This is a genomic window from Burkholderia sp. SRS-W-2-2016, from assembly GCF_001931485.1.
Lineage (GTDB): Bacteria > Pseudomonadota > Gammaproteobacteria > Burkholderiales > Burkholderiaceae > Paraburkholderia.
The window spans coordinates 1-57671 of the sequence record NZ_MSDV01000006.1; the positions used below are offsets into that span (position 1 = coordinate 1).

Here is a 57671-nt window from a genome sequence, read left to right on the forward strand (position 1 = left end):
GTGTCGGTGGAGTCGGTCATCGGGCGCAAGGGGGCGGGGCGACGTCATTTAACAAATGCTGGTGGGTGTGAGTATCGCATCTATGACGGTCGCGCGAGGCTCGCGGCGCCGCAAACGCGTCCATCGCCGCGATGATCGCGCGCTAAAATACGCGTTTTGTCATCACGGTTTCGCCCTCGCTTGCAGGGAGAACTCGATCACGCCGAGGGTTGCGAATCGATGCCGGCTCAATTTGTTGGTGTGACTGGCTTGCCGCGCGCAGGCTCGACGTTGTTGTGTCAATTGCTCGGGCAGCATCCCGAGATCCACTGCGAAGGTCATAGTTCGCCGCTGTGCAATGCGGTGCAGGGGCTGCGCCGCATGATCAGCGACGACTCCTTCTTCCTGTCCCAGCTCGACCACTCGTTCGAGCGCGGTTATGCGCATCTCACTTCGGCCATGCAGGGCTTCGTGCGTGGCTGGTATCACGATTGCGACCGGCGCGTGGTGGTGGACAAGAATCGCGCGTGGCTGCAGAGCATCGAGATGCTGCTGCACATCGAGCCCGAAGCGCGTCTGATCGTGTGTTTGCGCGAGCTCGGGCAGATCTACGGTTCGATCGAAGCGCAGCATCAGCGCACCATCCTGATCGATTTCCCCGACCATCTCGCCGATTTCGACCGCATGAGCCGGGCCGACATCCTGTTCGCGAAAGATAAGGCGATCGGGGCGCCGCTGGGGGCGCTGCACGCGGTGCTGGATCTGCCCAAGGCCGTGCAGGAGCGGCTCTATTTCCTGCGTTTCGAGGATTTGATGGCGAAGCCGGCCGCGTGCATGTCGCATCTGTTCGCGTGGCTCGGCCTTGCACCGCATGAGATCGAGCCCGACCAGCTGACGGCGCGCGCTCACGAAAGCGATAGCCACTACCGGATGAAGTATCTGCACCGGCAGTCGGGGCGAATCGCCGCGCCTGCCGTGCATGCGATTCCGCCGCGCATCCAGCGGCAGATCGAGACCGCCTGCGCGTGGTATTACGAGATGTACTATCCGCACCTCGCCAGAACCATGCCGGCGAGCGCTGCGGCGAACTGAGCCGGCGCGCCCGTTTTTCCGACGTCTGTGCCGATTCGAGGCGGATCCGCTACGCACGCGCCCGCAGGCGCGTGCGTAGCGGCATCAGGTCCGGGCCGTGACCCGGACGTCGCTCGTCAGAACGCCTTGGCCAGTTGCAGCCACGCGCGCACCGACGCCGTATTGCCGGCCACTTCCGGCCGGCCGCCGAGCGGTGTCGCTACCGACGCGCTCGCGGTGGTCCGATACGGCCCCGCCCAGTTCAGCCCGACGCCCACGCCGCCCAGATTCGCGATATTCGAGCCCGCTTCGAACGAATTGCGATTGATCTTCACGTGCGCCGCATCGACGAAGGCGATCGCCTGCCACTGTCCGAACCACGCATGCGCCATCGTGTGACGCAATTCCATCGTGAAGGTCGCACCGCTGTCGCCGGCGACGGCGTTGACATCGTACGCGCGCACCGACGTCGGGCCGCCCGCGATCAGTTGCTGTGACGAATCGAGGTTGCCCGACGCGAATTGCCCCGACAACGACACGAACAGCTGATTGCCGCCGCCGAAATCCTGCAGCCGCATCGCGCTCAGACTCAGCTTCGAGAAGCCGCCCTGGGTGTCGCGCCCGAGAGCATCGAGGGTTTGCGCGGCATCGTTGGTAAAGCTGGTGTGTCCGTACGTCCAGCTCGCGCTCCAACTGCTCGCCGCACCGGCCAGCAGACCATCGCGCACGTCGCCCGTCAGCGTCGCCGTGACGTTGTCGAGATGGCGGTCCGTCGCGGTGGCGTTGGCGTCGATGCTGTCGTTGAGCGTGAAGTGGTCGTACTGCAGGTGCGCGTACAGGTTGACGGTCCTGCTGCGAAGCAGCGGCTGCTTGACCCATGCGCTGACGACCTGCGCGGTGCCGTGTGCGCCCAGCGGCGACAGCGTGCCGGCGAGGCGATAGTCGAGCGCCGAGAACGCCGCGCCGGCGCGGGTGCCGGCGCCGCTGAGCAACGCGTCGTAGGCCACGCGGCCGTAGTTCATGTCGGCGCCGCTCGTCACGCCCGAGACGTTGAACTCGTCGCCCTGATGCAGCGGGTTGAACACGCTGACCGTTGCCGACAGTCTCGGACGACCGCTATAGCGCTCCCCCCAGTTGTCAGCCGATACGCCGCCGGCGACCATCGGCGCGGAACTCGCGACCACCTGCAGGTCGGACGTGCCGACCTGCGCGCCGGGCTTGAGCGTCGCGTTGATCCGCACGCCCGGGATGTCGGAAAGCAGCAGCAGGCTGCGATCCATCGCTGCTTCGGTCACGACGGCGCCGCTTTGCAGCCCGCCGAGCGTCGCTTGCAGCAGACCGTCGCGCACGCGGCTCTGGTTGTCGAGACCGATCTTGCCAAAGCGCGCCTCGATGACTTCGATGCGCACCTGGCCGCCTTGCATGGTCTGCGCCGGGACGATCGCGCGGGCGAGCGGATAGCCGTGCGCGTGGTAGTAGTCGGTGATCCGCAACGCGAGGTCGCCGAGATCGGCGAGGGTCAGCTGCTTGCCTTCGGAATCGGCTACGAGCGCGTGCAGCGTCGCCGTATCGATATGGGTATTGCCGGTGATGTCGATGCGCTCGACGCTGAACGCGATCGTCGACGGCAACGGCGCGCTCGGCGGCTGGACCACGTTCAGGCCCGTGCTGTTCGGGCTCGGGGTGAGCGGCAGGACCGGCTGGGTCTGCTGCAGCAGCGTGCCGGCGTTCGGGATGACCGGGTCGGCGGCATGCGCGGCTGCGCAGGGCAAAACGCCCAACAGGGCGAGAAAAAGCGGCCGTTTCGCAAAGCGGCCGTAAGTGGAACGGTTCATGGATATTTCGATGGATTAGTTCTGGCCAACCAGCGTGCCCGCAGGCAGGTTCACGCCCTTGTTCTCGATCCGCAAAGTGCCCGTGCCGCCGATATTCATCGTGACGGCCGGCACCGGAGCCGACGGGGCCGGCTGATCGCCCGGCTGCGCCGGAGCGGGCGCACCCGGTTGCGAGTTGGGCGGCACGGCCCCGTTCGTGATCGTCGACGACGGGTTCAGCGACGGCGAAGTTCCGCCGAGGACTGGGATACCCGTTTGCGCGCTCGACAGAACATCGGGGAGCGAATTCAACGGCGCCGCGGCAAGCGTCAGCGCGGTGGCGTTGCCGGGTGCCTCGGCGAACACATAGTTCGCTGCCGTGAGGCCGCCGCCGTCGATTGCATACGTGCCCGCCGCCGACGACCGGGTCGCGGTGGTGGTCCACGCGAGGTTGCCCGAGGTCGCGCTGGCCTGGGTTTCGTCGCCGACGAAACCGCTCAGCGTGCCGGTCAGCGTCGGCGCCGGCTGACCCGCGGTGCCGGCTGCCGCGGCGGCCGTGTAGGTCAGCGTGGCGGGGGTGATGCTGGCGGTGAGGTCGGTGGGTTGCGCGACCACGTAGTTGTTCGCGTCGGCGCCGCTCAACGCGTCCGATGCGCTCACGCTGATGCCCGTGCCCACGTTCTTCGATGCGAACGTGCCGGATTGCGTCAGCGTCACGGAATCGGAGCCGATCACGCCCGAGAGCGTGCCGCCCGTCAGCGTGGCCGTGGTCGTGCCGTCATACACCTTGTTGCTTGCGTTCGTGCCGCTCACCGTGAGTGTTGCCGGCGTGATGTTGGCACTCAGTTCCGTCGGCTGTTCGATCACGTAGTTGCCCGCGCCCGAGCCGCCCAGCGAATCCGTTGCAGTCACGCTAATGCCCGTGCCAACGTTCTTCGAAGCGAACGTACCTGACTGAGTGAGCGTCACGGAGTCCGAGCCGATCACGCCTGAGAGCGTGCCGCCGGACAGCGTGGCCGTGGTCGTGCCGTCATACACCTTGTTGCTTGCGCTCGTGCCGCTTACCGTGAGTGTTGCCGGCGTGATGTTGGCGCTCAGTTCCGTCGGTTGCGAGAGAACGTAGTTACCCGCTCCCGAACCGCCCAGCGAATCCGCTGCGGTCACGCTGATACCTGTGCCCACGTTCTTCGATGCGAACGTGCCCGACTGCGTCAACGTCACGGAATCCGAACCGATCACGCCGGTGAGCGTGCCGCCGGACAGTGCAGCGGTGGTCGTGCCGTCATACACCTTGTTGCCAGCGCTCGTGCCGTTCACCGTGAGTGTTGCCGGGGTGATGTTGGCGCTGAGTTCCGTCGGCTGCTCGATCACGTAGTTGCCCGCGCCCGAACCACCCAGCGAATCCGTTGCGGTCACGCTGATGCCCGTGCCGACATTCTTCGATGCGAACGTACCCGATTGCGTCAGCGTCACGGAGTCCGAACCGATCACGCCGGTGAGCGTGCCGCCAGACAGCGCGGCCGTGGTCGTGCCGTCGTAGACCTTGTTGCTGACGCTCGTGCCACTTACCGTCAGCGTAGCGGGGGTGATGTTGGCGCTCAGTTCCGTCGGCTGCGAGAGAACGTAGTTGCCCGCGCCGGAGCCGCCCAGCGAGTCCGTTGCGGTCACGCTGATACCTGTGCCGACGTTCTTCGATGCGAACGTGCCCGACTGCGTCAATGTCACGGAATCCGAACCGATCACACCGGTGAGCGTGCCGCCGGAAAGCGTGGCCGTTCTGGTGCCGTCATACACCTTGTTGGTTGCGCTCGTGCCGCTCACCGTGAGCGTTGCTGGCGTGATGTTGGCGCTCAGTTGTGTCGGTTGCGAGAGAACGTAGTTACCCGAGCCCGAACCGCCCAGCGAGTCCGTTGCGGTCACGCTAATGCCCGTGCCCACGTTCTTCGATGCGAACGCACCCGACTGCGTCAATGTCACGGAATCCGAACCGATCACGCCAGTGAGCGTGCCGCCGGAAAGCGCAGCCGTGGTCGTGCCGTCGTAGACCTTGTTGCTGACGCTCGTGCCACTTACTGTCAGCGTAGCGGGGGTGATGTTGGCGCTCAGTTCCGTCGGCTGTTCGATCACATAGTTGCCCGCGCCGGAGCCGCTCAGCGAATCCGTTGCGGTCACGCTAATGCCCGTGCCAACGTTCTTGGATGCGAACGTGCCCGACTGCGTCAGCGTCACCGAGTCCGAACCGATCACACCCGAGAGCGTGCCGCCAGTCAGCGCGGCGGTCGTGGTGCCGTCGTAGACCTTGTTGCTAGCGCTCGTGCCGCTTACCGTCAGCGTGGCGGGCGTGATGTTGGCGCTCAGTTCCGTCGGTTGCGAGAGCACATAGTTACCCGCGCCCGAACCGCCCAGCGAATCCGTTGCAGTCACGCTGATACCCGCGCCCACGTTCTTCGAAGCGAACGTACCCGACTGCGTCAACGTCACGGAATCCGAACCGATCACGCCGGTGAGCGTGCCGCCGGACAGCGCGGCCGTGGTCGTGCCGTCATACACCTTGTTGCTTGCGCTCGTGCCCGTGACTGTCAGCGTAGCTGGAGTGATGTTGGCGCTCAGTTCCGTCGGCTGGGAGAGCACATAGTTACCCGCGCCCGAACCGCCCAGCGAATCCGCTGCGGTAACGCTAATGCCCGTGCCCACGTTCTTCGAAGCGAACGTACCCGACTGCGTCAGCGTCACGGAGTCCGAGCCGATCACGCCTGAGAGCGTGCCGCCGGACAGCGCGGCCGTGGTCGTGCCGTCGTAGACCTTGTTGCTGACGCTCGTGCCGCTTACCGTCAGCGTAGCTGGAGTGATGTTGGCGCTGAGTTCTGTCGGCTGGGAGAGCACATAGTTACCCGCGCCGGAGCCGCCCAGCGAATCCGTTGCGGTCACGCTAATGCCCGCGCCGACGTTCTTCGATGCGAAGGTGCCCGACTGCGTCAGCGTCACGGAATCCGAGCCGATCACGCCGGTGAGCGTGCCGCCCGTCAGCGTGGCGGTCGTGGTGCCGTCGTAGACCTTGTTGCTTGCGCTCGTGCCCGTTACGGTCAGCGTAGCGGGGGTAATGTCGGCGCTGAGTTCAGTCGGTTGCGAGAGAACGTAGTTGCCCGCGCCGGAGCCGCCCAGCGAATCCGTTGCAGTCACGCTGATGCCCGCGCCCACGTTCTTCGATGCGAACGTGCCCGACTGCGTCAACGTCACGGAATCCGAACCGATCACACCGGTGAGCGTGCCGCCGGACAGCGTGGCGGTCGCGGTGCCGTCATACACCTTGTTGCTTGCGCTCGTGCCGCTTACCGTGAGTGTTGCCGGCGTGATGTTGGCGCTGAGTTCCGTCGGCTGGGAGAGCACGTAGTTGCCCGCGCCCGAGCCGCCCAGCGAATCCGCTGCGGTCACGCTAATGCCCGTGCCGACGTTCTTGGATGCAAACGTGCCCGACTGCGTCAACGTCACGGCATCCGAACCGATCACGCCAGTGAGCGTGCCGCCGGACAGTGCAGCTGTGGTCGTGCCGTCATACACCTTGTTGTTGACGCTCGTGCCGCTCACCGTGAGTGTTGCCGGCGTGATGTTGGCACTCAGTTCCGTCGGTTGTTCGATCACGTAGTTGCCCGCGCCCGAGCCGCCCAGCGAATCCGTTGCGGTCACGCTGATGCCCGTGCCGACATTCTTCGAGGCGAACGTGCCCGACTGCGTCAGCGTCACGGAATCCGAACCGATCACGCCGGTGAGCGTGCCGCCGGACAGTGCAGCGGTGGTCGTGCCGTCATACACCTTGTTGCTAGCACTCGTGCCGCTTACCGTCAGCGTAGCGGGGGTGATGTTGGCGCTCAGTTCCGTCGGCTGGGAGAGCACATAGTTACCCGCACCCGAACCGCCCAGCGAATCCGTTGCAGTCACGCTAATGCCCGTGCCGACATTCTTCGAAGCGAACGTACCCGACTGCGTCAACGTCACGGAATCCGAACCGATCACGCCAGTGAGCGTGCCGCCGGACAGCGCGGCCGTGGTCGTGCCGTCATACACCTTGTTGCTGACGCTCGTGCCGCTCACCGTAAGAGTCGCCGGCGTGATGTTCGCGCTCAACTCCGTCGGCTGAGCGATCACATAGTTACCCGCGCCCAAGCCGCCCAGCGAATCCGTTGCCGTCACGCTAATGCCCGTGCCGACGTTCTTCGATGCAAACGTACCCGACTGCGTGAGCGTCACCGTGCTCGCGTCCGTACCGACCAGTCCCGACAGCGTGCCGCCCGTCAGCGTGGCCGTGGTCGTGCCGTCGTAGACCTTGTCGCTTGCGCTCGTGCCGGTCACGGTCAACGTCTTCGGATCGACCGTCAGCGTCCCGTTCTGATAGACGATGACGTAGCCTTGCTGGTTCGAGTACAGACCGCCGGCCGAGATCGTGTAGCCCGCGGCATTGACGTCCGTCGCGCCCTGCGACGTGCCGCCGTAGCTGAGCGTGCCGAACACATTGCCGCTCGCGGAGGCCGAATACGTGACGCCGTTGCCGCCCGAAAACGCGGTGCCGTCGTAGGTTTTGGCCGCGTCGTTCGCGGTCACCGTCAACGTACTCATGAACGAGCGCAGCAACGGATAGGTGTAGCCCTCGTACATCACCCACGTATTGGCGAAATCCCAGCCCGCCGCGGTGAAAGTCGACTGGGTCTGCATCTGCTGCGTGGTCAGGCCGGTCCCGCCCGCCGACGTGGACTGCCCCGACGTGGTGACGTCCCAGAAGCTGTTGGTGACCGGTCCGCCGCTGGAGCCGATCAGGCCGCCTGCCGACCCGCCCGTGCTGCTGCTGACCGCGCCCGTCGAATAACTATCGCTGACCGTCCCATAGCTGGAGCCGATCAGGCCGCCAGCATATCCTCCGTACACGTTGGTGCCGTTGAGGCTGACGCTTCCGGTCGCATAGCTGTTGCTGACCGAGCCTCCGGCGTTGTAGCCCACCAGGCCGCCGGCCGACTGCTGATAGCCGTAAGAGTCGTTGGCACTCACATTGACGGCCACATTTCCGGTCGCATAGCTATTGCTGATGACGCCTGCGTTATAGCCCACCAGACCACCGCCCAACTTCCAATAGCCGTAGCCGTAATTGTTGGCAGCCGAATTGGTCGTTACGGAGGCCGTCGAATAGCTGTTTCTGATGGTGCCTAAATTGACGCCCACCAGGCCGCCGACGATGCCTTCCACCGTTGACACCGAGCCGGTCGTATAGCTGTTGACGATCGAGCCGTAATTGAAGCCGACCAGAGCCCCGACATAGCCGAAGCCGTAGCCGTAGCCCATATTGGTGCCGGTGGAAACGTTGGCGTTGACCAGCCCCACATTGCGGATCACTCCGCCTTGCCCCAGTGCGCTGAAGAGCCCTCCGTAACCGAAATAGCCACTGGAGTTAATGGTCAGTCCCTTGACCGCATGCCCCAAACCGTCGAACGTGCCGGAAAACTGCCCGCCGTTGCCGATCGGCGTGAAGCCGGCGCCGCTATTCCAACCCGACGTGGCGGTCGCGTCGATATCGCTGCCGAGCGCGTAGTTGCCCGAAAGATTCCCGTTGATGCCCTGCAAGTCCGTGCCGGTCGTGCTGCCCTGGCTACCGAGACTCGTAATCACCCTGAAGACCGTCGGCGTGCCGTTGCTGCCGAGCTGGGTAATGAAGTTGTTGCCAGCCTGCAGATTGATCGATGCGTGGGCGCCGATGTTGTAGGTCGCGGTATTGCCCGCATTGAGGTGCGCCATCCCGTACTGCAGCGATACCTTGCCGTCGGCATTCGTCGCGGTGATGCTCTGGTTGACGTTGATGTTGTTCTGCGCGGTCAGCGTCAGCGTCGTCGGCGAGTTCCAGCTCACCGTGTCGTTGATGTTGATGTCGCCGCTGCCGGTGCTTGCGCCCGAGGTGCTCATCAATTGCACGTTGCCGCTGCCGAGCGCCGAGCTGAGCGTCGCGCCCGTCATGTCGCCGCCGCTCGCGGCCACCGTGAAGTCGGTCGGATCGATCAGCCACGAGCCCGCCAGTCCGTACGGCGCGCGCGTCGTGATGGTCGCGTCGGCCGCCACTTTGACCTTCGCCGCGCTGGTCTCGATCGAGCCGCCGTTGCCGCCGTTCGGGGCGCTCGCATCGAGCGTGCCGCCAACATTGACCGTGCCGTCCGCCATGCCGCCCAGCAGCGTGATCGTGCCGTCGTGATTCTCGACGGTGTGTGCTTCGATCACGCCGGTGTTGTTCACCACGCTTGCGAGCAGCGCGTCCTTCGCGCCGGCCGTCATCATGACGACGCCGCCGTCCGCCTGGATCAGGCCGCCGTTTGCCGCGAGGTTGTTCAGCGTGCTCTGGTCGACCTGCATGCTGAGCAGGCTATTGCCGCCGAAATTCAGCGTGACCGCACTGCCGGCGCCGAGCGCGACCGTGCCTAGCTTCGCGACGATCGTGCCTTGATTGCCGACGTGGTTGCCGAGCAGCGCCACGTAGCCGCCGGTGGCCGCCGTGATCGTGCCGTAGTTGATGACGCTGCCCGTGCCGTTGCCGCTGAAGGTCAGTTTGCCGCTGCTCAGGCTTGCGTCGCTGACGTCGAGCGTCGACGCGACGAGGCCGCCGACGTTGACCTGCGCGCCCTTGCCGAACACGATCCCGTTCGGGTTGACGAGGAAGACCTGACCGTTGGCGTTCAGGGTGCCGAGAATCCGCGTGCCGCTCGTGTCGAAGATGCGATTGAGCGCAACCGATGAAGTCGACGGCTGCACGAACGTGACGGTCTCCCTGGGCGCGACGTTGAAGCTGTTCCAGTTCACCGACATGGTGGAGCTGGACTGCGTGATCGTGGTCGTCGAACCGCGGGTGCTGATGCTGCCGCTTCCCGAGACGACCTGGCCGCCGGTCGGCGCCGCCTGCGCCGCGGCCGCTGACACAGACAATGCCGCGACGACGAGTTTGTTGCGTGCCGAACCCTTGCTCCGCCCCCGTGCGACTTCCGATACTGCGATCCAGCTTTGATAAAGCTGGCTCCAGATCAGCCGATATGCGTGATTCATGAAAGCCCCGAAATGTTCTTAAAGTCTTTGGTCGAATTAATTGATTTATGTGCTGCCCGCGAAAAGCGCGGTTCGCGGACGAGGTCCGCCTGTAATTCAATCTGCTCAGGCAGCGCCGATGCGGGCGGCCTGATAGAACGTGTTTGTGGTCGAGTTCAATGAGCGTCGGTCCGCAACCGGATGGCGCATGGAAGGCCCCGGCCGCTGGCGTGTTCAACGCCTGCTTACCGACAACCGATGCCTGATGGGAGTGTCGCCGCCGTGGCCGGAAAACGCGTCATCGATGCTTACAGCCTGTTCCCGGATGACAAGGCCAGGTAGCGGAAGTCTACCGAAGCTAATTTGTTAATTACAGGAGATTTATAAAAACGCGCGCATGTAAGGAAATTTATGAGTGCTTTTTGCAACAGCAAACGTTTTACAAAAAACATCCAGAAAAAGGGCTTAATTTTTCTTTCCTGACGCCGTTATATAAGGCCCGGTGATTTTCTACTTGCGCTGGCGGCTGGGACGGTGACATGCCCACTTCGGTCGCGGGCTATGCCCGGATGTAAGCTTCCCGATTACCTCGCGCGTTACACTCGATGCTTTCTCGCCGCCGCGGCGGCGTCACTCGAAAACGGAACACGGAGAACGCAATGGGTTACGTATTTGCACCCGCACCGCAGGTCGCGGTGCCGGTCGTTGGGTCGGACGAACAGTTCGCGGTGCGGCGCATCTACTGCGTGGGGCGCAACTACGAGGCGCACGCGCGCGAGATGGGCCACGATCCGGATCGCGAGCCGCCGTTCTTCTTCACAAAACCGGCCGATGCGATCGTCTACGTTGCACCGGGCGCGACTGGCGAGTTCCCGTATCCGTCGCAGACGAAGAACGTCCACTTCGAAATGGAAATGGTCGCGGCGATCGGCAAGGGCGGCAAGGACATCCCCGTCGACAGCGCGCTCAAGCACGTGTACGGCTACGCGCTCGGCCTCGACATGACGCGCCGCGATCTGCAGGGCGAGGCGAAGAAAATGGGCCGGCCGTGGGACACCGGCAAGGGCTTCGATCACTCGGCGCCGCTCGGTCCGATCCATCCGGCCGCGACGGTCGGCCATATCGGCACGGGCGCGATCTGGCTGTCGGTGAACGGCGAGGACAAGCAGCGCGCGGACGTGTCGCAACTGATCTGGTCGGTGGCCGAGACCGTCGCCTATCTGTCGACGCTGTTCGAACTGCAGCCGGGCGACCTGATTTTCACCGGCACGCCGGAAGGTGTCGGCGCGGTCGTGCAGGGCGATCTGATGAAGGGCGGCGTCGACGGACTCGGCGAATTCAGCGTACGGGTCGTCTGAAGCGGCTCGTGGGGCAGGTGGAGGAGGCAGTCATCATGAAGCTTTACAGCTATTTCCGTAGCTCCGCGTCGTACCGCGTACGCATCGCGCTGAACGTGAAGAACCTGCCGTACGACTACGTGCCCGTGCACCTCGTGCGCGACGGCGGCGAGCAGTTGAAACCCGACTATCGGAAGGTCAACCCGGACGGCATCGTGCCGACGCTGGTCGACGGCCACGATGCGGTGCCGCAGTCGCTCGCGATCATCGAGTATCTGGAGGAGACGCATCCGGAGCCGCCGTTGCTGCCGAAGGCGCCGCTCGATCGCGCGTATGTGCGCTCGGTGGCGTTGCAGGTCGCGTGCGAGATTCATCCGCTGAACAATCTGCGCGTGCTGAAGTATCTGAAGCACACGCTGTGCGTGGATAGCGACGCGAAAGACGCGTGGTACCGGCACTGGATCGACGCGGGCTTCGCGACGCTCGACGCGCATCTGGCCGGCGACGCGCGGACCGGCAAGCTGTGTTTCGGCGACACGCCGACGCTCGCGGACGCGTGCCTGATCCCGCAGGTGTTCAACGCGCAGCGCTTCAACATCGATACGACGAAGTATTCGACTATCCAGCGCATCTACGATCACGCGATGCAGCTCGATGCGTTCGCGCGAGCGGCGCCGGGCGTGCAGCCGGATGCGGAGTGATGCCGGGCTAGCTTCCGTTGCGGTTCACGCAGAGGTAGAAACGAAAAAAGGGCACTCCGAGGAGTGCCCTTTTTGCTGTCCGGAGCGGGCGAGAGCCCGAGCCTGAGCCTGCTTGCGGTGGCCGCGTGCTCGCCGCTCGTTCGCGGGTTCAGCCGCCCAGCAGCGCGTCCGAAAACTCTTCGGCGCTGAACGGCTGCAAATCCTCGACCTTTTCGCCGACGCCGATGAAATACACCGGAATCGGCCGCTGCCGCGCGATTGCCGCCAGAATCCCGCCCTTCGCGGTGCCGTCGAGCTTGGTGACGATCAGGCCGGTGAGGCCGAGCGCGTCGTCGAATGCCTTGACCTGGGTGAGCGCGTTCTGGCCGGTGTTCGCGTCGATCACCAGCAGCACTTCGTGCGGCGCGCCGTCCTGCGCCTTGCCGATCACCCGCTTGACCTTGCGCAGCTCTTCCATCAGATGCAGCTGGGTCGGCAGACGGCCGGCCGTGTCGGCCATCATCACGTCGATCTTGCGCGCGCGCGCGGCGCCGACCGCGTCGAAGATCACCGCGGCCGGGTCGCCGCTTTCCTGCGCGACCACGGTCACGTTATTGCGCTGGCCCCAGACCGCCAGTTGCTCGCGCGCGGCCGCGCGGAACGTGTCGCCGGCGGCCAGCAGCACCGACTGATCGAAGCTCTGCAAATGCTTGGCGAGTTTGCCGATGCTGGTGGTTTTGCCCGCACCGTTCACGCCGGCGATCATCATCACCAGCGGCTTTGCGCGGCCGAGCATCAGCGATTTTTCGAGCGGCTTCAGCAACTCGACGAGCAGCGAACGCAGCGCCGTCTTGACCTGCTGCGGGTCGGTCAGACGCTCGTTGCGGACCTTTTCGCGCAGCGATTCGAGCAGGAACTCGGTCGCCTCGACGCCGGCATCCGACATCAGCAGCGCGGTTTCGAGCTCTTCGTACAGGTCCTCGTCGATCTTGGCGCCGACGAAAATGCCGGTCAGGCTCGAACTCGTTTTCGACAGCCCGCTTTTCAGGCGGGTGAGCCACGAGCGCTTCGCGCCCGCGTCCAGCATCGGCGGCGGGACGATTTCGACCGCTCCGGAGACGGCGTCTTCCGGCTCGGGCTGCGGCTCGATGATGGTCGTGACCGCCGGCGCGGCGGACTCGGGGAACTCGAAGGCCTCGATTGGCGCATCGGGCTCGACAGGCGCGGCTTCGGGCGTCGCGTCTTCTGGCGCCGCCTGCGATTCGTCTGCCGCGGTATCGGACTCTTTCGAACCCTTGAATCGTTTGAAAAAGCTGAACATGATCTGGCGTATGGGAGAGCGCGCCGGTGGCGCGCAGCCGGCACGGGACCGGCGAAGCGGAGGGCAGCGCCGCGCTGCGGATGGCAGGGCGCTGGCAGCCGCACATTTTATCAGGCGTGCCGCAGTGCGTCGTATCGGCTGATCGGCCAGGCTGGACGCGCGCCACCCCTGTGGTAACGTGGGCGCTCCGACCCCCGCGCAACGGCGCGGCGGGCGTTTTCATCACGTAATCGAAACTGCATGCCTCGTTCTGCACCCTCACGCGCCGCCGGCGCTTCGTCCAAAAGCGGTAAGCCCCATGCCATTCGCATCATCGGCGGCGACTGGAAACGCACGCCGCTGCCCGTGCTCGATCTGGACGGCCTGCGCCCGACCCCCGACCGCGTCCGCGAGACGCTGTTCAACTGGCTCGGCCAGCGTCTGGACGGCCAGCACTGCCTGGATCTCTTTGCCGGCAGCGGCGCGCTCGGCTTCGAGGCCGCGTCGCGCGGCGCGGCGCGCGTGCTGATGGTTGAGCGTAACGGGCGTGCCGCCGGTCAGTTGCGCGCGAACCAGCAGCGGCTGGAGGCGCGCATGATCGAAATCGCCGAAGCGGACGGCTTGCGGCTTGCTGCGAGTCTCGCGCCCGCGTCGTTCGACGTCGTGTTTCTCGATCCGCCGTTCGACGCAGACCTGCTCGGCAAGGCGCTCGAACTCAGCGTGCCGCTGGTGCGCGCGGACGGTTTCCTGTACGTAGAGTCGGGCGACGCGCTCGAGCCGGCCAGCCACGCGCCGCTCGCCGGCTGGGAGGTGGTGCGGCAGGGCAAGGCGGGTGCTGTCCACTTCCATTTGCTGCAGCGCGAAAATAAGGAATAATGCGCGTTCCAAAAAGGGGCCGGGCGGTTTATCGTCACCCGCGGTATTGAGCAGGAAGCGTCGCGTGGACGCGCAGAAGTGCCCTTTTGTCTGAGAGAAGAGGAGAAGTCTCATGGTAGTCGCCGTGTACCCGGGCACGTTTGACCCGCTGACGCGCGGTCACGAAGACCTCGTTCGGCGCGCGTCGAGCATTTTCGACACGCTGGTGGTGGGCGTGGCCGACAGCCGCAACAAGAAGCCGTTTTTCACGCTGCAGGAGCGCCTCGCGATCGCGCATGAGGTGCTCGGACATTATCCGAATGTTCAGGTGATGAGCTTCTCGGGGCTACTCAAGGATTTCGTGCGGACCAATAACGCGCGGGTCATTGTGCGCGGCCTGCGCGCGGTGTCGGACTTCGAATACGAGTTCCAGATGGCGGGGATGAACCGCTACCTGCTGCCCGACGTCGAGACGATGTTCATGACGCCGTCCGATCAGTACCAGTTCATTTCGGGCACGATCGTGCGCGAGATCGCGCAGCTTGGCGGCGACGTCAGCAAGTTCGTGTTCCCGTCGGTCGAAAAATGGCTGAAGGAGAAGGTCGCGTCGATGGGGCCGCAAAGCGGCGCTCAGGCGACGTAGGCCGAACCGGCGTAAACTGTCGGTTTTGACGGATCAAAGCCGGCCGCGGCCGGCATGAAGTGAGAAGAGCATGGCCTTGATGATTACCGACGAGTGCATCAATTGCGACGTCTGCGAGCCCGAGTGCCCGAACGACGCGATTTCGATGGGCCCGGAAATCTATGTGATCGACCCGAAGAAGTGCACCGAGTGCGTCGGGCATTTCGACGAACCGCAGTGCATTCAGGTGTGCCCGGTGGAGTGCATTCCGCGCGATCCGGAGCATCTGGAAACGGCGGAAGGTCTGATGGCGAAGTATCACGCGTTGCAGGCGGCCAAGGGCGCTTGAGATTCGCGAGTCGGGCGTAAAAAAACGGCGAAGGCTGAGAGGCCTTCGCCGTTTTTCTTTTGCGGCGGCGGTTTTGTGTTGCGGGTTTGACGCTTAGCCGACGTACGCGCTGAAAATCCCGCGCAGCGCGTCGAGCAGGATGTCGCATTCGGCGTCGGTGCCGACCGAGATCCGCAGATGCTGGTCGATGCGCGGCGCGTTGAAGTGGCGCACGAAGATTTCCTTCTCGCGCAGCCGCGCCACCAGCATCGTCGCGTCATAGCCCGGATGGCGCGCGAACAGCAGATTCGCGGCCGACGGCACCACTTCGAAGCCCAGCGCGGTCAACTCCGCCGCAAGTCGCTCGCGGCTCGCGATCACCTTCGCGCGGCAGTCGCGGAACCATGCGTCGTCTTCGTACGCGGCGATGGCCGCGACTTGCGCGAGACGGTCGAGCGGGTAGGAGTTGAAGCTGTCCTTCACGCGATTGAGCGCGTCGATCAACGCCGGGTCGCCGAACGCAAAGCCGACCCGCATGCCGGCCAGCGAACGCGACTTCGATACGGTTTGCACGACCAGCAGATTCGGATAGCGATCGATCAGCGCAATCGCCGACTGCGCGCCGAAATCGACATAGGCTTCATCGACGACCACCACCGATTCCGGGTGACTCGCAACCAGCCGCTCGATGTCCGCGAGCGGCAGCGGCCGGCCGGTCGGTGCGTTCGGGTTCGGGAACAGGATGCCGCCGTTCGGCACCGCGTAGTCGTCGATCCTGATCGCGAAGTTCTCGTCGAGCGGGATGGTCCGGTAGTCGACCTCGAACAGCTTCGCGTAGGTCGGGTAGAAGCTGTACGTGATGTCCGGGAACAGCAGCGGCTTGTCGTGCTTGAGCAGGGCCTGGAACGTCAGCGCGAGCACTTCGTCGGAGCCGTTGCCCGCGAACACCTGGTCGGCGCGGATGCCGTGATAGGCGGCCACCGTTTCGCGCAGCTTGCGCGCGGTCGGGTCGGGATAGCGGCGCAGCGCTTCGGCGGTGTCGCCGAGCTCGCCGCGGATCGCGTCGAGCACGCGCGGCGACGGCGGGTACGGATTCTCGTTGGTGTTCAGCTTCACCGGATGCGCGAGCGCGGGCTGTTCGCCCGGCACATACGGCGTCAGACGATGAACGATGTCACTCCAGTAGCGGCTCAAGCGATTCTCCTCGCGGGGTCGGTTGCGGTATCGATGCAGCTGGCGCGTTTCATCGCGCCCAGCTAGCTGTTGTTGCGATGCAGTTGCATCATCGCGCGCTCGAGCTCGCCTTTGATGATTTGCGGCATCACCGCGAGCGCGCGTTCGATCGACGCGTCGATCACGTCCTGTTCTTCGCGCCGCGGCGGCTTCAGCACGTAGTTCGCGACGTCCGGCTTCGCGCCGGCGCGCGCGCTTTCCGGAATCAGGTCGCGCGGATGGCCGATGCCGATGCGTAGCCGCCAGTATTGCTGCGACGACAGATGCGCACTGATGTCCTTCAGCCCATTATGGCCGCCGCTGCCGCCACCGAGCTTGAGCTTGACGCTGCCGGGCGGCATGTCGAGCTCGTCGTGCGCGACGAGGATTTCATCGGGAAGAATCTTGAAGAACTGCGCAACCGCGACGACCGACTGCCCGGAGCGGTTCATATACGTCTGCGGCTCCAGCAGATGCACTTCTTCGCCATGCAGCCGCGCCTTTGCGTAAAAACCGTGAAAGCGCCGCTCGTCGCGCAGCGTCGTGCCGGCTTCGCGGGCGAGTTGATCGACCAGCCAGAAGCCGGCGTTGTGGCGCGTTGCGGTGTATTCGGCGCCCGGATTGCCGAGCCCGACGATCAGTTTGATCATGATTGCGTGGATCCAACTGGCCCGGCGGTGCAGCGCGGCCGGGTAAATTAAGCCGAAAAAAAACCCGCCAGGGCGAACCTCGGCGGGTCACATCGACCGTTTCATACGAAACGGATCGAGAGGATTGCTTGCTTCGAACCGGTAGGTTCTTAGGCAGCCGGCGTTTCGCCTTCAGCAGCAGCTGCGTCTTCAGCGATCGCACCAGCCGGGATCGTTGCGGAAGCAACGACCGGGTTTTCCGCGTCGACGTGAGCGACCAGCGCAACACCTGCCGGCAGCGTGATGTCCTTGGCGTGAACCGATTGACCAGCTTCGATCTTCGCGAGGTCGACTTCGATGAATTCCGGCAGTGCCGACGGCAGGCACTCGATTTCGATTTCGTTGAGGACGTGCGAGATCACCGCGCTCGACAGCTTCACTGCCGGGTTGGTTTCCTGGTTCATGAAGTGCAGCGGCACCTTGGTGTGCAGCTTCTTCGACGAGTCGACGCGCTGGAAGTCCACGTGCAGCACGAGCTGACGGAACGGGTGGTATTGCACGTCGCGCAGCAGAACCTGTTGCGACTTGCCTGCCACTTCCAGGTCGAGGATCGACGAGTGGAAAACTTCTTTCTTCAGCGCGTGCCACAGGGCGTTGTGATCGAGTTCGATCAGTTGCGTGTCAGCACCGGCGCCATAAACGATACCCGGGGTCTTGCCCGAGTTACGCAGGCGGCGGCTCGCACCCGTACCTTGCAGGGAACGCTCGAAAGCGACTACTTTCATGTTGAATCTCCAATGCACTACCCGCGACCAGGTAGTAAAAAGCAGGGCCTCGAAGCCGTAATGGCTGAGGCCCGGGATAGCGACACGAACCTTCGTTCGTTCGTGCCGATTGTGCAAAAACGCCGCGTTTCGCATGAAGCGATACGCGGCGTCTTCGCAAATGCTTAGCTTTCGGCGAACAGCGACATCACCGAATCGCCGCGGCGGATCCGCGAGAACGTTTCGGCGAGCAGGCCGGCGCTCGTCAGCGAACGGATCTTTGCGCACGAACGGGCTTCTTCGCCGAGCGGGATCGTGTCCGTGACCACCAGTTCGTCGAGTGCGGAAGCGGCGATACGCTCGCCCGCGCCGCCCGACAGAACCGGGTGAGTAGCGTATGCGAACACCTGCTTCGCACCGCGTTCCTTCAGAACCTGCGCAGCCTTGCACAGCGTGCCGGCGGTGTCGACCATGTCGTCCATGATCACGCAGGTGCGGCCGTCGACTTCACCGATGATGTTCATCACTTCGGCGACGTTCGCCTTCGGGCGACGCTTGTCGATGATCGCGAGGTCGCAATTGAGCTGCTTTGCGAGAGCCCGGGCACGCACCACGCCGCCGACGTCCGGCGAAACGACCAGCAGGTTTTCGTGATTCTGCTTGCGCAGATCGCCGAGCAACACGGGCGTTGCGTAGATGTTGTCGACCGGGATGTCGAAGAAGCCCTGAATCTGGTCGGCGTGCAGATCCATCGTGATGATCCGCTCGACGCCGGCGATTTCCAGCATGTTCGCCACGACCTTCGCCGAGATGGCGACGCGCGCCGAACGCGGGCGACGATCCTGACGGGCATAGCCGAAGTAGGGGATGGCTGCGGTGATCCGGCCAGCGGATGCGCGCTTGAGCGCATCGACCATGATCATCAGTTCCATCAGATTGTCGTTGGCCGGCGCGCACGTGGATTGCAGGACGAAGACATCCTTGCCACGCACGTTTTCCTGAATCTCGACCTGGATTTCACCGTCCGAGAAACGGCTAACCATTGCTTTGCCGAGGGGAATACCGAGGTTCTTGACGACTTCCTGTGCAAGCGCGGGATTTGCGTTGCCAGTAAAAACCATCAGGCCGTCATGGCTGCTCATCGTGCACCTACTTCAGGCTGGGGGCGGGGGAGAAATTGAACTACAGCGAACTACGAGAGTTTTTGGCAGGGGAGAAAGGATTCGAACCTTTGCATGCCGGAATCAAAATCCGGTGCCTTAACCAGCTTGGCGACTCCCCTACACTAACTTTGAGCTCCGCCGAACGTGGAGTTTCGTTCGACGATGCAAAACTTATGACGCGAAAGCAAAGAGTGGATGTTGATCCAGGCCGGCGGCTACTGCGCTGTTCCATTCGCCGGGCAGTTTGGCTTGCGCCGCTTCTGCTTCAGCTTTGCTACGGAACGCTGCAAAAACGCTTGCACCTGATCCGGACATCCGCGCCGGCGCGATGTTTTCAAACCATCGCAGCACTTGCGCTACTTCCGCGTACTTTCCTACGACAACCTGCTGCATATCATTCCGGCCGAAGCTTTCTGGCCATTCAGTGTTGCAGCTAAGTTCTGCAGGAAAGTCCGTAATTATGAGAGGCTTCGAATCTCTTGTCAACGTTTTTTCTGAAAAAATCGCTGCCGTTGGGACCTGCACTCTCGGCGTCACTACCAGGAAGTGACGCGGCGGCAATTGTACAACGTCCAAAGCTTCTCCGACACCCTCAGCAAATGCATTTTTTCCGAACACGAAAAAAGGTACGTCCGCGCCGAGTTTCAGCGCGAGATCCTGCAATTCCTGGCGCGGCAGATTGAGCTTCCAGAGTCGATTGAGTGCGAGCAATACGGTCGCCGCGTCGGAGCTGCCGCCGCCGAGACCCGCGCCCATCGGCAGACGCTTCTCGATTTCGATCTCGACGCCTTCGTTTGAGCCCGTACGCGCTTTCAGCAACGTCGCTGCGCGCACGGTGAGGTCCTGCTCGGCCGGCACCCCGGCGATTTCGGTGCGGCGCGTGATGAGGCCGTCGTTACGCCGCGTGAAGTGCAACGTGTCGCCCCAGTCGAGCAACTGGAATACCGTTTGCAGCGTGTGATAACCATCCGGCCGGCGACCGGTGATATGCAGGAAGAGATTCAGTTTCGCCGGTGCGAGGCAGTCGCGCAGCGAATCGGCTGTTTCGATCATGAGTGAAAACTAAAACGACATGCACCAGCGTGGCGCTGAAGCGAAAACAATAGAAGAGCGAGAAGTTGCTTGAGACATTGTGGCCACAGGCTACGCCGTGGCCACAATGTCTCAACGATCCAGCACCAGCTTGATGTCGAGCGGCGGCTCCGCACGGCTCAGATTGACGCGCTTCACGCCGGTGGCGGGCGCATCGGCGTACGCGAGATAGTCGATGGTCCAGCCGTCCTGGGTGATCTGCTTCAGGCGCGACGGTTGTTCGGGGTCCTTCTCGGTTTGCGCGCGCGAGGTCGGGGCAGGCGACGGCTGCAACCAGTACCGCAGTCCTTCGACCGGCAACGTGAAGCCGAGCGCATTCTGCATCAAGGTCGACACGTTATCCGCGGTGAGCGGCGCGCGGTTCGGCAATTCGAGCGTGGCCGAAGCGGGCGACGACGTGACGATCGCGAGCGTCTGGCCGAGCGGATTGCGCAACTGCAGGGTGACGGTATTGCCGGTTTCCTGCCACGAGAAATTGCCGTAAGCGTTTTGCTGGTGGCCGTACTGATCGCTGTACTGGACCGCGAAGCGGCCCTGATACGAGCGGCTCGTCTGCGCGGTGACTTCGGTCGCGGCATTCGAAGTGGACGGCCCCTGCGGTTTCACTGATGCGCAACCGGCCAGCGCGACAACCGCTGCCGCCGCGAAACCGAGCGCCATACCGCGCGGCGCCCGGGGAAAGGAAATCAAACGGGAAAGACGCATCAAAGATCGTTTACCTGAAGACGTTGCAACGTTTTGACGAGGGTTTCGTTGTCCGGTTCGAGCTTGCGCGCCTCGCGGAACGCGGCGCGGGCCTGCTCCTGATCGCCGGCCTTCCACAGCACTTCGCCGAGGTGCGCGCCGATTTCGGCGTTCGGCTGGATGCTGTACGCCTTGCGCAGCAGCTTGATTGCTTCGGTCTTGTCGCCCATCCGGTATTTGACCCAGCCGACGCTGTCCATGATGAACGCGTCGTTCGGCGCCAGCGCCGAGGCTTTCTCGACCAGCTTGTCCGCTTCCGGCAGGCGCTGGTTGCGATCGGCGAGCGAATAGCCGAGTGCGTTATATGCCTGTGGATTGTCCGGCTGAGTCTGGATCAGCTTGCGCAACTGCGCTTCCATCACGTCGTAATGGCCGGTTTTTTCGGCGGCCATCGCGTAGTCGTAGGTCAGATCCGGGTCGTCCGGGAAGCGGGCGGTGGCTTGCTGCAACTGCTGTTCGGCTTCCGGATAGCGCTTCGCGTCGAACAGGATGGCCGCGTCGGTGCGGGCGATCAGCGCCATGTCGCGCGGATCGGAAGCTGGCAGGTCGGCGAGCAGCTTGCGCGCCTCGTCGATCTTGCCTTGCTTCGCGAGCAGCTGCGCGCGCGTGATCTGCGCGGCCATATATTGCTGGCTGGTCGGCGCGATCTTGTTCAGCCAGTCGCTCGCGGCCGCTTCGTTCTTCTGTTCCAGCGACAACTGCGCGAGATAGATATACGCCTGACCCGGGTCCGCGCCCGGCGTTTTTTCCGCCTGCTGCGCGTACTGCGTCAGATAGCTCTGCGCGTCGGCGAAATTCTTCTGCTGGATCTTGATCAGCGCGAGCGCCATCAGCGGCGTCAGGTCGTTCGGATTCGCCTTGCGCATGATCTCGAACTGCTTCTGCGCGTCGTCGAGACGGTCGCTTGCCAGATACATCTGTGCGAGCGCGAGCCGCGCGTCATGCGATTTCGGATTCTGCTGCACGTACTTTTCGAGCGACGCGATACCTTCCTTGCGCTCTTCCGGGCCCATCTGCGACAGCATCAGCGCGGCCGGCAGATAGTCGGGCTTGAGCGTCAGCGCCTGTTCGAGCGACTTGCGCGCGCCCGGCGCGTCGTCGGCCAGCAACTGCTGGCGGGCCAGCGCCAGTTGCGCTTCCGGCCGGTTCAGGTCGTTCTTCAGCAGATCCTGCAGCACGTGCAGGCCGCCGACGCGGTTCGGCCCGCGCGACAGCAACAGTTGCAGCGCGAGGATCGCGCTGCCGCGATTTTCGTTGGGCACCTTCGCGAGTTCGCGCGACAGGATCGGCGCCGCGTCGTCGGGCTTGCCCGACAGCACCAGCAGCGACGCATCGATTTGCGCGGCGCGTTCCGAATTGGGCGCGTACTGTTGCCACAACTGCGCGGCCGTCAGCGCATCCGACGGGCTTTGCGCGGCCAGCGCGATTTCGGTCGCGCGTTGCGCCATGCGCGGGTCGTGGGTGTCGCGCGTGAGCGCGAGGTAGGTTTGATAGGCGGGCGCCGGCTGATTGCGTTGCAACGCGATTTCGGCGGCGAGCACCTGGAACACGATCTGGCTCGACAGCGGCACGCCTGGCAGCGACTTCTCTTCTTCCGGTGTAGACGGACCCAGTGCGTCGGGTATCGTCACCGACGTGTCGTCCGAGTCCGGCGACGGGTCCTGCGCATACGCGGGCACTGCGGCCAGCGCCCAGACCGCCAGCGCGGCTGCGCCGAGCATGCGCCGGGCGGACACCGCGAGCGGTACGTTGGACACGCGCGCGCGGCGCTTTGAGAGCAGCTTCACGAAGGACACGTTCATGGAAATCCAGTCAATGTTTCAGTCGATTGTAACGCGCTCGCTACAATACGCGCACCACCACTCACGCAAGTAGCAGACCAATAGACATGCCAGAGTTGCCAGAAGTCGAGGTTACCCGACGCGGGATCGAACCGTATGTGTCCGGGCGCAAGGTTGAGCGCGTCGACGTGCGTACCGGGGCGCTGCGCTGGCCGATTCCGGCCGAGCTTGCGAAAACCTTGCGAGGTCACGTGGTGCGTAAGGTCGAGCGGCGCGGCAAGTATCTGCTGTTCGAAATCGACGCGGGCTGGTTCATCGTGCACCTCGGTATGACCGGCACGCTGCGGGTGCTGCGGCATGTGCCGCATCCGCCGGCCGCGGCGAAGCACGATCATGTCGACTGGATCTTCGACGACTTCATCCTGCGCTATCGCGACCCGCGCCGCTTCGGCGCGGTGCTGTGGCATCCGCGCGAGGCCGGCGACATTCTCGAGCATCCGCTGCTCGCGAGCCTCGGCGTCGAGCCTTTCTCGCCGGCGTTTTCCGGCGCGCTGATGCACCGGCTGACGCGCGGGCGCAAGGTGGCGGTGAAGCAGGCTTTGCTGGCCGGCGACATCGTCGTCGGGGTGGGCAATATTTATGCGTCGGAAAGCCTGTTTCGCGCGGGCATCCGGCCGACCACCGCTGCGGGCCGCGTATCGCTGGTGCGCTACGACCTGCTCGCCGACGCGGTGCGGGTCACGCTCGCTGCCGCGATCGAGAAGGGCGGCAGCACGCTGCGCGATTTCGTCGGCAGCGATGGCGAAAGCGGTTATTTCCAGCTCGACTACTTCGTCTATGATCGCGCGGGTCTGCCATGCCGCGTGTGTGGAACGCCAATCAAACAGATCGTGCAGGGACAGCGCTCCACGTACTTCTGTCCTACCTGCCAGCGCTAGATTTTTTTCGATGCCTTCTCGTCTGACTCCCACTACCGACGCCCGCGCCGGATCGCGCCCGGCGACGCCCGCCACTACGCCCGCAGTTCCCGCGCTGCCCGATTTCTCCGCGCGCCTGATCGCCTGGCAGCGCCAGCATGGTCGCCACGATCTGCCGTGGCAGAACACCCGCGACCCGTACCGCATCTGGCTGTCGGAAATCATGCTGCAGCAGACCCAGGTGTCGACCGTGATCCCGTACTACGCGAAGTTTCTCGCGCGTTTTCCGGACGTCGCCGCGCTCGCCGCCGCACCGTCCGACGACGTGATGGCGCTGTGGGCCGGCCTCGGCTACTACACCCGCGCGCGCAATCTGCATCGCTGCGCGCAGGTGGTGGTGGAGCAGCATGGCGGCGCGTTTCCCGCCTCGGCCGAGCAACTCGCGGAGCTGCCGGGCATTGGTCGCTCGACGGCCGCGGCGATCGCGTCGTTCGCATTCGGCGCGCGCGCGACGATTCTCGACGGCAACGTGAAGCGGGTGCTCGCGCGCGTGTTCGGCGTCGAAGGTTTTCCGGGCGAGAAGAAAGTCGAGAATGCGATGTGGACGCTGGCGGAATCGCTGCTGCCGTCGAATGCGTCGAACGCGGAGGTCAGCTCTTATACGCAGGGGCTGATGGATCTCGGCGCGACGCTGTGCGTGCGCGGCAAGCCCGATTGTCTGCGTTGCCCGTTCGCTCCCGACTGCGTCGCCAACGTCACCGGCCGTCAGCGCGAACTGCCGACCGCGCGGCCGAAGAAGGCGGTGCCGACGCGTCGCACGTGGATGCTGGTACTGCGCGACGGTAACGCGGTGATGCTCGAAAAACGTCCGCCGACGGGAATCTGGGGCGGTCTGTGGAGCCTGCCCGAAGCCACCGACGAGGCGTCGCTCGCCGAACGCGCGCGCGCTTTCGGCAGCGATGGAACGGTGTCGGCGCTCGCACCGTTCGCGCATGTGTTCACGCATTTCAAGCTGGATATCGAACCGCGGCTCGCGGAGCTGGATCGCGGCGTCGGCGCATTGGCCGCGCTGAACGACGTCGACACCGCATGGGTCTCGCTCAACGATCTCGATTCGTTCGGCGTGCCGGCGCCAGTGCGCAAGCTGCTCGCCAGCCTGCACGGCTCGTTGATCTGAAAGATTGGTTCGAAGGCGCCGGATCCGCGGCATGCAGCGCGGGCGGCGGCCTTCGCGAATTCACAGCAACTGATGCTGCTGCATGTAGTGATGCACGATGTCGATGCGCGCGCCCGCATCGGTCAGTTCCATCAGTTTCTGGCGCGCGCGCAACGCGATCGGCAGAACTTCGGCGAGACGGTTCGACACCCACGACGGGTCGCCGAGCCTGAACGGTTCCGCGAACGGCAGGCTGTCCGGATCGCGTTCGCGGATCGTCGCGATGATCCGTTCCAGCACCTCCGCGCACGCGCCGAATTTGGCCAGCAGCTCGTTGCCTTCGAGAGGCTGATCGTCGGCGAGCGGCTCGGCCATTCCGACCAGCAGACCGCTCGCTTCGACGCGATGCGATAGCAGACGAAAGCGTTTGGTGCCGCGCGCGCGGATCAGCAGCATGCCGAACGCTTCGACATCGCACTCTTCGATTTCGGCAAGACAGCCAATCGTTTCGGGCACCGAAGGTTCTTCCTCGCGGGCCACTTCGGCGCCGCTTTTCAGCATGCACACGCCGAACGGCGTTTTTTCGCGCAGACAGTCGCGCGCCATGTCTAGGTAGCGCGCTTCGAAGATCTTGAGCGGCAGCAAGCCATCGGGAAACAGCACCGTATGCAGCGGAAACAGCGGCAAATCGGCGAACACAGTAGGCGTAGAGGACATGGCGCAACGCTTCGGGTTAAGGCCGCGCGATGCGGCCGGTTAAGCCACAAGCTTCGATGATTCGCCGACGTCGACCGGCGCATCACGGTGCCGCACGATTACATTCGCCGATGTTGCGAGACGCGCGGCAAGCGTCTCTGCGATGAATACCGAGCGGTGCTGGCCGCCCGTACAACCGATTGCGACGGTCAGATAGCTGCGATTGTCGTCGCGGAAATGCGGCAGCCACTTGGACAGATACTTTTCGATGTCGTCGATCATCTCGTGGACGACCGGCTGCGCATCGAGAAAATCCATCACCGGCTGGTCGAGACCGGTGAGCGGCCTCAATTCGTGATCGTAGTAGGGGTTCGGCAGCGTGCGGACGTCGAACACGAAGTCCGCGTCGAGCGGCACGCCGCGTTTGAAGCCGAACGATTCGAACATCAGCACGAGGCCCGCATCTTCCTGCTCGATAAAGCGTTTGACCCATGCGCGCAGCACGTTCGCGCGCAGATTGCTGGTGTCGATCTGATGGCCGAATTCGGCCAGACCGGCGACCAGTTCGCGCTCGCGCTCGATCGCCTCGGCGAGCGACGTGAGCAGGCCCACGTCCGCGTCGTGCGCGGGGGAGCCCGACAGCGGATGGCGGCGACGGGTTTCCGAAAAGCGTTGAATCAGCGACTGGGTGCTTGCGCTCAGGAACAGCACGCGCACGTCGTGCGAGCGCTTCAGGTCGCGGATCATCGCGGGCATTTCGTCGAGCGACGAACCGGAACGCGCGTCGATCGCGACCGCGAGACGATCCTGACCGTCCTCGGCGAGGTAGGTGGCGAGCTGCGGCAGGAAGCGCGGCGGCAGATTGTCGACGCAGTAATAACCCGCGTCTTCAAGCGCGTTCAGCGCAACCGACTTGCCGGAGCCAGAGATACCAGTGATGAGAATTATGCGCATGGAGTCGTCGAAAGCGTACGTTTCATCATAGCATCAGGCCTCCCGGCGCGTACCTGGGGCATGCTCTGCGCGCGGCTGTCGCGGCGCGCCGCCGGCTCAGATCAGCTTGCCCGGGAACTGGCTGTCGGGATCCTGCATCGCGAGGCGCTGGCGGTCCATGAAGTCGCGCAAGGTATCGATGCCGCGCAGTTGCAGGATCGTGTTGCGCACCGCCGCTTCGACCAGCACCGCGAGGTTGCGGCCCGCGGCCACCTGGATCGTGACCTTGCTGATCGGCAGGCCGAGCACGTCGACGGTCTGGCTTTCCAGCGGCAGGCGCTGGAATTCGCCGTCGGGGCGGCGCACCAGTTGCACGATCAGCTTCAGCTTCATTTTGCGGCGTACCGCGGTTTCGCCGAAGATCGTCTTGATGTCGAGCAGGCCGAGGCCGCGCACTTCGAGCAGGTTCTGCAGCAAAGGCGGGCAGCGTCCTTCGACGAAGTCCGGGCCGAGCCGCACGAAATCCACCGCGTCGTCGGCGACGAGGCCGTGGCCGCGGCTGATCAGTTCGAGACCGAGTTCGCTCTTGCCGAGGCCCGAGTCGCCGGTGAGCAGCACGCCCATGCCGAGAATGTCGAGAAATACGCCGTGCAGCGTCGCGCGCGGCGCGAGAATGCGCGACATGTAAAGGCGCAGGCTGTCGATCACCGCGGCCGCCGAGGTCGGCGTCGTGAACAGCGGCGTCGACGAGCGCGTGCAGCGCAGCACCAGTTCCGGCGGCGCGGCGACACCGCCGGCCACCACCAGGAACGGCGGCTCCAGCGCGATGAGTTCGGCCATATGGCGCGAGCGATCTTCGTCGGTCTGGCGTTTGTAATAGTCGATTTCGGCGTCGCCCAGCACCTGAATCCGGTTCGGGTGGATCAGGTTCAGGTGGCCGACGAGGTCAGCGCTCGACGTGGCGTTCGCGACCGATTCCAGGGAAAAGCCGCGCTCCCAGCCTTCATGCCCGGTCAGCCAGCTGAGTTTCAGCATGGCGGCGTTGTCGTCGAAAATGCTCTGGGCGTTGATGCTGGACGTATCCATGAGTCAGTGACTCCAGTGTGAGCCGCTTGCCGGGCCTTACCTGCGTGCGCGCTGAATTACCGCCGGCGATGCATCAAGGTTGCCATTGAGTAAGCAGGCGATGCAACGATTCGCGGTCTTCTTCCGTGTGCAGACGCTCGCGGGCCTCACGATCGGACAACAACTGGGCGATCTCGGAGAGGATTTCGAGGTGCTGCTGGGTGGCCTGTTCGGGGACGAGCAGGAAAATCAGCAGGGAGACCGGCTGACCGTCCGGTGCTTCGAAGGGGATGGGTTCCGCGAGTCGGACGAAGGCGGCGAGCGGTTGCTTGAGGCCTTTGATCCGTCCATGCGGGATCGCGACGCCTTCGCCGAGCCCGGTCGAGCCGAGGCGTTCGCGCGCAAAAAGATTGTCTGTGACGGTACTACGGGCGATGCCGTTCTGGTTCTCGAAGATCAGGCCCGCTTGCTCGAACACGCGTTTCTTGCTGGTGACCGATAGTCCGATGACGACGTTCTCGAGGGGAAGAAATTTGGCTAAACGATTCATGTTGACAGGCGAAAGCGTGGCCTGGGTTCTCCCCACCGGGGCGTTTAAATGGCGTTCCATTCGTTCGATGCTCTTGAAGACAGGGAAAGACGGTGAGTGTCGCAACCCGCAAAACTTTCGCCGGTCGTACTTCGTAAGAGCTGGCTTGACCCCGATGGTAACCGGAACATTATAGAACAGGGTAACGGCCGATGGTGCGGCGCGCCATTCATGCATATCAGGTTTTTCACCGCTTGCGCAATCACACATGTCGCATTGCGCAAACTTCGTTGCATCCCGCGCAAGGCGAGTGTGCCGGGCTGCCGAGGCATTGCGCGAAAACCTTCCTCACAAACGAAAAACCGCCCGGGTGCGGGCGGTTCGAAGCGAACTACGGAAATGAGGAGTTTCCTCTAATTTCCCTTATTGCGGCGGCACGTCCACTAGCGGTGCCGGCTGATACTTGATCGCCTCGTGCGCATGGCCCTGCAGACGGTCCTTGTGGCGTATTACCTGCCTGTCGAGCTTGTCGATCATCAGATCGATCGCAGCGTACAAATCACTGTCACAACTCTCGACGAAAATGTCTTTACCCTTCAGATGGAGGTTGATTTCAACCTTCTGACGCTTGTCCTTTTCCTTATGGTTGTCGACCGAGAGGACCACACTGCCGTCGATGACCTGATCGAAATGTCTTAGCACCCTATCCAGTTTGGTGATCACGTATTCGCGCAACGCAGGCGTTACTTCGAGGTGGTGTCCACTGATCTTGAGATTCATAGTGCTTCTCCAAGCTAATGGCCGCTTGGTCCGCACAATGGCAAAGGTCCGGTCGATCTGACGGCTCGCCTGTGTCGCCCCCCGGTGACGATCATCTGGCAGGTCGCAGCGGCCGACCTGTCCGCCAGGTGCGGAGCGGCCGGTAAATGCTCGCTGCAAAACGCAGCGGGCTACAGAGACTTGCGCAGGTTGACTGCTGGGATCTTGAGCGCTTCACGGTATTTCGCAACGGTACGCCGTGCGACCACGAAGCCCTGTTCCGCCAGCAGTTCGGCTATGCGACTGTCTGAAAGTGGCGATTTCGGGTTTTCCGCTCCTATCAGTTGTTTGATCAGCGCGCGAATGGCCGTGGATGAGGCCGCGCCGCCCGTGTCGGTCGAAACGTGTGAGCCGAAAAAATACTTGAATTCCAGCGTCCCGAATGGGGTCAGCATGTATTTACCGGTTGTCACACGCGAGACAGTCGACTCGTGTAGGCCCAGCGTATCAGCAATTTCCCGCAAAACCAAGGGGCGCATGGCAATTTCGCCGTGCACAAAAAAGCTCTTCTGACGCTCGACGATTGCCTGCGCAACCCGCAGGATCGTCTCGAAACGCTGCTGGATATTCTTGATCAACCAGCGTGCTTCCTGAAGTTGCTGGCGCAACGATCCGCTGCCCGGATCGCCGCGGTTATTGCGCAGAATGTTCGCGTACAGATGGTTGATGCGCAGCTTCGGCACCACCTCCGGATTCAGTTCGGCCTGCCACCCTTGGGCCGTTTTACGCACCATGATGTCGGGCACCACATAGTCCGCTTCGGCCTTGCCGTAGGCTGCGCCGGGAAACGGTTCGAGCGAGCGGATCAAGACGTGCGCGTCGCGCAGGTCGTCGTCGCTGGCTTTCAGGTGTTTGCGCAGGCGCGTGAAATCGCGCGCGGCGAGCAATTCCAGGTAATGGCCGACAATGTCTAGCGCGAGCGTACGCGTGGGCGACGGATCGAGGCGCAGCAGTTGCAGCTTCAGACATTCGGACGCCGAACGTGCGCCGACGCCGGCCGGGTCGAAGCTGTGCAGCAGCGCGAGCGCCGCATTCACTTCGTCGACATCGACTTCGAGTTCTTCGGGCAGATCGGCCAGCACTTCCTCGAGCGTCGCGGCGAGGTAGCCGTCGTCGTCAAGCGATTCGATCAGGAAGGTGATCAGCGCGCGGTCGCGCTGGCTCGCCTGGGTGACGCGCAATTGCGCCATCAGGTGATCGCGCAGCGACGTGCTCGATTCGTGGATTTGCAGCGGCGGCAGGTCGTCGTCGTCCGACGCGTTGCCGGAGCGGCCGTAGTCGTCCAGATTCCATTGCGACGAGTCGCTGCTGCTGTCGCTCGCGAGGCCGTTGTATTCGTCGACGCCCTGCGGTTCGCCGCTTTCGGCGCGCTCGCCCGAGCCATCCGATGATCCCGAGCCATTGCCGGCCATCGGATCGCTCGGCGTGGAAGAGCCTGGCGTCTGCGCGATCACCGAACCGTCAGCCGCCACCCGCAACGGGCTCGCGATCCACTCGTCCTCGTTTTCGAGGAGCGGATTCTGCGAGATTGCCATCGCGACTTCCTGCTGCAATTCGAGCGTAGACAACTGCAGCAGCCGGATGGACTGCTGAAGTTGCGGCGTCAGCGCAAGATGCTGCGATAGGCGGAGTTGGAGGCTGGCTTTCATGGCAAGTTGAGATTCATTGTAGAGAGTTTGCCACGACCGCGATACCTTGCGGCACTCGCAATTTACGGATACGCCTGTTGCGGGCGCCGCGAACCGTCGGCTGGCGCCGCCGGAAAATGGACGTTGGGGAATGTGCGGTTGCCGCAAAAAGCGGCGACAGGGGCCGGCCGAACGCGCTCGCGTGACCGGCGACCCTGTGGGTGCTTACATGCGGAAATGCTCGCCGAGATAGACGCGCCGCACGCTTTCGTTCTCGATGATTTCGCTGGGCGCACCGGCCGCGAGCACGCTGCCGTCGCTGATGATGTACGCGTGATCGCAGATGCCGAGCGTTTCGCGCACGTTGTGATCGGTGATCAGCACGCCGATATTGCGCTGCTTCAGGAACTTGACGATCTTCTGGATTTCCAGCACCGCGATCGGGTCGACCCCGGCGAACGGTTCGTCGAGCAGAATGAAGCTCGGGTTGGTCGCCAGCGCGCGGGCGATTTCGACCCGGCGGCGCTCGCCGCCCGACAGCGACAAAGCAGGATTGTCACGCAGATGCGCGATCTGCAGCTCGTCGAGCAGCGCTTCGGTGCGCGACGTGATCGCATCCTTGCTGAGACGCTTGCCGTTTTCCTCGTGCTGCAATTCGAGGACCGCGCGAATGTTCTGCTCGACGGTCAGCTTGCGGAACACCGAAGCTTCCTGCGGCAGATACGACAGACCCAGCGACGCGCGCTTGTGGATCGGCAGCAGGCTGATCGATTTGCCGTCGAGGTCGATCTCGCCGGCATCGAGCGGCACGAGGCCGACGATCATATAGAACGAGGTGGTCTTGCCGGCGCCGTTCGGGCCCAGCAGGCCGACCACTTCGCCGCTTTTCACGTCGAGCGACACGTCCTTGACGACCGTGCGCGAGCCGTAGCGCTTCTTCAGATTGCGCACGACCAGCGAGCTGCTGGTGCCGGCCGGCTTGCGATGGGGCAGGGGCGCGGTGGGGCTGCTGATGGTGCTCACTGGTTCGGCGCTCCCTGGATCGAGTTGGACGGCGCGAGCGCGGCCGACGCGCCGGTCAACGGCGCGGCGCCGGCATTGCGCGGCGTCAGCATCGCGCGCACGCGGCCGGTCGGATTGCCCGGGCCGGCGACGTCCTTGCCCGCCTTCGCGGTGTAGAAGTCGTTCTGGCCGTCGTACGTGATCACGCTGCCGCGCACGGTGTCGAGCACCGTGGTCAGACCTTGCAGGCGGCGCACCGTCGCGTTGGTGGTGAGCGTGGTCAGGTCCTGCTTGCCGTCGTAGTCGATCCGCACGGCCGTGCCTTCGATGTACTCGTCGAGCCCTTCGCGCTTCTGGCGGAAATACGACAGATTGCTGCCGCTCGACGTGCCCGTCGCGTACTGGTAGCCCTGCGGGTCTTGCGACACCTCGACGCGATCGGCCTTGATCAGGATCGTCCCTTTGGTGGCGACCACGTGGCCGGTGAAGATGCTGACCTGCCGCAGGTCGTCGTAAGTCATGTTGTCCGCTTCGATGTTTAGCGGCTTGTCCTTGTCGGCACGGTCCGCGTGCGCGAGCGGCGCGAAGCCGGCGAGCGGCAGCGCGACCAGCAGCGCGGCGAGTCCGGCGCGGCACGCGGACAGCGCGCGCGAGCGGCCGGTATCAAAACGGGGGAGCGATTCGTTCATGCAGTCACGCCTGGAATGGATGGCCCGGGTTGTTAGTGGGACGAGCCGCCGCCGGCGTCGGATGCGGCGATTGCGCCTCTTACATTGCCGAACAGCTGCATAACCCGGGTGACATTGTTGTATTTCATGCCGCTGGCCGTCATTACCGACACGCCGCGCTGAAGTTTAACTGGCTTTTCAGTCTCGATCACATCGTCGTTCACGAGCACCCTGAAATGCTCGGAGTCGGCCTGCATCTGCGGGTCGCCGGCGCCCGGCGCGCGCAGGATCCGCGCATTGCCGTACAGATCGACGATCGACGCGTCCGCGTTGACCGTGCCGGTGTCGCCGGTCGCGGTGACGATCGGCTTGCCGGGCTGGAACGCGCGCATCGCCGGCTTGACGAGGTCGCTTACTTCGGTGTCCTCGTAATGGATCAACGATTGCGCGGTCAGCCGGTACTGCGTCGCGCCCGACTGGTCGAGCTCGGACACCGAGAAGTTGTCCGCGAAGTAGTCCGGCGTGTGCTCTTTCGGGCGCACCACGTCTTCGTTCTTGCGCGGCAAGGTGGCCTGCAGCAGCCACCAGGTGACGCCCGCGAGCGCCGCCATCGCGATCAGCGGGATCAACGAAGTCCAGCGAAACTGGTTCATCCGACGAGACCTTTCTGCTCGCCGCTGCATGCCTGCGCCAGCAACGCTTCATATTTGTTCTGCGCGCGCAGCAGCGTGTCGCAGACTTCGCGCGCCGCGCCGTAGCCGCCGCGCGCCTCGCTGACCCAGTGGGCGCGAGCGATCACTTCGGGATGCGAATTGGCCGGCGCGGCCGCGAAGCCGACCCGCAGCATCACGGCCAGATCGACCCAGTCGTCGCCCATGTAGCCGCACTCTTCGGCGGCGAGGCCGGTCTTCTGCAGCAGATCGGCAAACGCCTGCGGTTTGTCCTGCACGCCCTGATAGACGTGCGCGACGTTCAGGTCCTTGACCCGCGACGCGACGATGCCGGACTTGCGGCCGGTGATGATCGCGGTCTCGATGCCGGCCTGGCGCAGCAGCTTCATGCCGTGGCCGTCCATCGAGTTGAAGCCTTTCATCGTGTCGCCTTCCGCCGTGAACAGCAGACCGCCGTCGGTCAGCACGCCGTCGACGTCGAAAATCATCAGCTTGACGCGGCTTGCGCGTTCGGTAGCGGTAGGAGCGGTCACGGCCATCAGATCACCTTCTTGGAAAACAGGTCGTGCATGTTGAGCGCGCCGATCAGCTTGCCCGTTTCGTCGACGACCAGCATCTGATTGATGCGATAGCGCTCCATCAGTTCCACGGCGGCGACCGCGAGTTCGTCCGGGCCGATCGTGCGCGGGCCGGCGGTCATCACCGAGGCGATCGGCAACTGACGGAAATCGCCGTCGCGTTCGAGCACGCGGCGCAGGTCGCCGTCGGTGAAGATGCCGGTCACGCGGCCTTCGTGGTCGACGATCGCGGTCATACCCATGCGCTTCGCGGTCAGCTGGAACAGCGCGTCGCTGACGGTTGCTTCCGGCGTGACCTGCGGCAACTGGTCGCCGGTTCGCATCACGTCGCGTACATAAGTGAGCAGGCGCCGGCCGAGTGCACCGCCCGGATGCGAGCGCGCGAAGTCGTCGCGGCCGAAGCCGCGCGCGTCGAGTACCGCGACCGCGAGCGCGTCGCCGAGCGCGAGCGCGGCGGTGGTGCTGGCGGTCGGCGCGAGATTCATCGGGCAGGCTTCTTTCGCGACGCCGGAATTCAGATGCACGTCGGCCAGTTGCGCGAGGCTCGAGCCGGGGCGGCCGGTCATCGCGATCAGCTTCGCGCCGATCCGCTTGATGAGCGGCAGGATCGCCATCAATTCTTCCGTTTCACCGGAATTGGACAGTGCGAGGAACACGTCGTCGGCGGTCACCATGCCGAGGTCGCCGTGGCTGGCTTCCGCGGGGTGCACGAAGAACGCGGGGGTGCCGGTACTGGCCAGCGTGGCCGCGAGCTTGCGGGCCACGTGGCCCGACTTGCCGATGCCGGAGACGACGACCCGTCCGCGGCAACCCAGGATGAGATCGACCGCGCCGACGAACTCGCCGTCGAGCTGGTCGCGAAGCGCGCGCACGGCGTCCGCTTCGATGTCGAGTACGTCGCGAGCAAGCGTGAGTGCCCTGTCGCCATTGATTTTCGCTATCATGCGCGGAGTATAGCAAAGGCGCCTGTTCGCCGCGCCGGCCGGGCTGTGCCGGACGGCTGTCCGCATCTGCCTGACGACAACCTCTTTTTCAGCCGTTTTGCCGCCTGTTGGCTGCTTTTTTACCGGCTCCCCGACCATGTCGCACGGCGCTCTCGTGCGTGGTTCCGCTGACGAACGAGGACGCTTTACCCATGCGTTTTTGCCGATGATCTCCCCGCTCGAGATGACCTTGTTCCTGCTGCTGGCATCGGTGGCGGGCGTGGTGATCTTTCGTTTCCTGAACCTGCCGCCGATGCTCGGCTATCTGACCGTCGGCATCGTGGTCGGGCCACACGCGTTCGGGCTGATTCCCGATTCGGTCGGCGCGCAGAACCTCGCCGAATTCGGCGTCGTGTTCCTGATGTTCTCGATCGGCCTCGAGTTCTCGCTGTCCAAGCTGCGCTCGATGCGCCGGCTCGTGTTCGGCCTCGGCCTGCTGCAGGTGATCGGCACGGTCGCGGTGGCGGTGTCGCTCGGTTTCCTGCTGGAGCGCTGGGTGCACATCACGTGGCAGGCGAGCGTCGCACTCGGCGGCGCGCTGGCGATGTCGTCGACGGCGATCGTCAGCAAGATGCTCGCGGAGCGGCTCGAGATCGAGACCGAGCACGGCCGCAACATCTTCGGCGTGCTGCTGTTCCAGGATCTCGCGGTGGTGCCGCTGCTCATCATCATCTCCGCGCTCGGCGGCCGCTCGGAGAACCTCGTCAGCGCGCTCGGCATCGCGGCGGTCAAGATCGTCGTCGCGCTGGCGCTGCTGCTGATCGTCGGGCAGAGCTTCATGACGCGCTGGTTCAACGTGGTCGCGCGGCGCCGCTCGCAGGAACTGTTCATTCTCAATCTGCTGCTGGTCACGCTCGGCGCCGCGTTCATCACCGACAAGTTCGGCCTGTCGCTCGCGCTCGGCGCGTTCATCGCCGGCATGCTGATCGCCGAGACGCCGTACCGGCATCAGGTGGAAGAGGACATCAAGCCGTTTCGCGACGTGCTGCTCGGCCTCTTCTTCGTCACGACCGGGATGCTGCTCAATCCGGAGGTGATCTGGCAGCACCCGCTGATCGTGCTGGCCTTTTTCCTCGGCCCGGTGCTGCTGAAGGCGGTCATGATTACCGGCCTCGCGCGGCTCTTCGGCGCGACGCCGGGCGTCGCGATGCGCACCGGCATCGGGCTCGCGCAGGCCGGCGAGTTCGGTTTCGTGCTGCTGAACCTGATTCTCGACCGCCATCTGGTCAACCCGACGCTGCTGCAGGCGATCCTCGCGGCGATGCTGCTGTCGATGCTGGCCGCGCCGTTCATGATCCAGAACGCGGACCGCATCGTGCTGCGGCTGTCGTCGACCGAATGGATGATGCAGTCGCTGCAGATGACCCGCATCGCGACGCAGAGCCTGAAGCAGAGCGGCCACGTGATCATTTGCGGCTATGGCCGCGCCGGGCAGAACCTTGCGCGCATGCTCGAACACGAAGGGCTTTCGTACGTCGCGCTCGACCTCGACCCGGACCGCGTGTCGGCGGCCGCCGCCGCCGGCGAATCGGTGGTGTTCGGCGACGCCGGGCGGCGCGAGTCGCTGCTCGCGGCGGGTCTGCATCGCGCGGCCGCGATCGCGATCACCTATGCGAACACGCCGTCGGCGTTGCGCGTGCTGCACAACATCCACGAGATGGAGCCGACGCTGCCGGTGATTGTGCGCACGGTCGACGACGCCGATCTGGAAAAACTGCTGGCCGCGGGCGCGACCGAGGTGATTCCGGAGATCGTCGAGGGCAGCCTGATGCTCGCGTCGCATACGCTGGTCGTGATGGGCGTGCCGATGCGGCGGGTGGTGCGGCGCGTCGAGGAAATGCGCGACGAGCGCTACTCGCTGTTGCGCGGCTATTTCCACGGCGCCGACGACGCCGATGACGACGACGGCCACGAACAGGTGCGGCTACAATCGGTGCCGGTCGACGCCAGCGCGGACGCAGTGGGCCGCACGCTCGCGGAACTCGGCCTGTTCGAACTCGGCCTCGAAGTGACCGCGATCCGCCGGCATGGCATCCGCGGCGTCGAGCCGGATCCGTCGACGAAACTGCGCGCAAGCGACATCGTGGTGCTGCGCGGTTTGCCCGAGCAACTGGCGCAGGCCGAGGAGCGGTTGTCGAAGAAGCGCCGCGCGGGCGCCGCCGCGGCGTGAGGCGCGGGCGAGGTTTGCCGCTGAGGTTCGTCGCCGCGGTTCGTCACTGAGGTAACTCCTTCGGTTCAGATAAGCCACCGAGGCGCATCAATCAGGTCCGCCACCCAAATACGCCCTTCACGTGGGCCAATGCCGTAAGCCCGGCCCGCCGGGCCCCCTGATTCAAGCTTTTCACCGGACCTTGCGAGGTCCATCCGGAGACATCATGTCCAACGCGCTCCACAGCGCGCCGCTCGATGCGGCCGACTACATCAGAAGTCACATTCGCACCGTACCCGACTGGCCGCAGCCGGGCGTGCAGTTTCGCGACATCACGCCGCTACTGCAGGAGCCGAAGTCGCTGCGCGTGCTGATCGACCTGTTCGTGCAGCGCTATATCGACGCGAAGCTCGACTACATCGCCGGGCTCGACGCGCGCGGCTTCATCATCGGCCCGATCGTCGCGCACGAGCTGAGCGTCGGCTTTATTCCGATCCGCAAGGCGGGCAAGCTGCCGTACAAGCGGATTTCGCAATCGTATGAACTGGAATACGGCACCGCGACCGTCGAGATTCACGAGGACGCGTGCGAGCCGGGCGACCGCGTCGTGATCATCGACGATCTGATCGCGACCGGCGGCACGATGATGGCCGGCAAGATGCTGCTCGAGCGGCTCGGCGCTAGCGTCGTGGAAGGCGCGGCGATCGTCGATCTGCCGGAACTCGGCGGCTCGAAGCTGCTGCGCGACGGCGGCCTCGAGCTGTACACGGTGACGAGTTTCGACGGCCACTAAGGTTTCCCGGGAGCCCCACGACGATGCCCAACTTCCTGCTGTTTCTCGCCACCTCGATCGCGATCACGGTCGCGCCCGGTCCCGACAATCTGCAGGTGCTCGCGCGCGGCATTTCGCAGGGCCGCGCGGCCGGCCTCGTCGCGGCGCTGGGCTTTGCCGCCGGCATCACGTTTCACACCACGCTGGCCGCGCTCGGCGTCGCCGCGCTGCTGCGCTCGTCGCCGCTCGCGTTTCAGGCGATCAAACTCGCCGGTGCCGCGTATCTGGTCTGGATCGGCATCAAGGCGCTGCGCAGCGAGGGGCTCGCGACCGCCCATCAGCGCCCGCCGCAACCGCTCGCCGCGGTGTTTCGCCAGAGCGTGCTCGGCAATCTGCTGAACCCGAAGGTCACGCTGTTCTTCATCGTGTTCCTGCCGCAGTTCGTGCAGCCGCACGGCGCGCAAAGCGTGACCGTGCAGATGCTGGAGCTCGGCGTGCTGTTCATGCTGCAAACGGTCGTGGTGTTTTCGCTGTTCGGCGTGTGCGCGGGGACGATCGGCAACTGGCTGCGCCGCCGCCCGCGCGTCGGCGTGTGGCTCGACCGGCTGGCCGGCGCGACCTTTATCGCGATCGGCATTCGCGTCGCGTTGCGCGACTGACTGGAGTTTTCGATGAGCTTGCCTTGCCTCACCGCCGCGCGCCGCTTCGACGCGAACGCGCATCGGCCGTTTCTGATCGGCGCCGAACAGGTCGGCTGGATCCGCGAGCGCGACGTGCCGCTGCTCGCGCGCTGGCCCGACGTGTTCGAGATCGACCGGACCGGCGTCACGCTGGTCGCCGCGTTCAATACCGTCGATCTGCGCAGCGCGGCGCTCGCGTCGGTGATCGGCGCGCTCGCCGCCGACGGCCGCATCCCGGGCTGGCGCGACGAAACCTACGCGATCCGCAACGCGTTCGACGCGCCGCCGCTCGCGTATATCGAACGCGCGGCATCGCGCTTCTTCGGCACGATGACCTACGCGGTGCATCTGAACGGCGTCGTAGAATACGCGGATGGCGGCGCGCCGCAGATGTGGATCGCGCGCCGCAGCGACACCAAGGCGACCGATCCCGGCATGCTCGACAATGTCGTCGCGGGCGGGATCGGCTGGGGCTTCGGGGTCGCGGAGACGATCGTGAAGGAGTGCTGGGAAGAAGCCGGCATTCCGGAGGAGATCGCGTCGCGCGCGGTCGCGGGCCGTACCGCGCACGTGCTGCAGTCGTTGCCGGAAGGCACCCAGGCAGAGCAGGTTTTCATCTACGACCTCGCGCTGCCCGCCGATTTCGCGCCGCGTAATCAGGACGGCGAAGTGGGCGAGCACCGGCTCGCGCGGATCGACGAAGTCGCGCGCTGGATCGAAGAGGGCGCGCTGACCGTCGATGCGAGTCTCGCGACGCTCGATTGCCTGCTGCGCCGCCGCTGGATCGACGAGGACGCGTGCGCCGGGATCGACCCGCTGTTCGTGCCGCCGACGCTGGCTTAAGGGGCTGAGGGGCTGAGGGGCTAATAAGGGGCTAAGGCCCCCGCGCTTGAAGCACCGGCAGTTAAAGCACCCGCGCACCCAGACAGCACACACTGAAACAAACCACGCATTGAAGAAGGGAGTCACCGAGGTCATGTCGACCGATCACAGCTTTATCCTCAAACTGTCGTGCGCCGACCGGCCCGGCATCGTTCACGCCGTGTCCGGCTTTCTGTTCGAGCGTGGCAGCAATATTCTCGACTCCGCGCAGTTCGGCGACAGCCGCACCGGCGAGTTCTTCATGCGCGTGCACTTTCAGCAGGTGGGCGGCGATCCGGGGCTCGACGCGCTGCGCGCGTCGTTCGTGACGCTCGCCGAGCAGTTCGGCATGAGCTGGGAATTGCACGATGCGTCGGTGAAGCCGCGCGTCGTGATCATGGTGTCGAAGATCGGCCACTGCCTGAACGATCTGCTGTTCCGCTACCGCACCGGTCAGCTGAACATCGAGATCCCGGCGATCATCTCGAACCACAAGGAGTTCTACCAGCTCGCCGCCAGCTACGACATTCCGTTCCATCACTTCCCGCTGCTCGGCGGCACGCCGGACGCGAAGGCCGCGCAGGAAGCGCGCGTGCTCGAAGTGATCAACGAGCATCAGGCCGATCTGGTGGTGCTCGCGCGCTACATGCAGATCCTGTCGCCGCAGTTGTGCGAAGCGCTGGCCGGCCGCGCGATCAACATCCATCACTCGTTCCTGCCGAGCTTCAAGGGCGCGAAGCCGTACTACCAGGCGTTCGACCGCGGCGTGAAGCTGATCGGCGCGACCGCCCACTACGTGACGACCGATCTCGACGAAGGCCCGATCATCGAGCAGGAAGTCGAGCGCGTCGACCACAGCATGACGCCGGAGCAACTGACGGCGATCGGCCGCGACGTCGAGTGCGTGACGCTCGCGCGCGCGGTGAAGTGGCACGTCGAGCATCGCGTGGTGCTCAACGGCAGCAAGACGGTGGTGTTCCGCTAAAAAAATGCGCCGGTCCAAGCCGGCGCATTTTTCTTTCCACGTTTGTTGTTCCTTCCTTCGGCCTTTAAGGCTGCGCTGCCGCGCCTCCCGCTTCGCTGCCGTTGCGCGCGAGATTCGCGTTTTGCGCGGAGCGGCGCCGGCCATTCAACTTCTTCAGCCAGATCAGCAGTCCGGTCACGCTCAGCGTCGCGACCGCGATCCCGACCGCGCTGATCAGAATCCGCCCGCCCAGACCGAGGATGCGCCCCGAGTGCAGCGGGAATTGCAGCTGCATGAAGATGTCGCCGGCGGTGCCTCGGCCCGGAATCTGCGCGGCAAGCGGCTTGCCGGTCACCGCGTCCCAGTAGAGCCACGGGTTGCCGAGGCCGCTGCCGTGATCGTTGCCGGCCGTGTAGTAGCCGACGCCGTACGTATGCAGGAGCTCGGCGTAGTACAGACCGCCCGGCGGCGCGCTCAGATGCTTGTCGCGGCCTGCCTGCTCGGCCAGTTCGACGATCCGCTCGCGGCTCAGCGTCTGATCGCCCGGTTGCGGCTTGCGCAGAATTTCCGGGTTGTTGATCGGATCGGGCGTGAGCGTCGAGATGCGCGAGACGATCGGCCGGACCACCTGCGACGGCAGATTCATCGAAATCGACGTCAGCGCGACCAGCATCAGCAGGCCCCAGATCCACACGCCGCCCGAGCGGTGCAGGTCGAACGTCAGCGCGTAACCGCCGCGCTTCATGCGGAACGCGAACGACTTGCGCCACGCCTTCACGCTCGGAAACGACAGGAACAGCGCGATCATGCTGTCGAACAGCCAGACGATGCCGACGATCCCCATCAGCCACGTACCGGTGTCGAAGCCGCCGGCGAACGGCAGATGCAGCGTGTAGTGCAGCTTGTAGATGAACGGAATCAGGTTGAGCGGCGCGAGCGACACGGCGCCCCATTCGCGCCGTCCCTGAATCTCGGCGGTGACCGGATCGACCGCGATCTGGTTGAAGTCGAGCGGGTAGGGTTGCTTCGTCGCCGGGTCGGTGCGCGGCAGCACCATCATCTGCAACGTGTGGCCCGGCTCGATTTCGAGCGGCAGATAGGTGACCTGCAGGCGCGGATCGGCGGCTTCGACACGGCGCGCCAGTTCGAGGCTCGACAGTGCCGGTCCGGTGGTGCGGGCCTGATAGAACGAAGGATTGAGCGCGGAATCGAGCGCATGGTCCCACGCGATGATCGCGCCGGTGAGGCCGGCGATGAACAGGAACAGCGCGGTGCCGATACCGAACCAGCGATGCAGACGGACGAGCTGGCGTCTCATGCGCGGACCGGCGGGAAGGAGCGGACAGTCGAACGGAAAGCGGAGCGTGGCGTCACGATGCGGACATTTCTGTAAATGGGAATTGTTCGCATCTTAGGGGCTTGTGCGCTCCACTGCAAGTGTTCTGTCAGGAAACGGGCGGGCGGCGCATGGCGCTTTGCCTGCGCCACGATGGGCGCGGATACGAAAAAGCGGCACCGGAGCGTCGCTTCGTTCTGTCTCACTGCGTCTCGCCGCTCGCATCCGCTGGATGTGAGCGGTCACACCAGCCGCAAATAAATCAGCTCGCGCTTGATGTACGCATAGAAAATCGGCGCCGCGATCACCCCGGCGATGCCGAACGCCGCTTCCATCACCAGCATCGCGATCAGCAGTTCCCACGCGCGCGCCTCGATCTGCCCGCCGACGATCCGCGCGTTCAGGAAGTACTCGAGTTTGTGAATCAGGATCAGGAACACCAGCGACATCACCGCGGCCGGAAAGCTGACCGACAACGCGACCGCGACGATGATCGTGTTCGAGATCAGATTGCCGATCACCGGCAGCAGCCCGACGATAAACGTGATCAGCACCAGCGTTTTCGACAGCGGCAACTGATCGTGGAAGATCGGCAGGATCAGCAGCAGGAAGATCGCGGTGAAGACCGTGTTGAGCGCGGAAATCTTCACCTGCGCGAACACGATGCGGCGGAACGCGTCGGCGAAGCGGGTGACGCGCGTGACGAACGCGGTGGACAGCGGCAGCCGCTGCACGTGGTTCTGCGCGCCGACCGCGATGATCGCGCCGATCACCATGCCGAGCAGCACGTGGGTGAACCCGCGCGCGGCGGTCGTGCCGCTTTGCTGCAGCATGTTCGCGTGGGTTTGCATCAGTTCGGCGGCGCGCGTCTTCATCTGCTCGGTATCGACCGGCAGATAGCTGGCGATGAACTGCGGGATCCGGCCGCGCGCCTGGTCGATCAGTTGCATCGCCTGATCGAGCAGGTTCTGCACGCTCGGCACGTCGTTCTCGATGCGCGACGTGACAGCGAGCGTGAGCCCCGTCAGCGCGCCGACGATCACCGCCGACAAAAACACCACCGCGAGCCAGCGCGCCCGCTTGCTCGACATGTGCCGCTCGATGCGCGGCGCGATCATGTGCACGAGCTGAAACACCAGCAGCCCGGCGAGCAGCGCGCCGAGCAGATGCAGTGCGATGACCGCCCACATGCCGAGCAGCATGACCACGTAGCTGCCGATTTCGACCGCCGACAGTTTCGGCAGGCTCATGTCGCTGGTCAGCCTGACCGGGCGCGGGCGCAGGTCCTGCACCCGATCGCGATCTTCTTCGCGCGCCTGATTACGCTTGGCCATGGCTTATTCCGTCTCCAACCTTCGGTAGTGCAGCGTTACTTTGCGGCGGCGGTGCGCTTGAGCAGCGGCGCCAGATATTTGCCGGTAAAACTTGCCTTCGACTTCGCGACCTGCTCGGGCGTGCCTTGCGCGATGATCTGCCCGCCGCCCGCGCCGCCTTCAGGACCGAGATCGATGACCCAGTCGGCGGTCTTTATTACATCGAGATTATGTTCGATGATCACGACGGTATTACCCTGGTCGCGCAACCGGTGAATCACTTCGAGCAGCAGCGCGATGTCGTGAAAATGCAGGCCGGTAGTCGGTTCGTCAAGGATGTATAGCGTGCGACCGGTGTCGCGCTTGCTCAGTTCCAGCGACAGTTTCACGCGCTGGGCCTCGCCGCCCGACAGCGTGGTCGCCGACTGGCCCAGCCGGATATAGCCCAGACCCACGTCCAGCAAGGTTTTCAGCTTGCGCGCGACGACCGGTACCGCCTTGAAGAAGTCGTACGCGTGCTCGACCGTCATGTCGAGCACTTCGCTGATGTTCTTGCCCTTGTACAGCACGTCGAGCGTTTCGCGGTTGTAGCGCTTGCCGTGGCAGACGTCGCACGGCACGTACACGTCGGGCAGGAAGTGCATTTCGACCTTCAGCACGCCGTCGCCCTGGCAGGATTCGCAGCGCCCGCCCTTCACGTTGAACGAGAAGCGGCCCGGATCGTAGCCGCGTTCCTTGGCCGCCGGCACGCCCGCGAACAGCTCGCGGATCGGCGTGAAGAGGCCCGTGTAAGTGGCCGGATTCGAGCGCGGGGTGCGGCCGATCGGCGACTGGTCGACGTTGATCACCTTGTCGAAATGCTCGAGGCCTTCGATCGACTCGTGCGGCGCCGGCTCGGTGGACGAGCCGTACAGGTGCTGCGCGACCGCGTGATACAGCGTGTCGTTGATCAGCGTCGACTTGCCCGAGCCGGACACGCCGGTCACGCAGGTGAGCAGACCGACCGGCAGATCGAGCGTGACGTTGTGCAGGTTGTTGCCGTGCGCTTCGACGATGCGCAGGTGCCGCTCGTCGGGCTCCTTGCGCTCGTCGGGATAGACGATCGTGCGCGCGCCGGACATGTATTGCCCGGTCAGCGACGCCGCGTTCTTCTGCACCTCTTTCGGCGTGCCCTCGGCGATCACCATGCCGCCGTGTTCGCCGGCGCCCGGGCCCATGTCGACCACGTAGTCGGCCATGCGGATCATGTCCTCGTCGTGTTCGACGACGATCACCGAATTGCCGAGATCGCGCAGATGCTTGAGCGTGGAGATCAGCCGGTCGTTGTCGCGCTGATGCAGACCGATCGACGGTTCGTCGAGCACGTACATCACGCCGGTCAGCCCGGAGCCGATCTGCGACGCGAGCCGGATGCGCTGCGCCTCGCCGCCCGACAGCGTTTCCGCGCTGCGCTCCAGCGACAGGTAATCGAGCCCGACGTTATTCAGGAACATCAGCCGCGCGACGATTTCCTTCACGACCTTGTCGGCGATCTCGCGCTTCGAGCCTTCGAGGCGCAGCGTCTGGAAATAGCCGAGCGCGTCGCGCAGCGGCCAGCCGCTGATCTCGAAGATGCCGCGCGCGTCGCTGTCCGCGCCGATCCGCACGAAGCGCGCTTCGCGGCGCAGGCGGGTGCCGGCGCAGGCCGGGCACGCCTGATTGTTCTGATACTTCGAGAGTTCCTCACGCACCGCGGCCGAATCGGTTTCGCGGTAGCGCCGTTCCAGATTCGGGATGATCCCTTCGAACACGTGCTCGCGCACCGACGTGCGGCCGCGCTCGTTGATGTACGAGAACGGGATTTCCTGCTTGCCCGAACCATACAGCAGGATCTTGCGGACTTTTTCCGGCAGGTCCTCGACGGCGGTATCGATGTCGAAGTCGTAGAACACCGCCAGGCTCTGCAGCATCTGGAAGTAGAACTGGTTGCGCCGGTCCCAGCCCTTCACCGCGCCGGCCGCGAGCGACAGCGACGGATGCGCGACCACCCGCTTCGGATCGAAGAAGGTGATCTGGCCGAGGCCGTCGCACTCCGGGCACGCGCCCATCGGGTTGTTGAACGAGAAGAGGCGCGGCTCCAGTTCCTGCAGCGAGTACGAGCAGATCGGGCAGGCGAACTTCGAGCTGAACAGGTGCTCCTTGTCCGTATCCATTTCGAGCGCGATCGCGCGGCCGTCGGCCAGACGCAGCGCGGTCTCGAACGATTCGGCGAGGCGCTGCTTCATGTCCGGGCGCACCCGCAGACGGTCGATCACCACGTCGATCGTGTGCTTGTCGTTTTTCTTCAGCTTCGGCAGCGAATCGACTTCGTAGATTTTCGCGCTCTCTTCGTTCGCGGTGCCGCCGCCCGAGCGCACCCGGAAGCGCACGAAGCCCTGCGCCTGCATGTCTTCGAACAGGTCGGTGTGCTCGCCCTTGCGGTCGGCGACGACCGGCGCGAGGATCATCAGGCGGGTTTCTTCCGGCAGCGCGAGCGCCGCGTCGACCATCTGCGACACGCTTTGCGCTTCGAGCGGAATCTCGTGGTCCGGGCAATAGGGCGTGCCGACCCGCGCGAACAGCAGACGCAGGTAATCGTGAATTTCGGTGACGGTGCCGACCGTCGAGCGCGGATTGTGCGAGGTCGCCTTCTGCTCGATCGAAATGGCCGGCGACAGACCTTCGATCAGGTCGACGTCCGGTTTTTCCATCAGTTGCAGGAACTGGCGCGCATAGGCCGACAGACTTTCGACGTAACGCCGCTGTCCTTCCGCATACAGCGTGTCGAACGCCAGCGACGATTTGCCGGAGCCGGAAAGCCCCGTGATGACGACGAGCTTGTGACGCGGTAAGTCGAGATTGACGTTCTTCAGGTTGTGGGTGCGAGCCCCACGAATACGGATTTGTTCCACGGATTTATTCCATGAACTGCGGCAAAGGGGAGAAGGCTAAACCTGCTACTATAGCGACTTTTCCAGACCGCCGTTACGGCTTCCTGACAACGGGAACGAGGCGCGAGGGCAGGTTCGGGGCGGGCTGTAAAGTTGCCGTTCGGCACGCCGGGGGCCGGGTAAGGCGCCGCGGCAAAGTGATCTAACTGGGGCCGTTTTCCGCGACTGCAAGACGTCGCGACGCGCGACCGGCCAGGGCGAGCGCCGCTTGACGGACCACCTGCGCTGGCGCGCCTGACCGTCGCCCGTACGCCGCGCTGCCCGTATCCTGCCGTGCCGGCAGTCACGGCTGTCCCCACGGGCTCACCGCCCGGTTCATTCAAACAACGCTTCCGATGTCCAATCCGTCAGCCGTCTCCACACGCATGAGCGCGCCCGAATTGCGCGCGACCGTGTCGCTTGCCGCCATCTTCGCGCTGCGCATGCTCGGTCTGTTCATGATCATGCCGGTGTTCTCGATCTACGCGAAGACCATCCCCGGCGGCGAGAACGTGCTGCTGGTCGGCATCGCGCTCGGCGCGTACGGCGTCACGCAGTCGATGCTCTATATCTTCTACGGCTGGATCTCGGACAAGATCGGCCGCAAGCCGGTGATCGCGACCGGCCTGCTGATCTTCGCGATCGGCAGCTTCGTTGCGGCGGGCGCGCACGACATGACGTGGATCATCGTCGGCCGGGTGATTCAGGGGATGGGCGCGGTTTCCTCGGCGGTGATCGCGTTTATCGCCGACCTGACCTCGGAGGAGCATCGCACCAAGGCGATGGCGATGGTCGGCGGCAGTATCGGGATTTCGTTCGCGGTCGCGATCGTCGGCGCACCGATCGTGTTCCACTGGCTCGGCATGAGCGGTCTGTTCACGCTGGTCGGCATCTTCGCGATTCTGGCGATCGGCCTCGTGCTGTGGGTCGTGCCCGATGCGCCGAAGCCGGTGCACGTGCGCGCGCCGTTCGCCGAAGTGCTGCACAACGTCGAGCTGCTGCGCCTGAATTTCGGCGTGCTGGTGCTGCACGCTACGCAGACCGCGCTGTTCCTCGTGGTGCCGCGCATTCTCGAAGCCGGCGGCCTGCCGGTCGCGTCGCACTGGAAGGTTTATCTGCCGGTGATGGGGCTGTCGTTCGTGATGATGGTGCCGGCGATCATCGCCGCCGAGAAGCGCGGCAAGATGAAGATCGTGCTGCTATCGGCCATCGGTCTTATCCTGATCGGCCAATTGTTATTGGGCGTCGCTCCGCATACGATTCTGAGTGTGGCGGCGATCCTCTTCGTCTACTTTCTCGGCTTCAATATTCTCGAGGCGTCGCAGCCTTCGCTGGTGTCGAAGCTGGCGCCGGGTACCCGCAAGGGCGCCGCGGCCGGCGTGTACAACACCACGCAGTCGATCGGTCTCGCAATGGGCGGGATGATCGGCGGCTGGCTGCTGAAGGTCGACGGGCAGAGCGCGGTGTTCTTCGCGTGCTCCGGGCTGGTATTTTGCTGGCTTATAATCGCCGCGAAGATGAAACCGCCGCCGCGTAGGGCGTAACGCAGCGTAGTCGGGCACTTACCCGAATCATCCAGAACTCACCCGGCGGCGGGCAGAGGCGCTGTTCCGGTCTCGGGCCTGCCGGCCATGGGACGCGAACCGCGAAGGGCCGCGCCGCCTGCAACAGGAATCAACAGGAGAAATCATGGCATCCGTGAACAAGGTCATTCTCGTCGGCAACCTCGGAGCCGATCCGGAAGTCCGCTATCTTCCGAGCGGCGATGCAGTGGCGAACATCCGCCTCGCGACGACCGACCGCTACAAGGACAAGGCATCGGGCGAGATGAAGGAAGCCACCGAGTGGCACCGCGTCGCGTTCTTCGGCCGCCTCGCCGAGATCGTCAACGAATATCTGAAGAAAGGCTCGTCGGTGTATCTCGAAGGCCGCATCCGCACCCGCAAGTGGCAGGCGCAGGACGGCACCGACCGTTACTCGACCGAGATCGTCGCTGAACAGATGCAGATGCTCGGCGGCCGTGGCGGCGCGTCGATGGGTGGCGGCGATGAAGGCGGTTATAGCCGCGGTGAGCCGTCGGAGCGTAGCGGTGGCGGCGGCCGCGCTATGTCGTCGGGTGGCGGCTCGCGCGGTGGCAGCGGTGGTGGTTCGAGCCGTCCGAGCGCGCCGGCTGGCGGCGGGTTCGATGAGATGGATGACGATATTCCGTTCTAAGGCTGACTAAAGCAGGTTTTTGTTGGTAGCAGCCCGCCCTCCTATGGAGCGCGGGCTTTTTCTTTACCCGCATATCTTTTTGTGTTTTACCGCGCTCAAACGCTAAGCCCACAACATCAGCCCACGTCAGGTTACGCAGCAGGAGATGGGCTTCGGGTATGTCTTGATCGGTATTTGTACGCTGTTCGCTTTTAGCATACAAGACACGTAGAGCGTACACGCATGGATTCTTAAACAAATAAAATCCATATAAAACAGTGGTCTATACGAGTTTTGTACGGAAATTGAGGTTTGTACGTTTTAGGCATACACTTCTTGTCTAGCGTACAAAGGGGGCGGAATGGCTGACAAGGAGCGTCTCTCCAGCTCTGATCAGATGGCACTGAGTCTGGCATGCGAAGCGTTCGCCCGTGCGACACAGCACTTTCACGCAGAGCTTCAAATCAGCCCACGGCGGCCGGATTCAACCGGTGCGCTGATTCAGTTTTCTATCTCCGGCAAACACTTCGATATGCCGGCTGTGTTCCTCAAAAATGCGACGGCGAGTCGTTACTTCGCAAAAGTCCACGACTTCTCTACGTTCCCACGCCATAACGCAGGGCGAAGGCCGATGTTGGTCACATACTATGTGACGCCGAAACTCGCCGATACGCTTATCCACCACCGTATCCCCTTTCTCGATACCGCGGGAAATGCGTACTTCGACGAGCCCGAAGCGACCGTCATGATCACGGGGCGGGACAGTCCCGCGCTTAAGCAAACGGACACGACTTCGCGCTCGACCACCCCCAAGGGTCTACAAGTGTCATTCGCGCTGGCAACACTGCCCAACCTCGTGGCTTCGCCGTATCGCACAATCGCTGAAATGGCCGGTGTTGCCTTGAATACCGTCAACGTTGCAATCGACGACCTGATCGCGCGTCGCCTCGTCGTCGTAAAGAGGAATGGCAGCCGGGCGATCGCCGATCAAGGTCAATTCATCAAGGAGTGGGTGACTCAATACCCCACCGGTTTGCGGACCAGGCTCGGCGCGCGACGCTACGCTAGCGGCTTGGGGATCGATTGGTGGAGGGACGAAGGTGCGTCAATCCTGGGCGCTCGCCTGAGCGGAGAATGCGCGGCTGATGTGCTGACTCACGACATCAAGCCTGCGTCGGTGACGCTCTATGTGCAGGACGGCGTGTCACCAGAGCTCATGAGGTCTGGACGCCTTCGACCTGACGGGAATGGGGCTGTCGAGATTCTTGACGCTTTCTGGCCAGGACAGGCGACATCGCATTGGGACTCGCCGCCGCACGTCGTTCACCCGCTCCTCGTTTTTGCAGATCTGATCGGCTCAGGAGACAGTCGTAACCAGGAAATTGCAGCCACGATCTATGAACGCTACCTCGCTCACTAGAGTTCCGCTTGAGAGGCCGATTGACCCTCTCACGATCGATCTGCTCGCGGCGTTTAAAGCCATTTGTGAACGGCTCGGGACGCAGTTCGTACTGGCTGGCGCGACCGCGCGGGACATCCAGATGTTCCATCTGCACGATGTCAAGGCACCGGTGGCAACACGAGATGTAGACGTGGCTGTCTGCGCTGTCAGTTGGGAGTTCCATCAACGGCTCCTTGACGAACTGCTGGCTACCGGTAACTTCACTCGCGATCCGAAGGCACAGCAGAAGCTAATTTTCAGGCGGCCGAGTGACGAGTACGGTGTGCAACTGGACCTCGTTCCTTTTGGGCCAATTGAAGTTCCGCCTGGCGCGATTGCGTGGCCGCCTGACGGCGACATCGTCATGAACGTGCTCGGTTTCCAGGAGGCGATCGATACCGCTCAGGAAATCGACCTCGGCGGTGGAGTCGTGGTGCCCGTCGTGACAATTCCCGCGTTCGTGCTGCTCAAGATCATGGCCTGGCAGGACCGGCGCACGCGGAAAACGTCTGACGCGTCGGATCTCCTGTTCATACTGCGCAAGTACTCCAACGCCGGAACTGTGGACCGACTTTATGAAGAAGGCTTCGATCTGCTTGAAGTCTGCGGATACGACCTTGTGATTGGAGCTGCTGGATTGCTCGCGCGTGAGGCGCGTCTAATCGCGCAACCAGGAACGCTCGAGGCGATCCGGGCCATATTTACGACCCCAGAAAAGCTCGAGCTGCTGAGAAACGACCTGAACGCGCGGGCTGCTACGTTCGCGTTCGGCGAGTTTGTCGATGATGCGGACAAACTGCTTGACGCCTTCACCGCTCAGTTCGTCGTGGAGGGAGAAGTATCGGCCGATATCGCGTTCGCTGAGCAGAATCATTAAAGCCCCTACGTTGCGCTTGGCACGCTTGCGCTTGCTGCGCAGTATCACCTCGCCCCTCACCGCGACAAATGCGCCAACGTATCCCGCAACGGCATGCTCGACACCACGATCGGCCCGGAAAACGGCGTATCCAGATCGACGATCACATAAACCGCCGAAGCAATCGACACCGCGCCCAGCGTAATCGTCACCAGCGCCAGCGCATTGCGCGGCGCGATCAGCCCGAAGCTCAGAAAAATCACCCCGAGCCAGAACGTCAGCGTCTTGAAGAACGGCTGCGAGATCGAACTGTGCGCCTCCTCGATCAGCTTCCAGCGCGCATCGATGACGCGTCGGTATTGCGTCAGCGCATCGTCGAGCGCGCGTTGCTGCAGCGAATCCTGCGCGCGCAGTTGCCGTAGCTGCCGGCCCACCGTAGTGAGCATGTCGCCGAGCCGCACGTTCTCCAGTTTCTCCCGCGTATCGGGCGGCCCGAGATCGCGCGGATAGTCGCCGGGCGGCGCCGCCTCGTGCGGCCACGTCGACGCGATCGCCGCCGCCGTGTACTGGCGCAACAACTGCCGCGACTTGTCGGCGGCGCCGCCGAGTTCGCGCAACGTCGTATCGAATTCGATCAGCTCGGCCGCGTAGGTGCGCAGATCGTTCGACGCGGTGTCGAAGCCCGCTTTCGCCGATGCCGTCATCAGCCCCAGCACCAGCGCCGCGAACGTGACCAGCATGCCGATCACCAGTTGCACCAGTTGCACGGTCTCGTGCGCCTTGTGCTCCTCGGGCAGCAGCGGCCGCACCCCGACGCCGACCCCCGTTGCGATCAGCAGCAGCGCGAATACCAGTACCACCGAACCGATTTCCGACATTGAGCGCTCCGAAATAAATGCGGGCATCGACCACTTTATTGATTTAGCGCAAGCGGTCGGTGCGATCAACCATAAAGTTTTCGCCGGACCGGCCGTAGTTTCTGATTGTGGTGATTGCTTACATTTCAATTAAGTTGCGGACCGGGCCATAGGGCGTGGAGCGCAGCGCGCGCAGCCGGAGCGTTGCTGGAGACAGCCGTAAGCGCCGGCCGCGCGGCCCGATGGAGACCCGTCCGATGTTGAAGAAGCTGTCGATTCGCACCAGCCTCACGCTGATGATCGTGTTTTTCGGCCTCGCGCTGCTGCTCGGCGCTGCGGCTGGCTTGTTGTCGCTACGCTCGGCGAATGCGTCGTTGCAGCAGATGTACACGGTCGACACCCCCGCGGTCGCCGACCTCGAAGGCAGCTCCGGCCAGCTGCTGCGCCTGCGGCTGGCGCTGGCCACGTACGCATCGCTCGCCGCGCTAGGCGATCAGGACGGCGCGAACGCGGTGCTCAAGCGTTTCGCTCAGTACCGCAAAGCATCGGATGAGCGGCTTGCCCACTATCTGAACAAGGCGGGCGCCGGCACCGATGAACAGCGTCTGATCGCGGACATGCAGCAGCGCCGCGACACCTTTCTGCGCGACGGCGTCGAGCCGGCGCTGGCCGCGCTGAAGTCGGGCGACACCAACGCGTTCCAGCAACTGCAGGCGCACAAGCTGCCGTCGCTGTACAGCGCGTACGAAAAAGCGATGCTCACGCTCGAACAGCTGCAGCTCGATCACGGCGCGCAGCGCTACCAGGATGCGCAGAGTCTGTTCTACGCGATCTGCACGACGGTCGCGATCGGCATGGTGCTGTCGCTGCTCGGCGCGTGGCTGTGTCGCGCGGTGCTGGTGCGCGCGATCGTGCGCCCGGTCGATGCAACCATCGCGCAGTTCGAGCGCATCGCGCAAGGCGATCTGACGGGCCGCATCGACGTCGCCGGCGACAACGAAATGGGCCGTCTCGCGGCCGCGCTGCGCAAGATGCAGGCGTCGCTGATCGAAACCGTGAACTCGGTTCGTCAGGGCACCGAATCGATCGATACCGGCGTCAGCGAGATCGCGGCGGGCAATGCCGATCTGTCGCAACGCACCGAGGAGCAGGCCGCATCGCTCGAAGAAACGGCCGCGAGCATCGAGGAACTGACGTCGACGGTCAAGCAGACCGCCGACAACGCGAAGCAGGCGAGTTCGCTCGCGCAGGGCGCCTCGACGCTGGCCGCGCAGGGCGGCGAGCTGACCGGGCAGGTGGTCGGCACGATGCACGAGATCGTCGACGACTCGCGGCGGATCGCCGATATCGTCGGCGTGATCGAGGGCATCGCGTTTCAGACCAACATCCTCGCGCTGAACGCGGCGGTCGAAGCCGCGCGCGCGGGCGAGCAGGGCCGCGGCTTCGCGGTGGTCGCGAGCGAGGTGCGTTCGCTCGCCCAGCGCAGCGCGGCGGCGGCCAAGGAGATCAAGGGCTTGATCGATGCATCGACCGCGCGGGTCGAGCAGGGTTCGGAACTGGTCGAGCGCTCGGGCACGACGATGTCCGAAATCGTCGCGGCGATCGCACGCGTGAGTTCGATCATGGGCGAGATCGCGGCGGCCGCGACCGAACAAAGCACCGGCATCGATCAGGTCAATCTCGCGGTCGCGCAGATGGATGAAGTGACGCAGCAGAACGCGGCGCTGGTCGAGCAGGCTGCCGCGGCGGCGGGATCGCTCGAAGAGCAGGCGCGGCGTTTGACGGCGGCGGTCGCGGTGTTTCAGACCGGCAGCGGTGGGAGGGCGGCGGCCGGCCGGACCGCTACGAGCGTTGCCGCCGGGTCGAAGCTGGAAGCAGCGCTGGCTATAGCGTAATCGTCGTACCGGCTGCGTCGTTGCGCGAACGCGCAGCCGTTTTTCAGGGCACGGCAGCACGCGACGCGCAAGCCGCCGCGGTCGTGCCCAGATTCGTCGTGGCGCTGGACATCGCTCCGCCGCTGCCTCGCTACTGCATCGCCGCGTAATACTTCGCAACGCTATCTATTTCCTCTTCCGTCATCTGTCGCGCGACATTGCGCATCTGCTCGTTGATGTCGTTATGCCGCGCGCCGGAAGCGAACGCGCGCAGTTGCGCGGCCAGATACTCGGCCGACTGTCCGCCGAGCCACGGCGCCGCGCCCTTGCGATCGAGCTGGCCGTGACAGGCCGCGCACGGCGCGATATTGCGCGCCGGGTCGCCCTGCATCACGAGCCGCACCGCGGTCGCATCCGGCGGTGCGCCGGCACGGGTTTTCTCGGCCGCCGGCGGCCGTTCGAGCGACGCGTAATAGTTCGCCAGATCGCGCAGATCCTGATCGCTGCGGCCCGCGATGATCGCCTGCATCACCGCGCTCGGCCGCTGGCCGCTCTGGAAGTCGCGCAATTCCTTGTAGGTGACGTCCGCATACTGGCCGGCGAGCGCGGGCGCGGTGACCTGCACGGTACCGAGCACGCCGTGGCACATCGAGCAGTGCTGGTTCGCGAGCGTCGCGCCGCGGCCGATCGAGTCGGCGGCCGCGCGCGACGAGTTCCCTGGCGGCAACACGACCACGTCGCTCGGCACGTGGCTCGTCGCGTTGCCGCTGTACCAGCTCGACGGCACCCCGGCGGCGCCGCAAATCCGTGCCCACAAACCGAGGTCGCCGAACGCGGTGCTGGCCGACGGCAGCCACACGAAGCCGATCAGAATTGCGACGATCGCAATCGCGACCGTGCCGCCGACGCTCCACGCGAACCACGGATTGCGCAAGCTGAACAGAGGATGTTCGTTCATCGCTGCGCTCCGATGACGACCGCCGGCACCGACGTCTGCGGCAGGCTGAGCAACTGCAGGATCGGCACGCTGTAGTTGACGACCGTCAGCCCGATCATCAGCGCGACCCACAAGCCGAAGCCGTTGAGCGCGACCGGCACCCGCTCGACCGGCTGCGCGGCGCTTGCGAAGCGGAACGCCTGCGGCTGCACGACGGGCCCGAATTGCGACTTCGCGAGGATGTAGATGAAGAGGAGTCCCGACACCACGAGAATCAATCCGCCGATCGCCGAGACGCCGACCCAGAACCCTTGCCCTTCGACGCCGCTCATCGCGTAGTCGTAGTAGGCCATCCGGCGCGGCGCGCCGAGCAGGCCGACCCAATGCCACGGGATCGTCACGACCATCATGCCGACGAACCACAGCCACAGTTGCATGGGTATCAGCTTCGCCGCGACGATCGCGCGGCCGGTCAGCTGCGGCCACAGCTCATACGCAATCGCGAAGTACATGATGACGATCGCGCCGCCGAAGATCAGATGGAAGTGCCCGGTCACCCACTGCGTGTTGTGCACGGTCGAGTTCAGCTGATAGCTCATGTTGATCAGCCCGCCCGCGCCGCCGAAGCCAAGCATCACGAACGAAAACGCGACCACCAGCATCATCGGATTGCGCCACGGCAACGCGGCGATCCAGCCGAACGCGCCTTTGCCGCCGCGCAGCCGGCCGGCGATTTCGACCGATGCGCAGATCGTGAACACGGTCAAAAGCGTCGGCACCGACACCATCCCGGTGAACACCGCGTGCACGAACTTGAAGCCGGCGCCGACCTGCGGATCGACGAACAGATGGTGGATGCCGATCGGCATCGCGAACACGAGAAACAGGATGAACGACACGCGCGCCATCGAATCGCTGTACAGCCGTCCGCCGATCGCGCGCGGCACCAGCGTGTAGTACGCGATGTAGGCGGGGAACAGCCAGAAGTAGACGATCGCGTGCAGCGTCCACGAGAACAGCACGCGCGCGAGACCGGCGTCGATCGTATGGGCGAAGCCGAGCGCGACCGGCAGGATCTGGAACAGGATTTCGAGCGCCGCGCCGACCGCGGTCCACGCCCACAGATACGCGCCGGCCACGTTCGCGAACATCGCGAGCGGCACCGGCTTGCCGGGATTCGCGCGCTTCCAGATGCGCAGATTCACGTGCATCAGCGCGACCCAGATCCACGAGCCGACCACCACCAGCACGACGCCGAGGTAATAGAACGGACTGCCAATCATCGGCGGATAGAACGTGTACAGCACCGACGCCTTGCCGAGCGCGACCGGCACCATCGCCATCACCGCGCCGACCAGCAGCAGGTAGAACGCGGCCCACGCCCATTTGAGGCCGACGAGGCGCTGCGCGAGCGCGAGCTCGACGATCGCGTAGCCAAAGCCCATCGCGACCAGCGTCGGCATCACGTAGGCCATCACCGAGCCATGCGCGGTCACCGACCGGTAGTACAGCTCAGGGTCGCCGATCCACGGCGCGAGCGGACTGCGCACCACCATCTGCCAAGCGCCGAGGCACAGCGCGATCGCGAACGTGATGAAGGCGAGCCAGAAATGCGCGAGAACGAGTCGCTTAGCGTGGAACACAGCTCAGCCTCCGTGACTGTTTGGCCTGCTCGAAGAAGGCGGCTTTATCGATCACTTTCACGTGCGCCCACATGGTCTGGTGGCCGAAGCCGCAGAACTCGTGGCACGGCATCACGTGCTCGGCGGGGCGGTCGAAGCGCGCGTTCAGCGTCGCCACGTAGCCGGGCACGACCATCGTGTTGATGTTGGTGTCGGCGATCACGAGGCCGTGCACGACGTCCGCGCTGGTGGTGCGGATCGTGATCGGCGTGTCGGCCGGCACCAGCAGGCATTGCGGCGTGAACGAGTATTGCTGCGCGATGAAACGCACGATCACCGAGCCGTCGGGCTGCACCGCGCTGCCCAGGTTGTCTTCGACAAATTCGCCGGACAGTTGCAGGCGCGCCGGATCGATCGTCTCGACCCGCGAGGGCGGCATCATCGCCCAATGCACGCCGGAAAACACGATGATCGCGAGCATCAGCACGATCAGCGCGCTCGCATAGATGGCCCAGCGCCGCTCGGCGCGCAGCGCGACCGCGTGGCCGCTGTCCGGATGATGATTCGGGTCGGTCGACATGGTCAGTGGATGATCCCGCGCGGCAAAAACGCGAAAAAGTAGAACGCGAACCAGATCGCCATCACGATCACGGTGGCGACGCCGGCCAGCGCGATTGCGCCGCCCGGGCCGGCCCGCACCACGCGTTCGACTTCGTCGTCGGTCGGCGGGGCGGCGCTGTGCGGGTCGTTCGCTTCCATCTCGATGGTTCTCCAGTACGGCGCTTCAGAGAGTGCTTCGGCGCTGCGCGTCGCCGCGTACGTCACTGCGCGCGTCAGTGCAGCGGCGCCTTGCGCAACTCGTTGACCTCGCGAGCCGTCACCGGCTGGCCGTGATTGCCCCACGCGGTGCGGATGAAGGTGACCACCGCGGCCGCCTCCTCGTCGTTCAGTTCCTGGGCGAACGGCGGCATCCCGTACGGATGCGGATTGCGCTTGGTGGCCGGCGGAAAGCCGCCGTTCAGCACGATCCGGATCGGGTTGACCGCCGAGTCCATTTCGATCGACTGGTTGGCCGCGAGCGGCGGGTAGTGCGGCAGCTCGCCCTCGCCGTTCTCGCCGTGGCAGATCGCGCATTTGTCCGCGTAGATCTGCTTGCCGAGCGCGAACACCTTCGGGTCCGGCGTCGCGCTCGGGCCGGTCTTGCGGCCGCGCACGTCGGGCAGCGATTTCAGATAGACGGCCATCGCGCGGACGTCTTCGTCGGTCAGGTACTGCAGGCTGTGATAGGTGACTTCGGCCATCGGTCCGTAGACCGCGCCGCGCTTGGACACACCGGCCTGCAACAGATCGACGATGTCTTCGATGGTCCAGTCGCCGAGGCCGCCGTCCCGGTCCGAAGTCAGCGACGGCGCGTACCAGTTCTGCACCGGAATCAGCCCGCCGGCGAACTGCTCGCTTGGCGACGAGCCGCCGAGCATGTTGATGCGCGTGTGGCACATCGTGCAGTGCCCGAGCCCCTGGACCAGATACGCGCCGCGATTCCATTCGACCGACTGGGCCGGATCGGGCTTGAACTCGCCCTCGCGGAAATACAGCGCGCGCCAGCCGTACAGCAGTTCGCGCTTGTTGTACGGGAAGCGCAGCGTGTGCTTGCGGTTCGGCTGCCGCACCGGCTCGATGCTCCTGAGGAACGCGAAGATCGCATTGGAGTCCTCGCGCGTGACCTTGGTGTACTGCGCGATCGGCATCGCCGGATAGAGCGGCGAGCCGTCTGGCCGCAGGCCGGTGCGCAGCATCTTGAAGAACGCTTCCTCGCTCCACGTGCCGATCCCGTACTGCGGGTCCGGCGTGATGTTCGGCGAAAAGAGCGTGCCGAACGGCGTTTCCATCGCGAGGCCGCCGGCGAACAGCCGGCCGCGCGGCGCGGTGTGACAGGCGATGCAGTCGCCGGCGCGAGCCAGATATTCGCCGCGTTTGACGATGTCGGGACGATTGTCGGGCGCGGTTGCCGCTTTGGTGCTTTCCGAGGGCTGGGTCGCGGTGGCCGCCTGCGCGCTGTTGAACAGCGACGCGTGCAGCAGTTGCGCGAGCACCAGCACGCCGGCGGCGACGAGGCTGACGGTGCGTGCCGGGCGCGGCAGGCCAGCTAGGCGAAGAGTCGGCTTCATTGCGGTTGGCTCCCGCAAGCGAGAGGCAGCCGCTGTGCGGATGCCGGTGCGGGCCGTGGATCGGCCGGGCGCGGCTGGCGCGCGAGCCAGTGCGATACCGCGGCGATGTCGTTGTCGTTCAGTTTCAGCGCGATCGTACGCATGCAGTCCGGTGCGATCGCGTGACGCGTGCCCGAGCGCCAGGTGCCCATCTGTCCGGCGATATAGCTCGCGTGCAGCCCGAGCAGCCCCGGAATGCCCGGTTGCGTGCCGGTCATGCGCTCGCCGTGGCAGGCGATGCACGCCGGGATCTTGCGCGCGGGATCGCCGTGCATCACCAGTTGCTGGCCGGCGGCGAGCAGTTTCGGCGCCACCTCGGTGTGGTCGGATTCGGGATAGGGCGGCTGCAGGTCGGCGAAATACTGGGCGATCTGGCGCAGGTAGTCGTCCGGCAGGAACGCGAGCAGATAGCCCATCGGCGGATAGGTGCGGCCGCCGTCGCGAAACGCGATCAACTGGTTGAACAGATATTCGGCCGGCTTGCCGGCGATGCGCGGGAAGTAGTCGTTGTTCAGGCCCTGGCCCTCGACGCCGTGGCACGACGTGCACGCGCGCACGCGCTTGTCCATCTCCGGGGGCATCGTGGTGGCGGCAGCGG

Annotated in this window: 49 protein-coding genes and 1 tRNA gene (1 of these 50 running past the window's edge); 18 read left to right on the plus strand and 32 right to left on the minus strand. The window is 64.4% G+C overall.

Annotated features, from left to right (window positions below):
* Positions 1-219 precede the first annotated feature (219 nt).
* Positions 220-1071, plus strand: coding sequence for a sulfotransferase (locus BTH42_RS01965; protein WP_075295393.1), 852 nt, complete (start codon positions 220-222; stop codon positions 1069-1071).
* A gap of 116 nt (positions 1072-1187) precedes the next feature.
* On the opposite strand, the gene BTH42_RS01970 is transcribed toward BTH42_RS01965, so the two are convergent.
* Both BTH42_RS01970 and BTH42_RS01975 read right to left on the minus strand, forming a co-directional pair.
* Positions 1188-2885: a ShlB/FhaC/HecB family hemolysin secretion/activation protein gene (locus BTH42_RS01970; RefSeq protein WP_075295242.1), complete on the minus strand. Its 1698-nt coding sequence runs from the start codon at positions 2883-2885 to the stop codon at positions 1188-1190.
* Positions 2886-2900: 15 nt separating this feature from the next.
* Complete coding sequence (locus BTH42_RS01975) at positions 2901-9932, minus strand: YDG domain-containing protein (protein WP_075295244.1); 7032 nt, start codon at positions 9930-9932, stop codon at positions 2901-2903.
* Between the two features lie 638 nt (positions 9933-10570).
* Between BTH42_RS01975 and BTH42_RS01980 the strand changes: the two genes are divergently transcribed.
* Both BTH42_RS01980 and maiA read left to right on the plus strand, forming a co-directional pair.
* Positions 10571-11269, plus strand: coding sequence for a fumarylacetoacetate hydrolase family protein (locus tag BTH42_RS01980; RefSeq protein ID WP_075295246.1), 699 nt, complete (start codon positions 10571-10573; stop codon positions 11267-11269).
* A gap of 35 nt (positions 11270-11304) precedes the next feature.
* A complete protein-coding gene (gene maiA / locus BTH42_RS01985) occupies positions 11305-11949 on the plus strand; it encodes a maleylacetoacetate isomerase (protein WP_075295248.1) in 645 nt (214 codons plus the stop codon).
* 148 nt (positions 11950-12097) lie between these two features.
* Here the strand turns inward: maiA and ftsY are convergent, their stop codons facing one another.
* Positions 12098-13249 carry a signal recognition particle-docking protein FtsY gene (gene ftsY / locus BTH42_RS01990; RefSeq protein WP_075295250.1) on the minus strand — a complete coding sequence of 384 codons (1152 nt, stop codon included), beginning with the start codon at positions 13247-13249 and terminating at the stop codon, positions 12098-12100.
* Between the two features lie 240 nt (positions 13250-13489).
* Between ftsY and rsmD the strand changes: the two genes are divergently transcribed.
* The 3 genes from rsmD (at position 13490) to BTH42_RS02005 (ending at position 15054) form a co-directional block, all read left to right on the plus strand.
* Positions 13490-14104 carry a 16S rRNA (guanine(966)-N(2))-methyltransferase RsmD gene (rsmD, locus tag BTH42_RS01995; protein WP_075295252.1) on the plus strand — a complete coding sequence of 205 codons (615 nt, stop codon included), beginning with the start codon at positions 13490-13492 and terminating at the stop codon, positions 14102-14104.
* A 112-nt stretch (positions 14105-14216) separates the two neighbouring features.
* On the plus strand, positions 14217-14726 hold the full coding sequence (coaD, locus tag BTH42_RS02000; RefSeq protein WP_075295254.1) for a pantetheine-phosphate adenylyltransferase: 510 nt from the start codon (positions 14217-14219) through the stop codon (positions 14724-14726).
* Positions 14727-14796: 70 nt separating this feature from the next.
* On the plus strand, positions 14797-15054 hold the full coding sequence (locus BTH42_RS02005; protein WP_054035799.1) for a YfhL family 4Fe-4S dicluster ferredoxin: 258 nt from the start codon (positions 14797-14799) through the stop codon (positions 15052-15054).
* 93 nt (positions 15055-15147) lie between these two features.
* Here the strand turns inward: BTH42_RS02005 and hisC are convergent, their stop codons facing one another.
* The 8 genes from hisC to BTH42_RS02045 form a co-directional block, all read right to left on the minus strand.
* A complete protein-coding gene (hisC, locus tag BTH42_RS02010) occupies positions 15148-16227 on the minus strand; it encodes a histidinol-phosphate transaminase (protein WP_075295256.1) in 1080 nt (359 codons plus the stop codon).
* Between the two features lie 62 nt (positions 16228-16289).
* Positions 16290-16895: an aminoacyl-tRNA hydrolase gene (gene pth / locus BTH42_RS02015; RefSeq protein WP_075295258.1), complete on the minus strand. Its 606-nt coding sequence runs from the start codon at positions 16893-16895 to the stop codon at positions 16290-16292.
* A 149-nt stretch (positions 16896-17044) separates the two neighbouring features.
* On the minus strand, positions 17045-17659 hold the full coding sequence (locus BTH42_RS02020) for a 50S ribosomal protein L25/general stress protein Ctc (RefSeq protein ID WP_075295260.1): 615 nt from the start codon (positions 17657-17659) through the stop codon (positions 17045-17047).
* A 164-nt stretch (positions 17660-17823) separates the two neighbouring features.
* A complete protein-coding gene (locus tag BTH42_RS02025; protein ID WP_075295262.1) occupies positions 17824-18780 on the minus strand; it encodes a ribose-phosphate pyrophosphokinase in 957 nt (318 codons plus the stop codon).
* A 63-nt stretch (positions 18781-18843) separates the two neighbouring features.
* A tRNA-Gln gene (locus BTH42_RS02030) sits at positions 18844-18920 on the minus strand.
* Positions 18921-18972: 52 nt separating this feature from the next.
* Entirely contained in the window at positions 18973-19854 is an 882-nt protein-coding gene (gene ispE, locus BTH42_RS02035) for a 4-(cytidine 5'-diphospho)-2-C-methyl-D-erythritol kinase (protein ID WP_075295264.1), read from the minus strand.
* A gap of 111 nt (positions 19855-19965) precedes the next feature.
* Complete coding sequence (gene lolB / locus BTH42_RS02040) at positions 19966-20598, minus strand: lipoprotein insertase outer membrane protein LolB (protein WP_075295266.1); 633 nt, start codon at positions 20596-20598, stop codon at positions 19966-19968.
* Positions 20598-22439: a tetratricopeptide repeat protein gene (locus BTH42_RS02045; RefSeq protein ID WP_075295268.1), complete on the minus strand. Its 1842-nt coding sequence runs from the start codon at positions 22437-22439 to the stop codon at positions 20598-20600. Before BTH42_RS02045 ends, lolB begins: the two co-directional genes overlap by 1 nt.
* Before the next feature lie 86 nt (positions 22440-22525).
* On the opposite strand from BTH42_RS02045, the gene mutM reads away from it, so the two are divergent.
* Both mutM and mutY read left to right on the plus strand, forming a co-directional pair.
* Positions 22526-23356 (plus strand): bifunctional DNA-formamidopyrimidine glycosylase/DNA-(apurinic or apyrimidinic site) lyase, encoded by an 831-nt coding sequence (mutM, locus tag BTH42_RS02050; RefSeq protein WP_075295270.1) that lies wholly within the window; start codon positions 22526-22528, stop codon positions 23354-23356.
* 10 nt (positions 23357-23366) lie between these two features.
* Positions 23367-24512: an A/G-specific adenine glycosylase gene (mutY, locus tag BTH42_RS02055; RefSeq protein WP_256701708.1), complete on the plus strand. Its 1146-nt coding sequence runs from the start codon at positions 23367-23369 to the stop codon at positions 24510-24512.
* Positions 24513-24572: 60 nt separating this feature from the next.
* Here the strand turns inward: mutY and BTH42_RS02060 are convergent, their stop codons facing one another.
* The 11 genes from BTH42_RS02060 to kdsD form a co-directional block, all read right to left on the minus strand.
* Positions 24573-25208 carry an LON peptidase substrate-binding domain-containing protein gene (locus BTH42_RS02060; RefSeq protein ID WP_075295272.1) on the minus strand — a complete coding sequence of 212 codons (636 nt, stop codon included), beginning with the start codon at positions 25206-25208 and terminating at the stop codon, positions 24573-24575.
* Between the two features lie 39 nt (positions 25209-25247).
* Complete coding sequence (rapZ, locus tag BTH42_RS02065) at positions 25248-26141, minus strand: RNase adapter RapZ (protein WP_075295274.1); 894 nt, start codon at positions 26139-26141, stop codon at positions 25248-25250.
* 96 nt (positions 26142-26237) lie between these two features.
* A complete protein-coding gene (gene hprK / locus BTH42_RS02070) occupies positions 26238-27206 on the minus strand; it encodes an HPr(Ser) kinase/phosphatase (protein ID WP_075295276.1) in 969 nt (322 codons plus the stop codon).
* A 73-nt stretch (positions 27207-27279) separates the two neighbouring features.
* The gene (locus BTH42_RS02075) at positions 27280-27795 is read right to left on the minus strand and encodes a PTS sugar transporter subunit IIA (protein ID WP_075295278.1); all 516 of its coding nucleotides are present in this window, start codon (positions 27793-27795) and stop codon (positions 27280-27282) included.
* Positions 27796-28137: 342 nt separating this feature from the next.
* Positions 28138-28494 (minus strand): ribosome hibernation-promoting factor, HPF/YfiA family, encoded by a 357-nt coding sequence (gene hpf, locus BTH42_RS02080; RefSeq protein ID WP_075295280.1) that lies wholly within the window; start codon positions 28492-28494, stop codon positions 28138-28140.
* 170 nt (positions 28495-28664) lie between these two features.
* Positions 28665-30182: an RNA polymerase factor sigma-54 gene (locus tag BTH42_RS02085; RefSeq protein WP_075295282.1), complete on the minus strand. Its 1518-nt coding sequence runs from the start codon at positions 30180-30182 to the stop codon at positions 28665-28667.
* A 204-nt stretch (positions 30183-30386) separates the two neighbouring features.
* Positions 30387-31184 (minus strand): LPS export ABC transporter ATP-binding protein, encoded by a 798-nt coding sequence (gene lptB / locus BTH42_RS02090; protein WP_372237237.1) that lies wholly within the window; start codon positions 31182-31184, stop codon positions 30387-30389.
* On the minus strand, positions 31181-31852 hold the full coding sequence (lptA, locus tag BTH42_RS02095; protein ID WP_075295284.1) for a lipopolysaccharide transport periplasmic protein LptA: 672 nt from the start codon (positions 31850-31852) through the stop codon (positions 31181-31183). The genes lptB and lptA overlap by 4 nt, the downstream gene beginning before the upstream one ends.
* A 32-nt stretch (positions 31853-31884) precedes the next feature.
* The gene (gene lptC, locus BTH42_RS02100; protein ID WP_075295286.1) at positions 31885-32484 is read right to left on the minus strand and encodes an LPS export ABC transporter periplasmic protein LptC; all 600 of its coding nucleotides are present in this window, start codon (positions 32482-32484) and stop codon (positions 31885-31887) included.
* Positions 32481-33041, minus strand: a complete 561-nt coding sequence (locus BTH42_RS02105; protein WP_075295288.1) for an HAD family hydrolase — start codon at positions 33039-33041, stop codon at positions 32481-32483. The genes lptC and BTH42_RS02105 overlap by 4 nt, the downstream gene beginning before the upstream one ends.
* On the minus strand, positions 33041-34024 hold the full coding sequence (kdsD, locus tag BTH42_RS02110; protein WP_075295290.1) for an arabinose 5-phosphate isomerase KdsD: 984 nt from the start codon (positions 34022-34024) through the stop codon (positions 33041-33043). The genes BTH42_RS02105 and kdsD overlap by 1 nt, the downstream gene beginning before the upstream one ends.
* Before the next feature lie 205 nt (positions 34025-34229).
* Between kdsD and BTH42_RS02115 the strand changes: the two genes are divergently transcribed.
* The 5 genes from BTH42_RS02115 (at position 34230) to purU (ending at position 39510) form a co-directional block, all read left to right on the plus strand.
* Positions 34230-36233 carry a cation:proton antiporter gene (locus BTH42_RS02115; RefSeq protein ID WP_075295292.1) on the plus strand — a complete coding sequence of 668 codons (2004 nt, stop codon included), beginning with the start codon at positions 34230-34232 and terminating at the stop codon, positions 36231-36233.
* 205 nt (positions 36234-36438) lie between these two features.
* On the plus strand, positions 36439-37005 hold the full coding sequence (locus BTH42_RS02120; RefSeq protein WP_075295294.1) for an adenine phosphoribosyltransferase: 567 nt from the start codon (positions 36439-36441) through the stop codon (positions 37003-37005).
* A gap of 23 nt (positions 37006-37028) precedes the next feature.
* Positions 37029-37643 carry a LysE family translocator gene (locus BTH42_RS02125; protein ID WP_075295296.1) on the plus strand — a complete coding sequence of 205 codons (615 nt, stop codon included), beginning with the start codon at positions 37029-37031 and terminating at the stop codon, positions 37641-37643.
* 12 nt (positions 37644-37655) lie between these two features.
* Positions 37656-38507 carry a DUF4743 domain-containing protein gene (locus tag BTH42_RS02130; protein WP_075295298.1) on the plus strand — a complete coding sequence of 284 codons (852 nt, stop codon included), beginning with the start codon at positions 37656-37658 and terminating at the stop codon, positions 38505-38507.
* A 133-nt stretch (positions 38508-38640) separates the two neighbouring features.
* The gene (purU, locus tag BTH42_RS02135) at positions 38641-39510 is read left to right on the plus strand and encodes a formyltetrahydrofolate deformylase (protein WP_075295300.1); all 870 of its coding nucleotides are present in this window, start codon (positions 38641-38643) and stop codon (positions 39508-39510) included.
* Between the two features lie 64 nt (positions 39511-39574).
* Here the strand turns inward: purU and BTH42_RS02140 are convergent, their stop codons facing one another.
* From BTH42_RS02140 to uvrA, 3 genes are all read right to left on the minus strand, one after another.
* Positions 39575-40807 carry a PepSY domain-containing protein gene (locus BTH42_RS02140; protein WP_075295302.1) on the minus strand — a complete coding sequence of 411 codons (1233 nt, stop codon included), beginning with the start codon at positions 40805-40807 and terminating at the stop codon, positions 39575-39577.
* A 260-nt stretch (positions 40808-41067) separates the two neighbouring features.
* Positions 41068-42159 (minus strand): AI-2E family transporter, encoded by a 1092-nt coding sequence (locus BTH42_RS02145; protein WP_075295304.1) that lies wholly within the window; start codon positions 42157-42159, stop codon positions 41068-41070.
* A gap of 35 nt (positions 42160-42194) precedes the next feature.
* On the minus strand, positions 42195-45068 hold the full coding sequence (gene uvrA / locus BTH42_RS02150; RefSeq protein WP_075295306.1) for an excinuclease ABC subunit UvrA: 2874 nt from the start codon (positions 45066-45068) through the stop codon (positions 42195-42197).
* A gap of 374 nt (positions 45069-45442) precedes the next feature.
* On the opposite strand from uvrA, the gene BTH42_RS02155 reads away from it, so the two are divergent.
* From BTH42_RS02155 to BTH42_RS02170, 4 genes are all read left to right on the plus strand, one after another.
* Complete coding sequence (locus BTH42_RS02155; protein ID WP_075295307.1) at positions 45443-46630, plus strand: MFS transporter; 1188 nt, start codon at positions 45443-45445, stop codon at positions 46628-46630.
* A 145-nt stretch (positions 46631-46775) separates the two neighbouring features.
* Positions 46776-47300, plus strand: a complete 525-nt coding sequence (locus BTH42_RS02160) for a single-stranded DNA-binding protein (RefSeq protein ID WP_075295309.1) — start codon at positions 46776-46778, stop codon at positions 47298-47300.
* 340 nt (positions 47301-47640) lie between these two features.
* Positions 47641-48699, plus strand: coding sequence for a type IV toxin-antitoxin system AbiEi family antitoxin (locus BTH42_RS02165; protein ID WP_075295311.1), 1059 nt, complete (start codon positions 47641-47643; stop codon positions 48697-48699).
* The gene (locus BTH42_RS02170) at positions 48677-49597 is read left to right on the plus strand and encodes a nucleotidyl transferase AbiEii/AbiGii toxin family protein (RefSeq protein ID WP_075295313.1); all 921 of its coding nucleotides are present in this window, start codon (positions 48677-48679) and stop codon (positions 49595-49597) included. Before BTH42_RS02165 ends, BTH42_RS02170 begins: the two co-directional genes overlap by 23 nt.
* 56 nt (positions 49598-49653) lie before the next feature.
* Here BTH42_RS02170 and BTH42_RS02175 read toward each other — a convergent pair whose 3' ends face one another.
* Positions 49654-50454: a DUF4239 domain-containing protein gene (locus BTH42_RS02175; RefSeq protein WP_075295315.1), complete on the minus strand. Its 801-nt coding sequence runs from the start codon at positions 50452-50454 to the stop codon at positions 49654-49656.
* A 236-nt stretch (positions 50455-50690) separates the two neighbouring features.
* Between BTH42_RS02175 and BTH42_RS02180 the strand changes: the two genes are divergently transcribed.
* Complete coding sequence (locus BTH42_RS02180) at positions 50691-52328, plus strand: methyl-accepting chemotaxis protein (RefSeq protein WP_075295317.1); 1638 nt, start codon at positions 50691-50693, stop codon at positions 52326-52328.
* A gap of 130 nt (positions 52329-52458) precedes the next feature.
* Here the strand turns inward: BTH42_RS02180 and BTH42_RS02185 are convergent, their stop codons facing one another.
* The 6 genes from BTH42_RS02185 to BTH42_RS02210 form a co-directional block, all read right to left on the minus strand.
* A complete protein-coding gene (locus BTH42_RS02185; protein ID WP_075295319.1) occupies positions 52459-53265 on the minus strand; it encodes a cytochrome c in 807 nt (268 codons plus the stop codon).
* Positions 53262-54887 (minus strand): b(o/a)3-type cytochrome-c oxidase subunit 1, encoded by a 1626-nt coding sequence (locus tag BTH42_RS02190; RefSeq protein WP_075295321.1) that lies wholly within the window; start codon positions 54885-54887, stop codon positions 53262-53264. The genes BTH42_RS02185 and BTH42_RS02190 overlap by 4 nt, the downstream gene beginning before the upstream one ends.
* Positions 54874-55446 carry a cytochrome C oxidase subunit II gene (locus tag BTH42_RS02195; RefSeq protein ID WP_075295323.1) on the minus strand — a complete coding sequence of 191 codons (573 nt, stop codon included), beginning with the start codon at positions 55444-55446 and terminating at the stop codon, positions 54874-54876. Before BTH42_RS02195 ends, BTH42_RS02190 begins: the two co-directional genes overlap by 14 nt.
* Before the next feature lie 2 nt (positions 55447-55448).
* Positions 55449-55625, minus strand: a complete 177-nt coding sequence (locus BTH42_RS35320; protein ID WP_178392102.1) for a hypothetical protein — start codon at positions 55623-55625, stop codon at positions 55449-55451.
* Positions 55626-55699: 74 nt separating this feature from the next.
* Positions 55700-57034, minus strand: coding sequence for a cytochrome c (locus BTH42_RS02205; protein ID WP_075295327.1), 1335 nt, complete (start codon positions 57032-57034; stop codon positions 55700-55702).
* Positions 57031-57671: the 3' portion of a c-type cytochrome gene (locus tag BTH42_RS02210; RefSeq protein ID WP_075295330.1), read on the minus strand. It continues 91 nt past the right edge of the window; 641 of the gene's 732 nt are visible here — the last part of the coding sequence; the start codon falls outside the window, past its right edge; the stop codon is at positions 57031-57033. Before BTH42_RS02210 ends, BTH42_RS02205 begins: the two co-directional genes overlap by 4 nt.

Excerpts from the sequence above, each read along its gene's own strand:
- BTH42_RS02185 (WP_075295319.1), bottom strand. The coding sequence starts at position 53,265 with ATGAACGAACATCCTCTGTTCAGCTTGCGCAATCCGTGGTTCGCGTGG.
- BTH42_RS02120 (WP_075295294.1), top strand. The coding sequence starts at position 36,439 with ATGTCCAACGCGCTCCACAGCGCGCCGCTCGATGCGGCCGACTACATC.
- BTH42_RS02175 (WP_075295315.1), bottom strand. The coding sequence starts at position 50,454 with ATGTCGGAAATCGGTTCGGTGGTACTGGTATTCGCGCTGCTGCTGATC.
- BTH42_RS02115 (WP_075295292.1), top strand. The coding sequence starts at position 34,230 with ATGATCTCCCCGCTCGAGATGACCTTGTTCCTGCTGCTGGCATCGGTG.
- BTH42_RS02105 (WP_075295288.1), bottom strand. The coding sequence starts at position 33,041 with ATGGCCGTGACCGCTCCTACCGCTACCGAACGCGCAAGCCGCGTCAAG.
- BTH42_RS02145 (WP_075295304.1), bottom strand. The coding sequence starts at position 42,159 with ATGGCCAAGCGTAATCAGGCGCGCGAAGAAGATCGCGATCGGGTGCAG.
- BTH42_RS02195 (WP_075295323.1), bottom strand. The coding sequence starts at position 55,446 with ATGTCGACCGACCCGAATCATCATCCGGACAGCGGCCACGCGGTCGCG.
- ftsY (WP_075295250.1), bottom strand. The coding sequence starts at position 13,249 with ATGTTCAGCTTTTTCAAACGATTCAAGGGTTCGAAAGAGTCCGATACC.
- BTH42_RS02125 (WP_075295296.1), top strand. The coding sequence starts at position 37,029 with ATGCCCAACTTCCTGCTGTTTCTCGCCACCTCGATCGCGATCACGGTC.
- BTH42_RS02025 (WP_075295262.1), bottom strand. The coding sequence starts at position 18,780 with ATGAGCAGCCATGACGGCCTGATGGTTTTTACTGGCAACGCAAATCCC.
- lolB (WP_075295266.1), bottom strand. The coding sequence starts at position 20,598 with ATGCGTCTTTCCCGTTTGATTTCCTTTCCCCGGGCGCCGCGCGGTATG.
- BTH42_RS02140 (WP_075295302.1), bottom strand. The coding sequence starts at position 40,807 with ATGAGACGCCAGCTCGTCCGTCTGCATCGCTGGTTCGGTATCGGCACC.
- hprK (WP_075295276.1), bottom strand. The coding sequence starts at position 27,206 with ATGGATACGTCCAGCATCAACGCCCAGAGCATTTTCGACGACAACGCC.
- BTH42_RS01965 (WP_075295393.1), top strand. The coding sequence starts at position 220 with ATGCCGGCTCAATTTGTTGGTGTGACTGGCTTGCCGCGCGCAGGCTCG.
- lptC (WP_075295286.1), bottom strand. The coding sequence starts at position 32,484 with ATGAACCAGTTTCGCTGGACTTCGTTGATCCCGCTGATCGCGATGGCG.
- purU (WP_075295300.1), top strand. The coding sequence starts at position 38,641 with ATGTCGACCGATCACAGCTTTATCCTCAAACTGTCGTGCGCCGACCGG.
- BTH42_RS02165 (WP_075295311.1), top strand. The coding sequence starts at position 47,641 with ATGGCTGACAAGGAGCGTCTCTCCAGCTCTGATCAGATGGCACTGAGT.
- BTH42_RS01970 (WP_075295242.1), bottom strand. The coding sequence starts at position 2,885 with ATGAACCGTTCCACTTACGGCCGCTTTGCGAAACGGCCGCTTTTTCTC.
- rsmD (WP_075295252.1), top strand. The coding sequence starts at position 13,490 with ATGCCTCGTTCTGCACCCTCACGCGCCGCCGGCGCTTCGTCCAAAAGC.
- BTH42_RS02180 (WP_075295317.1), top strand. The coding sequence starts at position 50,691 with ATGTTGAAGAAGCTGTCGATTCGCACCAGCCTCACGCTGATGATCGTG.
- BTH42_RS35320 (WP_178392102.1), bottom strand. The coding sequence starts at position 55,625 with ATGGAAGCGAACGACCCGCACAGCGCCGCCCCGCCGACCGACGACGAA.
- mutM (WP_075295270.1), top strand. The coding sequence starts at position 22,526 with ATGCCAGAGTTGCCAGAAGTCGAGGTTACCCGACGCGGGATCGAACCG.
- BTH42_RS02205 (WP_075295327.1), bottom strand. The coding sequence starts at position 57,034 with ATGAAGCCGACTCTTCGCCTAGCTGGCCTGCCGCGCCCGGCACGCACC.
- BTH42_RS01980 (WP_075295246.1), top strand. The coding sequence starts at position 10,571 with ATGGGTTACGTATTTGCACCCGCACCGCAGGTCGCGGTGCCGGTCGTT.
- BTH42_RS02020 (WP_075295260.1), bottom strand. The coding sequence starts at position 17,659 with ATGAAAGTAGTCGCTTTCGAGCGTTCCCTGCAAGGTACGGGTGCGAGC.
- BTH42_RS02170 (WP_075295313.1), top strand. The coding sequence starts at position 48,677 with ATGAACGCTACCTCGCTCACTAGAGTTCCGCTTGAGAGGCCGATTGAC.
- kdsD (WP_075295290.1), bottom strand. The coding sequence starts at position 34,024 with ATGATAGCGAAAATCAATGGCGACAGGGCACTCACGCTTGCTCGCGAC.
- pth (WP_075295258.1), bottom strand. The coding sequence starts at position 16,895 with ATGATCAAACTGATCGTCGGGCTCGGCAATCCGGGCGCCGAATACACC.
- lptA (WP_075295284.1), bottom strand. The coding sequence starts at position 31,852 with ATGAACGAATCGCTCCCCCGTTTTGATACCGGCCGCTCGCGCGCGCTG.
- BTH42_RS02005 (WP_054035799.1), top strand. The coding sequence starts at position 14,797 with ATGGCCTTGATGATTACCGACGAGTGCATCAATTGCGACGTCTGCGAG.
- BTH42_RS02075 (WP_075295278.1), bottom strand. The coding sequence starts at position 27,795 with ATGGAACGCCATTTAAACGCCCCGGTGGGGAGAACCCAGGCCACGCTT.
- hpf (WP_075295280.1), bottom strand. The coding sequence starts at position 28,494 with ATGAATCTCAAGATCAGTGGACACCACCTCGAAGTAACGCCTGCGTTG.
- BTH42_RS02060 (WP_075295272.1), bottom strand. The coding sequence starts at position 25,208 with ATGTCCTCTACGCCTACTGTGTTCGCCGATTTGCCGCTGTTTCCGCTG.
- rapZ (WP_075295274.1), bottom strand. The coding sequence starts at position 26,141 with ATGCGCATAATTCTCATCACTGGTATCTCTGGCTCCGGCAAGTCGGTT.
- BTH42_RS02160 (WP_075295309.1), top strand. The coding sequence starts at position 46,776 with ATGGCATCCGTGAACAAGGTCATTCTCGTCGGCAACCTCGGAGCCGAT.
- BTH42_RS02085 (WP_075295282.1), bottom strand. The coding sequence starts at position 30,182 with ATGAAAGCCAGCCTCCAACTCCGCCTATCGCAGCATCTTGCGCTGACG.
- ispE (WP_075295264.1), bottom strand. The coding sequence starts at position 19,854 with ATGATCGAAACAGCCGATTCGCTGCGCGACTGCCTCGCACCGGCGAAA.
- coaD (WP_075295254.1), top strand. The coding sequence starts at position 14,217 with ATGGTAGTCGCCGTGTACCCGGGCACGTTTGACCCGCTGACGCGCGGT.
- maiA (WP_075295248.1), top strand. The coding sequence starts at position 11,305 with ATGAAGCTTTACAGCTATTTCCGTAGCTCCGCGTCGTACCGCGTACGC.
- mutY (WP_256701708.1), top strand. The coding sequence starts at position 23,367 with ATGCCTTCTCGTCTGACTCCCACTACCGACGCCCGCGCCGGATCGCGC.
- BTH42_RS02045 (WP_075295268.1), bottom strand. The coding sequence starts at position 22,439 with ATGAACGTGTCCTTCGTGAAGCTGCTCTCAAAGCGCCGCGCGCGCGTG.
- BTH42_RS02155 (WP_075295307.1), top strand. The coding sequence starts at position 45,443 with ATGTCCAATCCGTCAGCCGTCTCCACACGCATGAGCGCGCCCGAATTG.
- BTH42_RS01975 (WP_075295244.1), bottom strand. The coding sequence starts at position 9,932 with ATGAATCACGCATATCGGCTGATCTGGAGCCAGCTTTATCAAAGCTGG.
- BTH42_RS02130 (WP_075295298.1), top strand. The coding sequence starts at position 37,656 with ATGAGCTTGCCTTGCCTCACCGCCGCGCGCCGCTTCGACGCGAACGCG.